Below are 57,671 nucleotides of genomic sequence, written 5' to 3' on the forward strand. Positions count from 1 at the left end.
AATAATTTCGTCAGGATTAGGCTTAATACTTTCTAATTCTTTGATTTTATATTGTTTTAAAATACCCACATTTTTGCCGGGAACAACTTCCTGATAACTTAGTTCATTAAAAATATAATCTGATTTTACACAGGGAATTTTAAATTTTTGCTGCTGAAACCATTCAATCTGCTCAGGATTATTCAGATAAAATTTTAAATCCTTACCAATAAAAGAAGAACTTACGATTAGATTATAAAAACGTTCCAATAATACAATTGGCATATGATCTGAAGCCGCCAGTTCAAAAATCCATTTGTCGGTTCCTTTAATATGATTCAGATTTCCCAGCAAAAATTCCCTGTTTTTTTCGGTATTGCTATAATTGTTCTCATTAAAAATATCAAGTTCTTTATTGTATCCCAAATAATTTGTTACAAAGTCAAAATGCAAACGAATAAGACTGCTGTTGAAGTAATACATTTTTTGTTTTTTCAAATCATAAATCACTTTTACCGATTCGATGTTCGAAAATTTATCGGATAAAGGTTTGCCTTTAAATGCTTTATAAGCGGCATAATTTTTTAATGTCGCACTATAATTTTGTGCACTTAAAGTGGTGAAAATGATAAAGAAAATAAAAGTAAAAATCTGTTTTAACATGACATTTTTATTGATGATTAAAAGTAATTAAAAAAAGCAATAAGTTTTATCTACACTTGCATTATATAAACTAATTAAAACCAATATAATTTTCTAAAATATGACTTACCTTTGCACCCTTATAAAAACATAAAGGAGTTAAAATGAAACGTGTAGTTGTTGGACTTTCCGGTGGTGTAGATTCTAGTGTTGCTGCTTATTTATTGCAACAACAAGGATATGAGGTTATTGGGCTTTTTATGAAAAACTGGCATGATGATTCGGTAACAATTTCTAATGAATGCCCTTGGTTAGAGGACAGTAACGACGCTTTATTAGTTGCAGAAAAACTCGGAATACCGTTTCAAACTGTTGATTTGAGCGAAGAATACAAAGAAAAAATCGTTGATTATATGTTCAACGAATACGAAAAAGGGAGAACTCCAAACCCTGATGTGCTTTGTAATCGCGAAATCAAATTTGATGTTTTTATGAAAATTGCTTTAAGTCTTGGTGCTGATTATGTGGCAACGGGACATTATTGTCAAAAAAACGAAATTGAAGTTGACGGAAAACCGGTTTATCAATTAATTGCCGGAGCAGATAACAATAAAGATCAATCATATTTTTTATGTCAATTATCACAAGATCAATTGGCAAAATCCTTGTTTCCTATAGGCGCTTTAACCAAACCGGAAGTACGCGAAATCGCTGCTGAAATGGATTTGGTAACAGCAGAAAAGAAAGATTCTCAAGGTTTGTGTTTTATTGGAAAAGTACGTTTACCGGAATTTTTGCAGCAAAAATTACAGCCTAAAGAAGGTAAAATTGTTCAGATTGATAAAAATGATCCTATTTATGCTGTCGAAAAAGATGCTGGTTTATCATTAGGTTCTGCACTAAAATTAGAAGCTCAAAAGCGAGATTATCTTCCAACAATGGGAAAAGTTGTGGGCAAACATCAGGGAGCTCATTATTTTACGATTGGACAAAGAAAAGGGTTGAATGTTGGCGGAACTACAGATCCGTTATTTATCATTGCGACTGATGTTGAAACCAATACTATTTATACAGGTTTAACAAGCAATCATCCTGGATTGTTTAAAAAAGCTTTATTTATCGAAAAATCTGAAGTGCACTGGATTCGTACTGATCTTAGTTTGAAAGTTGGAGAAACTATGGAAGTTATGGCAAGAATCAGATACCGTCAGCCTTTGCAAAAAGCAACTTTACACCAATTTGAAGATGGAATGTATGTTGACTTTGATGAACCGCAATCTGCTATCACAGAAGGACAATTTGCAGCTTGGTATTTCGGTAATGAATTAGTTGGTTCGGGAGTAATTTCTTAGATTTATACTTTTTTACAAAGGTTTTGCCTTTAAAAAAGTAAACTATGAGATATAACTTTACATTTCTTCTATTACTTCTTTCGTTCGCGGTATTTTCGCAACAAGAAGCCTGGGTTTATTTCAATACTAAGCCTAACGCTCAATTGTTCTTTAATAATCCGTTGACAGAACTTTCTCAAAAAGCTTTAGATCGAAGAACGAATCAAAACATAGCTTTAGATGTTACAGATGCGCCTGTAGAAACTTCCTTTATAGATCAAATAAAAGCCAGTACCGGAATAACGGTAGTGGCACAGTCTAAATGGTTAAATGCACTTCATATTCGCGGTACGCAGGTAGATATCAATGCTTTGAAATTATTATCTTTTGTACAAAAAGTAGATTTTGCAGATAAAACTTTAAATATTACCGGAAAAAAAGTTTCAGAAACCAGTACAAGTCAAACGCTTAATAAACTAAAAACAGCAATTGATTATTCATACGGTAATTCTGCAAACCAAATTCAGATGCTGAACGGACAAGTTTTACATCAGCAGAATTTTACCGGAGAAGGAAAAATTATTGCGGTTTTAGATGCAGGGTTTCCTGGTGTTAATACGGCTCAGCCCTTTGAAAATCTTAGAAATAATAACCGAATTCTGGGCGGTTATGATTTTACCACAAGAAATGCTAATTTTTATACAGGAGGAAGTCATGGAACTTTAGTACTTTCTGCTATGGGCGGTTACAAAGTAAATTCTTTGGTAGGAACAGCTCCAAATGCATCTTATTATCTTTTTATTACAGAAATTGATGCTTTAGAAAACCCTCTGGAAGAATCACTTTGGGTTGAAGCTGCCGAAAAAGCAGATGCTTTAGGCGTTGATATAATTACTACTTCATTAGGATATTTTGGTGAGCGTGACGAAGCGAGGTATAATCATACCTATAGTGATATGAACGGAACCACAACTTTTATTTCGCGTGGAGCAGAAATAGCTTTTAGTAAAGGAATGATAATTTTGGCTTCGGCGGGAAATGAAGGAGCTAAAACTGAACCACATATTGGTTCTCCGGCTGATGCAGTTTCGGTATTAGCAATTGGATCAGTAACGGCTTCTAAGGTAAAATCTGGTTTTAGTTCAATCGGCCCAAGTTATGATGGCAGAACTAAGCCCGATATTATGGCGCAAGGATCTGCTTCTGTACTTTCTGATGTCAATGGAACTATAATAACTTCGAATGGGACTTCGTTTTCATGTCCGATTATGGCAGGAATGGTCGCTTGTTTGTGGCAGGCTTTTCCATCAAAAACGAATCAGGAAATTAGGCAGATGATTTTAGAATCTTCAGATCGATACACAAACCCGAATAACAATTATGGATATGGAATTCCTAATTTTGGATTGACTTTAGGAGTAGAAAATTTTGAGACTCCTGCTTTTTCAGTATTTCCAAATCCTGCAAAAACAACTATTTCTTTTTCTTTCTCTCAACAAAATGATAAAGCTTCGGTTGTTATTTATTCTGTTTTAGGACAAAAACTTATTGAGAGAGAAGTCACTAACGAAAATCCTGTTCTTTCTGTTCAGCCTTTAAAAAGCGGACTTTATTTTTATACTTTTGATGCCGAAGGTTTACATAAAACCGGAAAGTTTATCAAGCAATAATATTTTTTTAATGAATAAAATTACCCAACTTTTCAATATAAAATATCCAATAATTCAGGGAGGAATGATTTGGAACAGCGGATATAAATTAGCATCGGCAGTAAGTAATTCCGGAGGTTTAGGTTTAATTGGTGCCGGTTCGATGTATCCGGAAGTTTTACGTGAACACATTCAAAAATGTAAAAAAGCGACTGATAAACCTTTTGGTGTCAATATTCCGATGTTATATCCAAACATCGAAGAAATTATGAATATTGTTGTCGAAGAAGGCGTGAAAATCGTTTTTACTTCGGCAGGAAATCCCAAAACATGGACTTCTTTTCTTAAAGAAAAAGGAGTTACAGTCGTGCATGTAGTAAGCAGCAGCGTATTTGCACTTAAAGCCCAAGAAGCCGGAGTAGACGCAATTGTTGCTGAAGGTTTTGAAGCCGGAGGACATAACGGACGTGATGAAACGACAACGTTAACATTAATTCCGATGGTGAAAGAAAAAATCCAAATTCCGATAATTGCTGCCGGCGGAATTGCAACCGGCAGAGGAATGCTGGCCGCCATGATTTTGGGTGCAGACGGAGTTCAGGTTGGAAGCCGTTTTGCAGCATCAATAGAATCATCATCACACAATAATTTTAAGCAAAAGATAGTTGATATAAAAGAAGGCGATACTCAATTGACATTGAAAGAATTAGCGCCTGTAAGACTGATTAAAAATAAGTTCTATCAGGACGTTCAGGATTTATATGAAAAATGTCCGTCAAAAGAAGAATTAATTGAATTATTGGGCAGAGCAAGGGCTAAAAAAGGAATGTTTGAAGGTGATCTTGATGAAGGAGAACTTGAAATAGGTCAGATATCAGGATTAATTCATGAAATTTTACCTGTTGAGCAAATTATTCAGCAAATGATAGCAGATTTTGAAATTGCGTGCGTGGAAAAGGCTAAATTTGAGTTTTAATTATCTGCAAGAATTATTTTATGAAAACCGCATACATTTATATAGTATTACTTTTTTTTGGACTTGGTTTACAGCAAACATATAGTCAGTCGTATCAATTTAAAACGTCAGGCTTTAGTGTTTTAGAAAAAAATGAAAGAGGGAAATGGGGCGAATGGTCCAATCTTGATTTAGTAAATCTTTCGGTCGTATTAGATACAAATAAGCATCGAATTGTAGTTTATTCACAAGAAATTCAGCTTTTTAGAATCATGGATTATATAGAACGAGAAGAAAATGATACTGATATTACGTATTCTTTTCTGTGCAAAGACAATAACGGAATAGATTGTAAACTTTCTATCATTACCCGCAAAAAACAAGATTATCGAAAGCAACTTTACATTAACTACGAGGATCGTATTATTGTTTATAATATATCTTAATTTTTAAACATCAAACCCGCCAGGTTTTTAAAACCTGGCGGGTTTGATGTTTTTAATAGTATCTTAGATACTCAGAAACTCAGAAGCTTTCTCCTCTAAGAAATATCTTTTATAAACTCATCATACTCTAAATAAAACATTTCAAGAGCATGCATTTTTTCAAAAAAGAAATCAAAAATAGCATCCCAATTATTGCGGTTACTAAAACCGACACCTTGTTTTTCAATCCAAATTCGGCTAATGGTTTTACCACTTTCCAGCGTATAGTTTTTTTCGTAAACCAAATCTTTGATGAATTCCTCTTCGAGAATGTTTTTTAAAGCTTCTATTTTTTCAAAATAAGCAGTTCGTTTTTCATCGCTTCGAGGTTCTATGTCAATTAGAACTTGTGCTTTTTTATTATCTACAAAAAACTTAAAAGAAAAGTCTTTGATTTTGGTATCATAAAGAACCCATTTTCGTGGATATTTTTCGGCGAAAGCCACCCAAAACTCTCTTTTTAACTTTTGTGATTCTTCTCTGCTGTACATTTTTATGGCTTTGGTTTTAGAAAACTTGTAGAACCGCGTTTTCTGGACTATATTTATATTTTATTTGAAAGTACAAAAATAAACTTTGAATATGGATTTTCAAGATTTTTTGCAATATGTTCCTAATTTAATCCCAATTGAACTTCCGGGAGAAGCTGCGCATATAAAAATGGCACCAAAAGAACGTACAGAAGCTTTAAAAAATCTTGACCTGCAAGCTGTAAACCCCAGAATTGCAGCTGTAATGATGCTTTTTTATCCCAAAAAAGACAATACGCATTTAGTTTTAATAGTTAGAAATGCCTATAATGGCGTTCATTCGTCGCAAATTGCTTTTCCGGGAGGAAAATATGAGACTTTTGATGTCAATTACGAAGCAACTGCTTTGCGTGAAACACAGGAAGAAGTTGGGGTTTTATCTGAAAAAATAGAAATTATAAAGGAATTTTCCCCAATGTATATTCCGCCAAGTAATTTTTTGGTGCATCCATTTTTAGGAATTTCCCATGATGAGCTTTCCTTTTTTCCGGATGTTAGAGAGGTTGCCGATATTATAGAGTTGCCGCTTTCGGTTTTTCTGGATGATGAAATAATCATCGAAGCCACGTTGTCAACTTCTTACGGATCTAATATTGTAGTGCCGGCATTCAATATTCAAAATCATATTGTATGGGGAGCGACAGCCATGATTTTAAGTGAATTGCGAGATGTCTTGAAAATTAGTTTTGGAGAAAAATCTGAGAAACAATAATTTAACAATTTGATATTCATAAGAATAACATTTTTTTTCTGAAATTGCTTATTACTATTGCTGAAAGAATAATTTTTGTATGTTTGCGACTTAAAAAAAACAATAAACTGCTATGGGATTGTTTAAACGAAATCCTTTCGGACATATATTATTCATCAAGAAATGGTTAATCCGTATTTTGGGTGCCATGACGCACCGAAGATATAGAGGATTTAATGATTTACAGATCGAAGGTTCTGAAATTATAAAAACGCTTCCTGATACGAATGTTTTGTTTATATCCAATCACCAGACTTATTTTGCCGATGTTGTAGCGATGTTTCACGTTTTTAACGCAAGTTTAAGCGGACGTCAGGATAACATTAAGAATATTGGTTATTTGTGGCAGCCTAAAATGAATTTGTATTACGTGGCAGCTAAAGAAACGATGCAAGCCGGCTTGCTGCCAAGAATTTTATCTTATGTAGGCGCTATTACTGTCGAAAGAACCTGGCGTGCAAAAGGCGTCGATGTTACCGAAAAACGTGATGTGAATCCAAATGATACTGAAAATATCAGAATTGCGCTTGAAGATGGATGGGTAATTACGTTTCCGCAAGGCACAACAAAATCGTTTAAACCTGTTCGTAAAGGAACTGCGCATATTATAAAACAGCATAAACCTATTGTTATTCCAATAGTAATTGATGGTTTTCGTCGTTCGTTTGATAAAAAAGGGCTGCGAATGAAAAAGAAAGGAATTCTGCAATCTTTCATCATCAAAGAACCTCTTGATATTGATTATGAAAACGATACAATCGATGAAATCGTTGAAAAAGTAGAATATGCAATAGAACAGCATCCATCATTTTTAAAAGTTATTCCTGCAGAAGAATTAAAAATACAGGAAGAATTAAATCAAATGAGAAGATGGGATTATTAACGATTTTAGATTTCTGAGTTTAGATTTTAGATTTAAAAAAGTCCCATTTCAGGTTTCAAGTTGAAAAAACTTTGAACCTTTGCAACTCTGAACCTTTGTACCTTTTTCTAAAAATCTATCTTCTTCAACTCTTTATAATTAGCATATAATCTGCGTAATAACGTTCCGTACAACAATCTGTAGAAACACCAGAATATACCTAAAAAAGCAAGAGTTACCAGAAATAAAATACCTATAGTCATCATCATTGCTTTGCCGTTTGTGGCTAGTTTATCCCTTAAAAACTCCATTTCCGGATTGTATACAAAAGCAATGAAAAAGCTAATGATAGAGCTTAAAACAGCCATTCCTAAGTTATACCAAACGTAATACTGAACTGTTTTTCGGGTTTTTAAAATACTGCCCATTAATAATTTGGTAGATTCTGTCGTAGAAATTGTTTTATAGTTTTTGTAAAAGAAATATACAAATATCAGTACTACAACATAATTGAAATAGGTTAAAAGCTCAAGATAAAATATCATTTCGGCATGTTTTATCTTAATCAGCATTTCATCAGTACTGAAAAAGAAGTTTGAAACTGTCCAAAATAAAATTTCCAAAATACTGATAATCAAAATCCACTTCACAATTGAAGATGATTTTTTATGAATCATTTTGTAGATTTCATTTTCTGAAATTTGTTCAAAAGAATCCGAGTTCTTTTTCCAGTCTTTTTTTAATAAATCCAGTTCTTTCATAATAATTTTTAAGGATTTAGTATTTTTTTAAGTTTCCCTTTAATTCTATTCATTTTCACGCGTGCATTCACTTCACTTATTCCGAGAGTTTCGGCTATTTCTTGATAATCTTTGTCTTCTAAATACATAAAAACTAATGCTTTTTCGATGTCATTAAGCTGGTAAACAGCTTTGTACATCAATTTAATTTGTTCTTCCTCTTCATAATTGTAATCAACATCTTTTACAAAATGCTGATGACTTTCATATTCTACTGTCGATACGGTTCTTTTGGTTTTGCGGTATAAGGTAATGGCGGTATTTAAAGCAACGCGGTACGTCCAGGTCGAAAACTTGCTGTCGCCTCTAAATTTTGGATACGCTTTCCAAAGCTGAATGGTTATTTCCTGAAACAAATCTTTATGTGCATCTTCGCCGGCAGTATATAATCTACAAATCTTGTGGATTATATTCTGATTTGCCTGCAATTGCGCAACAAATGATTGTTCTAGGTTTTCGGTCATAATGTATTAGTAGTATTTAAATCAATTTTGTTACAGCGTGTTTTTATTTTTTTGCCACAGATTAATAGATTTTAATGATTTTATATCTGTGTAAAATTTTGGTTCTGAATTTAAGAATTTCAAAGTTAAATCTTTTTAATCCTTCAATCTGTCGCAAAAAAAAAACTATAATTTTCTGGTTTTATAATAATTGACCATCAAATCTATAAATTTACTGTAGCTGTCCATGCCATCTTTTTGATTATTTGTTTTTAAGAAATTGTCATACAGAATATGAAAACCTTTATCAATAAAAGTGTCATACTGCCTCCAGAAATCCTCACTTTCCTGATAGTTTTTTAAAATTCCAATATTGACGGTTTTCTTTAATTGATTAAAAATTTTCTCGTTTTTAAATTTCCAGATTCCCAAACAATATCGCAAAACAAAACTATAGCCGGAATACTGATAGTATAAATTTTTATTTTTTACTGAGGCTAAAACGCCAATAAAATTACATTCACTTTCGCTTGCAAACCCCATTTGATGTGCCATTTCATGACAAGTCGTTAAAGGAAAATTGTACATTGGCAACAAGTCATTAACCTGAGCTTCATTTGTAAAAGGATTCAAATATCCACCAAAACCCATATAAGTTAATGGCAGGCTAAAGAGGGATTTTTTAACACTTAAAATGTCATATTTGAAATAAGGGTATTCTTTTGCAAGATTTTCATATCCGTTTAAATTCATTAAAAAGGCTTCTTTCTGTGAATATGGAAAAACGATTTTTGCACTATCAATTTTAGTTATCTGTAATTGAATTTCATTTGTTTTTGCAATTAATTTTTTTGTAAAAGCCAATAATTCAGCATCCGTATATTCTCTTTGAATTTTCATTTTTTCAAAAAGAGGTTCTCTGTAATAATTGAATGCCCAGAGAAAATGAAAGAAAAAATAGAATATCGAAATACAGCTTAGTGCTTTTAGAAGATTATCTTTCCATTGAAGCTTCCATGTTTTACGAGTTTTCCAAAGCCATCTTATAAAAAGTAAAATCAAAATAGTATAAATACAATCGCCAACAGAAAACGGAATTTTGCCTAAAAGTATTCTTGAAAAATGAGACATTTTTATATACAATCCGTTGCTGTAGAACCTTTCGATAAACTCTGGAAAAAAGGGGAGTATCTTTAAAATGATAATTTGAATTAACAGGAACAAAGGAAGGATATATTTTCTTCTCACGGTTTTACTTTTGGGTTAAAAATAATAATTAAAACACTAGTTCACTTTCTTTTTTGTAAATTTGTTATTCATAAAAGTAAAAAATGACACAAATAACTTTAAATATTCCGGATAATGAATTGTCATTCTTTATGCAATTAATAGAAAAATTTAATTACGAAACTGTAATTAATGAATTTTCTGTTACTGAAGAAATGAAAAATTTATTAAATGAAAGAAGATCAACTTCAAAAGTAGAAGACTTCCTTCCTTGGAATGAAGCAAAGAAACAATTCCGTTTTAAGTCCGGTAAATGATTTTTGAAGTTGTAATTGAACCAAGAGCAATTCTTGATATTTAAAATGCAATTGATTATTATGAATCTAAGCAAAGCGACCTGGGTGAATATTTTTATCAGGTAGTTAATGATCATATAGAAACGTTGACAATAAATCCCTTCTTTCAAATTAGATATAAAGATTATCACGGTTTCCCCACTAAAAAATTCCCCTTTATTATCTTTTATTTCATTGATGAAAAGTTGAAAACAATTTATATTTTATCTGTTTTTAATACATCGCTGAATCCTTCAAAATATCCCAAATAAAAAATAAAACCTTAATTTTCTTATTCTGCTTAAATATTATCCAAATCTAATTTTAGAGTCATTTTAATTTGTGCTAATTCGTGAAATTTGTGGCGAAAAAAGAGTTTAAACTTTGTAACTTTGAAACTCATAATTGTTAAACTTCAAACAAAATATAATGAGTCAGGAAATAAGAAATCTGGAACCAAAAGCACTTTGGAATAAATTCGCCGATTTAAACGCAGTTCCGCGTCCGTCAAAGAAAGAAGAACGCGTAATAGAGTTTATGAAAAATTTTGGAAACAGCTTAGGTTTAGAAACTTTTGAAGACGAAATTCGAAATGTAATCATCAGAAAACCTGCGACTCCGGGAATGGAAAATCGCAAAGCAATTGTAATGCAGGGACATCTTGACATGGTTCATCAAAAAAATGCAGATACCGTTTTTGATTTTGATACTCAGGGAATTGACATGTATGTTGATGGCGACTGGGTTCGTGCGCGTGGTACAACGCTCGGCGCTGATAATGGACTTGGAGTAGCGACAATTATGGCTATTTTAGAAAGTAAAGATATTCCGCATCCTGCAATTGAAGCTTTGTTTACAATTGATGAAGAAACAGGAATGACTGGCGCTTTAAATCTAAAAGGCGGAATCCTGCAAGGGCAGATTTTATTGAATTTAGATACTGAAGAAGATGATGAAATTGATATAGGCTGTGCCGGAGGAATTGATGTAACAGCGACAAGAACATATCATGAAGAGGAGGTTCCGGAAGGTTCTGTTGGACATATAATTACTGTAAAAGGCTTAAATGGAGGACATTCAGGAATGGATATTCATAAAGGTCTTGGAAATGCCAATAAGATCATGAATCGTTTGTTATTTGATGGTTTTGAAAACTTCGGATTGCAAGTTGTAGAAATTAATGGTGGAAGTTTACGAAATGCGATTCCGAGAGAAAGTGTTGCAAAAGTAATTATTTCTGAAATGTTTGATGAAGCCTATATTTTTGATATGCAGGAAATCATCAACGATATAAAAGCAGAATATAAAACTACTGAACCAAACCTTTCAATTGAAATCGTAAAATGTGATTTACCTGAAAAAGTAATGGATTTAGGTGTTCAGGAAGGAATTATAAGAGCAATTTATGCTGCTCATAATGGCGTTTACAGAATGAGCCCTGACATGGCTGATTTAGTTGAAACTTCAAACAATATTGCCAGAGTTATCATAAAAGATGGTGAAATTCTGGTAGGATGTTTAACCCGTTCTTCTGTTGAAAGTTCAAAATTTGATTTAGCAAATTCATTACGTTCAGCTTTTGAATTAGTGGGTTGCGAGGTAGAACTTTCTGGTTCTTACCCGGGCTGGACACCAAATGTTAATTCTGAAATATTAGATACTCTGGTTGGAATTTATGAAAAACAAAACGGAGATAAACCAAAAGTGGTAGCTTGTCATGCTGGTCTTGAATGTGGAATTTTAGGCACAAATTATCCTGATATGGATATGATTTCTTTTGGACCAACAATTCATGGTGCACATTCGCCAGATGAAAGAGCAAGTATTTCATCTGCTCAAAAATATTGGAAATTTGTATTGGAAATTCTTTCGAATATTCCGGTAAAATAGTAATAGTATTCAGTCACAGTCTCAGTATTCAGTTTTAAAGAACTGCAAACTGAGACTGTAAACTGAGACTGAAAACTAATCCCTTTTAGGACTATTTTTCTTTTCTCTTTTTTCTTCTTTTTTCTCTTTAGCCGTTTTTAACGGTTCTTTTTTTGCTGTTTTTTTAGCATCCTGACTCTTTGCCATAATATTTAAATTTAATTAATTTCTTTTTTTGATTGTAAGTAAATATAGCTATAATATTCTGATTTGTTTACAATATTACCTTAGAAAGTCTCCATCGATTATTAATAACTCGACACCTTTTGTTGTTACAGAGCGGTGAGAACTGACTTCATCAGACACAATATAAGTGATTCCTTTTGAAAGTTTAAACTTTTGTCCGTTCTCTAATTCACTAATAAATTCGCCTTCAAGACAATGTACAATATGTCCTTTTTGGCACCAGTGATCAGCAATATATTTTTCAGAATAAGTAACTTTTCGAATCCGTAAACCTCCTAATTGTAAGGTTTGCCAATAAGCTGTTCCGCTTTCTCCCGAATGTTCTGTTTTTTCAATGAGATTCCAATCAATGGTTTGAAAAGGTATTGAAGTCATGGTTTTCGTTTTTTTTGTTATTGATTCTAAACAAAAAATCCTCAATTACTACTGGTAAATGAGGATTTTTAATTTTATTTAAAAGTAAAATTAATTACGTTTTAATACTTTATATTGTTCATAACAGGCGCTAATTGCGTCCATAATCTGTAAATCGTTTGCTGTTTGAATAAAAGAGTCAGAGTAATTACAACGCTGTAAAATTTCAGGTATTTCATCTTTACTAACGCCTAAAAGTACCGATACCGTTTCACGATCATATTTTGATTCTAAAAGATTTCTAACCGTATCATCTTTCTTCATTTCCTTTAGTTTCTTGAGTTCTTTTCCGTTTTTTCCAAAGAAACCATACAAAACGTCAGCGGGGTTAAAAATAGATCCTAATACCTTGCCAAAAGCATTTGGAGAATATTCACCTGCTTCATAACCTTGTGTAAGACCAGAAATACTGTAACGATAATTTTCTTTCGTAGGAATTAATTTTGAATCGACTTCAAGATAGCCCGTTAAGTTAAAAGGAGCAATAACCACTTCTTCAAGCGCAATTGCTTTTTCAGTAAGCTGAATTCGCGTTACTTTATTTTTTATCCAGTCATTGGTAACTCTGATTCTTAAAGACTGAAAACCTAAAATCGAAAAGTGGATGGTGTCATTTGGCTGTACATCAATTTCAAAGTATCCTTTAGCGTCAGATTTTGCACCACGGACTTTGTTGGTATTGATGATGTTAACATTAGAAAGTGGTTGTTTACTATTGTCATTGATAATGTATCCTGATACTCTTTGCGGAACATTAGATTCTGTGTCTTGCGCAAAACCAAAAGTTGAGAATAGTGTAAAAAAGAAAACTGCGAAATATTTCATATCCTGATTTAAAGCACTAAAAGTACTAAATAGGGATTAAATATTTCGCAGTCTTCGAATATAATTATAAGAAAATTAACAAAGAGAATTAATCTCTTCTTGGTCTTCTTGGTCTTGGCGAATCACCAAAGCTTTCAGAACGTCTTGGGGCTCTGTCTGAACCACCTTCTGTTCTTGGAGTTGAGCTTCTAAAACCACCTTCTCTTTTTGGAGCAGATGAACTTCTGTCGCTTCTGAAACCGCCACCTTCTCTTGGAGCTGAGTTTCTGTCGCTTCTAAAACCTCCGCCACCAGAACCACCTTCACGTCTGGGACCGAAGCTTCCTCCGCCTTCACGTCTTGGACCTCCAGAAGAACGTCCACCGCCGCTGCGTCCATTATGGTCACGTCTTCCGCCACCATCATTTTTAGAAATTTCAACATTAATACGACGTCCTTCTAATTGTACGTTGTTTAATACTTCCATTACTTTATCAGTGTGTTCAGGATCAGTGTTAAAGAAAGAAAAACCTTCTTTTACATCTACTTTGAAAACGTCATCACGACCTAAGTCTAATGTTTCTTTCAAGTAATCTTTTAGCGTCATCCAGTCGAAATTGTCTCTTGAACCAATGTTTACAAAATAACGAACTGCTCCGTTATTATTAAATTCTCTTGGTTCAGAATCAGTTCTTTCGCGTCTTTCAGAACCTGAAGACTGATTAGAAATATCTCTGTTCTTTTTGTAGTAAGCAATGAAACGGTTAAATTCTACTGAAACCATTTTCTTAATCAATTCTTCTTTAGATAAACCTTCAAGAACATTGTTGATTGCCGGTAAATAGTTGTCAATTTCGTGATCAACCTCAGTATCTTTAATTTTATTTGCTAAGTGCAATAATTGAATTTCGCAAATTTCGATTCCTGATGGAATAGCTTTTTCTTCAAACTTTTGTTTGATGATTCTTTCGATAGAAGAAATTTTACGCAACTCACTTTTTGTAACAATTACAATAGAAGTTCCTAATTTTCCGGCTCTACCGGTACGTCCTGAACGGTGATTGTAAGTTTCAATTTCGTCAGGAAGCTGGTAATTTACTACGTGAGTAATATTATCAACGTCAATACCACGTGCAGCAACGTCAGTAGCAACAAGCATCTGAATTTGTCTTCCACGGAAAGATTTCATTACACCATCACGTTGCGCCTGAGATAAATCTCCGTGCAATGCAGCAGCGCTGTATCCATCTTCAATTAATTTTTCAGCTACAGCTTGTGTATCTCTTTTAGTACGACAGAAAACCACAGAGAAAATATCCGGATTTGCATCGGCTAAACGTTTTAAAGCTTCGTAACGATCACGTGCATTTACTAAGTAAAATTCGTGAGAAACTGTTGCAGAACCTGAGTTCTTAGCTCCAACAGTAATTTCTACAGGATCGCTCATGAATTGTTTTGCAATTCTTGCAACCTCTTGTGGCATAGTTGCAGAGAACAACCATGTACTTTTTTGATCTGGAGTATCGGATAAAATAGATACGATATCCTCATAAAATCCCATGTTTAACATTTCGTCAGCCTCATCAAGAATACAGTAATCTATATTTTTAATGTTTACTAAACCTCTGTTAATCATGTCTTGCATTCTTCCCGGAGTTGCCACAATAATTTGTGCTCCTCTTTTAATGTCCCTAGCTTGCTCTGTAATACTAGCCCCGCCGTAAACTGCTACCACATTAATACCTTTCTCGTATTTTGAGTAGTTTTTAAGTTCGTTGGTAATCTGTAAACAAAGTTCTCGTGTTGGCGATAAAACTAATGCTTGTGTATTCCTGTTGTCAGCATCAATTTTTTGAATTAGCGGAAAACCGAAAGCTGCCGTTTTCCCTGTCCCTGTCTGAGCCAACGCAACCATATCTGTGTCTTTTTCCAATAATAGGGGAATCGCCTTTTCCTGTACCTCTGACGGATTTTCAAATCCTAGATCTAAAATCGCCTTCAGTAACGATTCATTCAATCCTAATTGTTCAAATTTATTCATATGTATTTTTAAAATAGGGTGCAAAATTACTGTTAATTATTCAGATAAACTAATGCTATTTTAAGAATTATGTATTTGTTATGATTTGATTATCAAAAAGTTATGTTTAATGTAAAATGATTTTTACTGCGAATCGAAGAAAATAGCAAAAAATTTCGTCGTGAAATTTAAAATTTCGACTTTAAAATGTTTTATTTGGAACAATTATTTTGTGGAGTTCAGAAAATCAATTAGTTGCTGAGTTGCTTTTGCACGATGGCTGATTTTATTCTTAATTTCAGAAGATAATTCGGCAAAAGTCTCCTTATAGTTTTCAGGCTGAAATATCGGGTCATATCCAAAACCATGATTTCCGGTTTTATTCAAAGTAATTTCGCCTTTTGCAATTCCTGTAAAAAGATGTTGTTTTCCTTTTAAGTTTAAAGCTATAACAGTTTTGAATTGAGCGCTGCGATCTTCTTTATCTGATAAAGCTTCTAAAAGTTTATTCATATTATCATCAGCATTACGCTGTTCGCCGGCATATCTTGCTGAGTAAACACCCGGCTCACCATTTAAAGCTATAACTTCCAGACCGGTATCATCAGCAAAACAATCATAATCATATTTTTCGGTAACATAATTGGCTTTCAAAATCGCGTTTCCTTCAATAGTTTCAGCAGTTTCAGGAATATCTTCGTGACAGCCAATATCCTCAAGACTTAATAATTGTATCGATCCGTTTAAGATACTTTGAATTTCTTTAATTTTATTTTGATTGTTTGAAGCGAAAACAAGTTGCATAATAAGGAGTTTAGTTGTATGAATATTTCAAACACAAATTTAGAATTCTTATATTTGATAAGTTGCCTAAAAATAAAATAAATGCAGATATCCGCACTCTATAAAAAATAATGCCTTTTGTGAAACCGTATCGAAAAATGGTAATCGCAACTTTATTACTTACTTTTTTAGGTTCATTTGCAGCACAGGTAAATGCTTTAATATTAAAGTATACCGTTGATACAATCAGTAATTTAATGGTGGCGCATGAACCATTATCAAAAGGATTTCATTTATTGGGCATTATAAGTATTGTTTTGCTTTCTAAAGAGTTAATTTATTCAGTCGTGCAATTTGGACAGAAATTTTATGGAGAAAAACTACGCATATTTATAACCCGCGATATTTCGCAGACAATCGTAGAGAAAATTTTAAGCTACAGAATGGAGTTTTACACGTCAGGCGAAAATGAAAGTGGAAAACTTCAAACCAGAATCGATTTAGGAATCAGCAGTTTAACACGATTGGTACAAAACTTTTTTATTGATATTCTGCCCTTGTTTGCTAATGCTTTTGTGGCTTTGATCTTGATGTTTTATGCCAATGTTTATGTTGGTTTGGTAAGTTTATGTATTATTCCAATTTACTTTTATGTCAGTCAGTTGCAAGCCAGTAAATTAAGTGGCTTTCGCCGAAGAATGCGTAATTATCGTGAAACAAAGAATAACGGGATCATAAGTTTAATTGAATCCATAACGGTAATTAAATCTTTTGTTCGCGAACCAATGGAAGCAGATCGGCATCAGAAAATTCAGTTTGAAATGACCGAAAATCAATTGGCTACCAGAAAAACCAGTTTCATTTTTGAAAGTATTAAAGGATTTATAGAACAAATAGGAGTAGTCATAATCATTATTCTTACCGCTTATTTTGTTTTGAATAATACGATGACGATTGGTGCAATCATGTTTCATATTATGTTATTTAATAATGTTTCGTCTCCAATCAGGCAGTTACACCGAATTTATGATGAAGTAAATGATGCTTTAATTTATTCAGAAGGTTTCTTCGATATTTTAGAATCTGAAAATGAAAAAGAAATCAGCGGGAATTATATTCCTGAAAAAATAGTGGGTTTAATTGAAGTTAAAAATGTTGATTTTGCTTATCCAAATGGAACCAAAGCACTTTCGGATATTAATTTTACCATAAAACCAAATGAAACAACTGCTTTGGTGGGTTTAAGCGGAGCCGGAAAAAGTACTATTATTAATTTGCTGGATAAGTTTTATTTGCCTTCTTCCGGAAAAATTTATCTGGATGGAGTTGATTTAAATGATTATAATACTGATTTTCTGCGAAAAAACATTGGATTGGTTTTGCAGAAGAACCACATTTTTAAAGGTACAATTGCTGAGAATATTCTTTACGGAAATCCCGAAGCTTCAAAATCAGAAGTTATAGATGCGGCTAAACAAGCTTATATTCATGAACAAGTGATGCAATTGCCTAAAGGATACGATTCTGATGCGCATTTGCTTTCTGGCGGACAACAACAACGAATCGCAATTGCGAGGTTGTTTTTAAAAAATCCGCCCATTATTTTTTTAGACGAACCTACGGCAAGTCTCGATGCAATTGCGACTGAGCAAATAAAGAAATCATTAGACGCCATAAAAAAAGACAGAACAGTGATTATTATTTCGCATAGTATTTCTCAAATTATTGATGCATCACATATTATTGTTTTAGAAAAAGGAAGATGTATAGAACAAGGTGCACATGATGAACTGTATGATAACAAATCAGTGTATTATGAGATATTTACGGCAATGGCGAATAGTTTAAATATTGATAAAATTACGCAGACGCTTGAGTAATTGATTACTACGCAGATATAATCGTCAATCTTGTCATTCTGAGGAACGAAGAATCTCAGCAAGTAGCTCCGCACGCAAAATCGCCAATCTTTGTAGAGTTTTTTACGGAGATTCTTCGTTCCTCAGAATGACAAGATTGGCGATTTTGATTGCGAGGTTTGCGCCAAACCCGACAGGTTTTTAAAACCTGTCGGGTTTACAGGATTTCAAGTTTTAAGTTTGGTTGGTTTTAGTACTTTTTTAGGTAAACAAAAATACAAAGATTCGGATTGGTTCTACTTATTTTATAAATTTATCAATTCTATAAACCTCTATCAAAAATAACCACATGAATACAAGATTTACAACGCTGATTTTGACTTTGTTTCTACTAGGAAATATAGGTTATTCTCAAAAAGACAAATCCTTTAATATTAAAAAACAGCTTGAATATTGTGCGAATCAGGCTTCTGAAACTTTAAAAGTAATTCCGAATGATGGAACTTCGCCAAGAACTATTCCGTTAGGAAGCAAAGAATGGAAGTTTGTAAATTACAAAGATTGGACGAGTGGTTTCTGGCCTGGAGAATTGTGGTATTTATATGAAGCAACCGGAGATAAAAAATGGGAAAAAGAAGCCGATAAATTCAGTCAGTTTTTAACACCATTGTCTGTAAACAAAGCAAATGATCATGATTTAGGATTTCAGGTTTTTAATAGCTTTGGAAACGGATATCGATTAACCAAAAATCCGGCATACAAAACTATTATCTTGAAAACTGCTGATACGCTGGCTACGCTTTTTAATCCAAAAGTAGGAACAATTCAGTCTTGGCCTCATAATAAATTTGGCGGTCATAACACAATCATCGATAATATGATGAATTTAGAATTGCTTTTTTGGGCATCTAAAAATGGAGGAAACAAAAAGCTATATGATATTGCCGTAAAACATGCTGAAACTACAATGAATAATCATTTCAGACCAGATTACAGTTCGTATCACGTTATAATTTATGATTATGAAACCGGCAAAAAGATAAAAGGAAGAACTGCACAAGGATATAGCGACGATAGTATGTGGGCGAGAGGTCAGGCTTGGGCAATTTATGGTTTTACAATGGTTTACAGAGAAACAAAAGATCCTAAGTTTTTAGATTTTGCTCATAAAATAGCGCGTGTTTATTTGGACAGATTAACAACTGACGATTTAGTTCCGTATTGGGATTTTAATGCGCCTAACATTCCAAATGAACCCAGAGATGCATCTGCAGCAGCAATTGTATCTTCGGCATTAATTGAATTGAGTTCGTATACAAAAGATAAAACACTGAAAAATGAATATCTTACCAAATCTAAAAAAATGATCGTTTCGCTTTCTGACCATTATCAGAGTCATGATGTTAATTCGGCATTTTTACTTCATTCAACCGGGCACAAACCAGCCGGAAGTGAAATTGATTGTTCTATAAATTATGCAGATTATTATTATCTTGAAGCACTTTTGAGACTTCAAAAACTAAAATAAAATTAAAGATTATGATGAAGAAAATAAGCCAAATCTTGTTTGCTATTATTTTTGCAGTAATACTGTTAAGTTGTAAAAACACGAAACAAAAACTTCAGGAATATGTAGCTTCATACAATGCTGATGCTAAAAATTTTAAGAGTGATCACGTAACACTTACAACTGCAAGAGGTTACATTAATGACAATAAAATCGAATTGCGATTTGAAACCGATTTGAAGCAAAACGATTCTAATAAGTCGGAAGCTGTAAAGAAATTTCCTGATGTATTGAAAGAGATGCTAAACAAAGATCAAATTCCAAAAGAATTAGTAAACGAAGGAGTTCAGTTTGATGTTTATTTTTTGGCTGATGATAATACGGTGTTCGTAAAAGAGATTGTTAATACGGAAACAATGCCGGAATTAATAAAAAAATAATCAATTTAAAATCGTATTTTTTAAAATAGTAAAGCCCTTTAAAATATTTTTAAAGGGCTTTTTTGTAGCTGTATAAAAGTGAATTATGGCTTTTAATTTTGTAGTAATTTATTTGCAGTCAAACAATTACATTTTTATTTTTTAGTAATTGATATTGTTTTTCTGTGTAAATTTTGCTATGTTTGAGTTAATATTTAACCATAAAACCAAAAAATTATGAAAAAAATTACTCAAATCGCATTCGTGTTAATCACTGTTTTTTTGTTGGTGAGCTGTAAAAATACCAAGCAAAAAATACAGGAACATGTCAGTAACTATAATACTTCGTCTTCAATTAAAGGCAGCGGCATTACCAGTACAACAGCTAAAGCATTTTTAAACGACAATAAAATTGAGATTAGAATTGAAACAAATCTCGAAGAAAACGATGCAAACAAATTAGCCTACAAAGAATCTTTTCCGGCTTTGCTTAAAGAAATGATTAAAAACGATCAGATATCTACAGAATTAATTGAAGAAGGAGTAACTTTTGATGTGTACTTTTTAGCGTATAATAATATTATTCTTGCCAAACAATTAGTTGATAAAGAAGAATTAGCAGTTTTAGAAAATAAATCTACCGGTACTTCTGGAAATAAAGAAACTGCTAAACTTTAATGCAAAATACCAAAAACATAAGTTATGCAAAAAAAATAAAAAAGCCTCTTTGTAATTTCAGAGAGGCTTTTTCATTTAATTTCTTTTGGTAACGTTTGTTAGATTATCAGGAAAATAACTGTCTGATAAATTGGCAAATTCATCGCCACGCATAAAGATATTAATGTCTACATCTGCAAATGATGTTTTTCCTGCTGCGGCAAGAAGTTCATTGGCAGAGTGAAGCGTATTTTTATGAAAATGATACACACGATCTGATTTATCGGTGACAACCAAACCTTTCATCAACATTTTATTTTGAGTTGCAACACCGGTTGGGCATTCGTTATTGTGACAACGAAGCGCCTGAATACAGCCTAGCGAAAACATGAATCCTCTTGCACTGTTACACATATCTGCGCCTAAAGCAACGGCATGTAAAATAGAATAACCCGAAATAATTTTCCCGCTGCCAATAATGCGTATTTTATCGCGAATATTTAGTCCGATCAGTGTTTTGTTTACAAAAATCAAAGCAGGTTCAAACGGCATTCCAACACCGTCAGCAAATTCTAAAGGAGCAGCTCCTGTTCCGCCTTCGGCGCCATCAACTGTTATAAAATCAGGATAAATATCTTCAGAAATCATTTCATGGCAAATAGCTTCAAATTCGCCTGTATTACCAATGCACAATTTAAATCCAACAGGTTTTCCGTTTGATAATTCACGCAATTGTGCAATAAAATGAATAAGCCCTTTACTGTCTGAAAAAGCGCCATGACCAGGAGGAGAAAGAATCATTTTATTTGGTTCAACACCTCTGATTTTAGCAATTTGCTCCGTATTTTTAGCAGCCGGAAGCACGCCTCCGTGACCTGGTTTTGCACCTTGAGAAAGTTTAATCTCAATCATTTTTACGTTTGGAAGATTAGCCTTTTCAGAGAATTTTTCAGGACTGAAATTTCCTTGGGCATCGCGGCATCCAAAATATCCTGTTCCAATTTGCCAGGTAATATCACCACCGCCCGCAAGATGAAATTCGGTTAAACCGCCTTCTCCTGTATTTTGATAGAAATTTCCTTTTTTGGCACCAATATTTATGGCACGGACTGCATTTTCGCTTAGCGAACCAAAACTCATGGCAGAAACATTAAATAAAGAAGCGAGATAAGGTTGTTTGCAATCTTTTCCGCCAACCAATACACGAGGTAATTCTTCGTTTACTTTTGCCGGAAAAATAGAATGTTTTATTCCTTCGTAACTATCATGATTTAAGTTTAGCTGAGTTCCAAAAGGCGTACTTGAATCAATGTTTTTGGCTCTTTGATATACTAATGAACGCTGATTTCTTGAAAAAGGCTTTCCATCAGTAGATCTTTCGATAAAATATTGTTGAATTTCTGGCGCTATCATTTCAAATAAATACCTGAAATAGCCCAAAACAGGAAAGTTTCTTAAAATGGCGTGTTTTGTTTGTATCGCATTATAAATACCAACGACTAATAATATTGGCAAAATAATGACAAGCAAAAAGCCTCGGTTGGTATAATAATAAGTTGCTGCAACAATTAGAAACAATAAGAATCCGTAGATAAAGAATTTTTTTCTCATGTTTTCAAAAATTTAAAAGGGTAATAAAGTAATAATTAATTAAAGCGTAATCGAACGTAAACGTGCTTAATGCCTTTTTTATCTGATTCTCTTTCATCAATTTCAAGAATATCAGTTAAAGATTTTAGCATTGGCGTAAGCTTAGAAAAACCATAATTTCTTGGGTCAAATTCGGGTTTTTTCTTTACAATTAAATTTCCAACATCGCCAAGAAATGCCCAGCCATCATCATCTTCAATATCTTCAATGGTAGCTTCGATAAGTTCTATGGTTTGTTTGTCGATTTTATGCAATGCTTTTTCGGCAGGTTTTTCAACAGGTTTTTTAGCGTCTGTGGCTGCGGTAACTTTTGGTTTTTTCTTCTGGATTGCGCCATCCAAAACCTCAATATAAATAAACCTGTCGCAGGCAACTATAAAAGAGTTTGGCGTTTTCTTTTCGCCAATACCAATTACTTTCATGCCGGATTCACGAAGACGAATTGCCAAACGGGTAAAATCGCTATCGCTTGAAACAATGCAAAAACCATCCAGTTTTCCTGAATAAAGTAAATCCATTGCATCGATAATTAAGGCAGAATCTGATGAGTTTTTTCCAACCGTATAGCTGTATTGTTGAATAGGAGTGATGGCATGTTCTAGTAAAACGCCTTTCCAGCCATTTGAGTTTGGCTTTGTCCAATCTGCATAAATACGTTTTGTGGTTGGTGTTCCAAATTTTGCAATTTCTTCCATCATCCCTTTTACGTTGCTGTACGGAACATTATCGGCATCAATAAGAACGGCTAGTTTTAAATCTTTTGAGTTATTTAAAGGCATTAGTTACGTGTTAGAAAAATTAGATACTTCCAAAGGTAAAACTAAAATTGGTTTTTTATAGAGTTGAACAGAAATAAGTCTTTTAAGAGTAATAAATTATTTTGGTTATAAATAAGATATTCTTTATTAAAATTAATTAAGGATAAATTTGTCTTTTAATATTGATTTAAATATATTTGTAAAGAATTTAATCCATTTTATATGTTTTCAAAAGCGTGCGAGTACGGCATTCGGGCTTCTATTTTTATTGCAACTAAATCTTCAAAAGGAATTAGGGTTGGAATAAAAGATGTGGCGAAAGAAATCGATTCACCAGAACCATTTACGGCAAAAATTATGCAGATTCTTACCAGGAATGGTATTATAGCTTCTGCCAAAGGTGTGGGCGGTGGATTTGAGGTTTCTAATAAAGCTATAAAATCGATAAAACTCATTCAGATTGTAGACGCGATAGACGGAAATGCAATTTATAAAGGCTGCGGAATTGGCTTAAAAGAATGTTCTGAAACACATCCTTGTCCGGTTCATAATGAATTTAAAAAAATAAGAGAATTACTTCTGGATATGTTAACCAATACAACTTTAGAAGAGTTGGCTTTGGGGGTTAATTCAGGAGATTTTCATCTTAAAATATTTAATAAAAGCGAATAAAAATTATAATTTAAATACTTAATAATGAATAAAAAGATCAACATTTCGATGCTTATGCTAATGGGATTTTTAGCCATAACTTCTTGTGGAAAAAAAGAAACTGCACCAACCGAAGAATCAACAGAAATAAATGATACAACAGATTCTGAAGGAGAAAAATCGGCAGAAGCAAGTAACACTTTAGTTATTGAAGGAAACGACCAAATGCAGTTTAATACAAACGAATTGAGAGCAACTGCGGGACAGCCAATTACATTAACCTTAAAGCACGTTGGAAAAATACCAAAAGAAGCTATGGGGCATAACTTGGTTATTTTGCAAGAAGGTACAGATGAAGCCGATTTTGCCACCAAAGCAATGAATGCAAAAGAGACAGATTATATTCCGACATCTGAAAAAACATCTATTATAGCGCATACTAAATTATTGGGTGGAGGCGAAGAAGATACGATTGAATTTACTATTGATAAAAAAGGAACATACAACTTTTTATGTACTTTCCCAGGGCATTTTGCTATGATGAAAGGTGTTCTAATTGTAGAATAAAAACTTTTAAACTCTAATACTGTTAATAGGTTAGAGTTTTTTAATGAATCAATAAAAGATAAAATTATCTTTTATTGTAAATCAATGATAATTAATTAAATAATTAAAAGAAAAAATGGAAAAGTTAAAGAATAAAACAGTTGGATCATTTGTAGCTCAGGATTTTAGAACGGCTGCAGTTTTTACAAAATATCAAATCGATTTTTGCTGTAAAGGAAACAGAACTATTACCGAAGTTTGTGACAAGCAAGATATTGACCCGGATGTATTAATACAAAATGTATATGATGTTTTGCAGTCTGAAAATGATAATACTATAGATTTTAATTCATGGCCATTAGATTTAATGGTAGATTATATTGAAAAAACACACCATCGTTATGTTGAGGAAAAATCACCAATATTAGTACAGTTTTTAGATAAATTATGCAAAGTTCATGGGGGAGGACATCCGGAATTGTTTAAAATAAATGAACTGTTTATTGCAGGAGCGGGAGAATTAGCACAACACATGAAAAAGGAAGAATTAATGCTGTTTCCTTATATTAAACGAATGGTGAAAACGAAAGAATCTAACGGGATTTTATCTCAGCCTTCTTTTGGGACTGTATCAAATCCAATTGCGATGATGATGGAGGAGCATGAAACCGAAGGAGATCGTTTTAGTGAAATTGCAAAACTTACGAATAACTATAACGCACCAAGTGACGGATGTACAACTTATAAAGTAACATTTGCGATGTTGAAAGAGTTTGAAGAGGATTTACACAAACACATTCACCTTGAAAATAATATCTTGTTTCCTAAAGCGGTTATTTTAGAAAAAGAATTTCCTGAAGTAGAATAAAAATAAATTTTAATAGTGAGAAGAACACCGATAAATGGCAAATTGCTGCGTATTATTGGTGTTTTTTGTTGAAATTAAGTTTACAAAATCTATGTTTCTATCTGTTAAAAAAAACCTGCCTAATTTAAATTTTATTAGCTTCATTGTTTATTGCTGTTACTGTTTTTTCATTGTTTACGCCCAAACCTTCTTGTTGAAATACCAATTCACCATCTGGATTAAAAACACTGATAATATTAGAATGCGTAAAATCCAACGGAGATATTTTTTTATAATTTACGGCAAGTACGGCGGCAAATTCACGTGTATTTTCTTCTGTTGAACGTAAAAAAATCCACGGATCCTGATTCATTTTATTGGCAATAGCAAACGATTTTAATTTTTCAGGAGTATCTGTTTTAGGATCTATGCTTACCAAAATAAGTTTTACGTTTTCCTTGGTTTGTTTATCCAGTTTGGTTTCAATATTTCTCATATCGGCAACTAATCTGGGGCAAGCGGCTTTGCAGGAAGTATAAATCATGACCATAACCAGAACATTTCCTTTCAGGCTTTTTAGCTCAATATTTTTTCCATCCTGATTTGTCCATTGTGATGGTAAATTATAGATAGATAAATCTGTAATTTCTTTACTTTTCGAAGGTTTTTGAATTTCTTCTTTCGTATGATCTTTACAACTTTGCAATGTCACAAGAAACAGAAAGATTGTAATTATATTGTGTTTCATTTTAAGTTTTGAATTAAAGTTGTGTTGTACTGGCACATCGAAATCCTAAATTTCGGGTTGAATATTGTGCTTTAAGGCTTCCTCTAAATGCATATCGCATAAAAGCGGCATAATCCATTAAATCAGTTGCGTTTACGGATGCTCCGCCACAAAAAAGATTTTTGTCTTCACTTTTGTCTTTTCTGGATTCTCCGGATAAAAAAATGCTGTTAAAATCAGCGGTCCATTCCCAGACTAATCCATGCATATCATAAACTCCCCAGTAATTTTTGAAGGTTTTACCAATTGAATTTTCATATGTTTTTGATTTTTCATACCACGACAAAATGTATGTATTAAATTCTGACTTGGTTCTGGCATCTGTTTTTCTTTCATCGGCCATAGCCACATATTCCCATTCATTCATTGTTGGCAGGCGTTTTCCTATACATTCGCAATATTTTTTTGCAGCAAACCATGAAATATTTGTTACGGGTGATTTTGGATTTACATTTCCAAAATCAAAATCACTTTTCCAATATTGCAGATAGCTTTTATCGCCAAAAATCCCTTTTATTCTGGATTTAGTAAAATTGGTATTTTTTTGAATAAAACTTAAATATTCATTATTTGTAACAGGATATACATCTATAAAAAAGGATTTTACAATTACGGGATTTTTTGAGGCAGTTCCGTAAAGAGGGACAAAAGAGCCCTCTTTTATTGGAACCATTTTCGATTCCTGCGCTCTTACGAACTCAATCTGAACCAGAAAAAGAAAAATAATTAAAATGCTTTTTTGCATGTTACTTTCTATGTTTATCGTTGTGCCTTAACCATTTCAGGAGTAACTTCTGTTTTATTATTGCCCCAGCTGTTATAGATATAGGTCATAACATTTGCAATTTCATCATCAGATAAATTTTGTTCCGGCATTATGCTATTGAATTTTTTGCCATTTACGGTAACTTCTCCGCTTAAACCATGCAAAATTGTTTTAATAGCTCTTTTAGAATCGGCATTTAGATAATCTGATTTTGCAAGCGGAGGGAAAGCGCTCGCAATACCTTCTCCGTTAGATTGATGACAGGCAAAACAGGTTGTTCCGTAAATTTCTTTTCCAATTTTTATTTTATCGGCTACAGATCTTTTTGGAGTAACTGTTGTCGCCGTTTTAGTTTCTGGCATTTTTTGAATCGTTCCGCCTTCGGGCAAATAAATTCCTTCCTGAATAGTTCCTGAATAAATGTTTTTATTTTCAGCACCTTCAACTTTCAATATTCCTAAAGCACCTTTATTAAAAGCTCTAAAAATAGAATGATCTACTATAATGAAATTTCCGGGAGTTTCTACTTTAAAATCAACAATTGCAGATCCACCAGCCGGAATTAATGTTGTCTGAACATTTTTATTGATAAGAGCACCGCCTTCTACATGCACATTATCAAAGATTTCACCAATAACATGAAACGACGAAACCAAATTTGGACCGCCATTACCAACAAACAAACGAACTGTTTCGCCAACTTTTGCGGTAAGTTCATTTCCGTTTGTCATCGAACCCACTTTTCCGTTAAAAACAACATAATCAGGAGTTTCTTTAACTGCTTTATTCATATCAAAAGGCTGAAGTCCTTTAGCTCCATATTCACCCTGAGTATAAAAATCACCCTGCATTACATAGTATTCTTTGTCGACCGGAGGAAGTCCTCCTTCTGGTTCCACTAAAATTAAACCATACATTCCGTTAGCAATATGCATTCCAACCGGAGCGGTTGCACAATGGTAAACGTACAGCCCCGGATTTATTACCTTGAAGCTAAAGATTTTTTCGTGACCGGGCGCTACAAGCGAAGAAGTTGCGCCACCACCAGGACCAGTTACGGCGTGTAAATCAATATTATGAGGCAGTTTATTATCAGGATGGTTTTTTAAATGAAATTCTACTTCATCGCCTACACGGGTTCTGATGAAACTTCCGGGAACAGAACCCCCAAATGTCCAGTACGTATATTTTACGCCATCTGTCATTGTACCTTCCTGTTCTTTAATCTCCATGTTTACTTTTAATTTCATAGCCGTTCTGTTACCAACTGGTTTTGGTACCATTGGCGGAGCAGTGAGTTCAGCATCCATTTGTCCGTCAGTTTTAATTGTAGTATAATCCACGGACTCTTCATTTTTTTTACATGATGATAGCAAGATTACAACACTGGCAAAAAAAAAGAGTTTTGTAACAAGAAGAGTTGTTTTTAGCTTTTTCATAACAATTGGTTTAATTTTAGTTTTAAATCTGAAGTAAATTTAAAAGACTAATTTGTCTTTTATTATGATAAAAGTCATGTAATACTTACAAGTGATTGTGTTAATTTAATTGATATATCTTTAAATTTAATAATCTATTCTTGCAAAAAGCGCCTGAAAGCTTACAATTATTCAACTATATAATTCAATTTGTAATATTTTTTAATTAAAAATAAAAGGCTAACTCTATTTTAGAATAATAATCATTATTTTTGCACCCTGTATAAATAAAAATTATTACTTCAAAATATATTTATGGTAAAAGATTTATTCGAAAGAATTCAGAACAATAAAGGACCATTAGGAAAATGGGCTTCGCAGGCTGAGGGTTATTTTGTTTTCCCGAAATTAGAAGGTGAACTTGGTCCTAGAATGCAATTTGGTGGAAAAAATATTTTAAATTGGAGTTTGAATGACTATTTAGGTCTTGCAAATCACCCGGAGGTTCGTCAGGCAGATATCGATGCAGCAACTCAATTTGGAGCAGCTTACCCGATGGGAGCCAGAATGATGTCCGGTCATACTAAATACCATGAACAATTAGAAAATGAATTAGCTGAGTTTGTAATGAAACCAGCAGCTTATTTATTGAATTTTGGTTATCAGGGAATGGTATCTACGATTGATGCGCTTGTGACTAAAAATGATATTATTGTATACGATGTAGATTCTCACGCTTGTATTATTGATGGTGTTCGTTTGCATATGGGTAAACGTTTTACCTATAAACACAATGATCTTGAAAGTATGGAGAAAAACCTGCAAAGAGCTACGAAAATGGCTGAAGAAACAGGTGGAGGTATTTTATTTATTACTGAAGGTGTTTTTGGAATGCGAGGACAACAAGGTAAATTGAAAGAAATTGTTGCATTAAAAGAAAAATATAATTTCCGTTTATTGGTTGATGATGCACATGGTTTTGGTACACTTGGTAAAACAGGTGCCGGAGCAGGTGAAGAGCAGGGAGTTCAGGATGGTATTGACGTTTACTTTTCTACTTTTGCAAAATCAATGGCTAATATTGGTGCTTTTATAGCGGCTGATAAAGATATTATCGATTATTTAAAATATAACTTACGTTCGCAAATGTTTGCAAAAGCATTGCCAATGATTCAAACTATTGGATCTTTAAAACGTTTGCAATTGTTACGTAATCACCCGGAATTAAAAGATAAACTTTGGGAAAATGTAAATGCGCTACAAAGCGGATTACGTTCAAGAAATTTTAATATTGGAGATACAAATACTTGTGTAACGCCAGTTTATTTAGAAGGAAGTGTGCCGGAAGCGATGGTGATGGTAAATGATTTAAGAGAAAACTACGGTATTTTCCTTTCGATTGTAATTTATCCTGTAATTCCAAAAGGAATTATTTTATTGAGAATGATTCCAACAACATCACATACTTTATCTGATATTGATGAAACACTTACTGCTTTTGAAGCAATTCGTGAAAAATTAGAAAACGGAACATATAAAGAAATTGCAAGTAGAACTACTGTTGATTTAGACGCTTAATTTCTAGAAATAAATAGCCCAAATATGGGAATTATGTAAAAAATCCATTCGTTTATACGAATGGATTTTTTTATTTTGGAGTAATTTTATAACACTAATTATAAAAAGAAAAGTTTATGAAAAAAGCATTAGCACTAACAATAATGATTTTAAGTGTTTTTATTTCCTGCAAAAAAGAAACACTTCCGCCTCCGCAAATTACACCAAGTGCTCCAAAAGAAGCAGAACTTGTTGAACCGGCAGGAGATCAATGTTATGCGTCAAGACTTAATGGTAATATAGTAGCGTTGAGTTTTAATGTAAATTCACATCAGGAAGTAAACGGAAAATTAAGTTACAACATAACAGGAAAAGATAAAAATGAAGGTACTTTAATAGGAAACATGAAAGGTGATACGCTTATTGCAGATTATACTTTTATATCTGAAGGAGTTTCTTCAGTAAGAGAAGTGGTATTTTTGCAAAGAGAAGGAACACTTATTGAAGGATATGGAGATGTAGTTGATGCAAATGATAAAGTAACTTTTAAAGACAAAAAGAAATTAAAATTTGATGCAAAAAATACATTGACAAAAGTGGATTGTCCACAATAATAAAGAATTGTTATCAGTTTTTCAGTCGCAGTTTTTAGTCTCAATATATGTAAAGAGAGATTGAAAACTGCGACTGTTAACTTTTTATAGATATTTCAAATATGTTTTTCTCTGACAATGAATCTTCGGGTCAAAGTTTTTCCAAAGTAAATGTATTGCTGTATTTTCGGCTAATTCTGGAGTTCTGATACAATTTTGAATTCCTTTTTCAGTGAAAGTCTTAAAATATTCATCAAAAATAATTGCCGTAACACCTTTGTTTTGATAGTCAGGATGAACACCAATTAAGTAAAAAACAACATCTTTACTCTTTTTTCTGGCTCTTAATAAATGTAGAAAACCAAACGGAAATAATTTACCTTTTGCTTTCTGTAATGCTTCAGAAAAGCTTGGCATTACAATACTAAAAGCAACTAAATTATCCTCTTTATCAACCACAAATTTGATATATTCAGGATTAATAAAACTAATATATTTTTTCTTGAAATATTCCTTCTGAACATCTGAAATCGCTACAAACGAAGCTAAATTTGCATACGAAGTATTAAATAAATCAAACATTTTGTCGACATGCGGCATAATGTCTTTTGTTTTGGTAAAAGTCAAAGATCTTAAACCATATCTTTTTTTGATTAATTCCTGAGCTTTCAGGAAAAACTCCGGATGAACATTTGAAAACGGAAAAATACTTTCGATATATTCTTTTTCTATCTGAAAACCTAATTGCTCAAAATGAGTTACATAATACGGATTATTATACCATGTAATCATAGTTCCCATTTGATCATAACCTTCCGTTAAAACTCCAACTTTATCTAAATTTGAAAATCCCATTGGACCTTCGGCATGCTCCAGATTATGCTGTCTTCCTAATTCATATACTTTTTCAAGCAGCGCTTTTGTAACTTCAATATCATCAATTACATCAAACCAGCCAAAACGAACTTTTCTTTTATGCTGATTATTTACCTCAGACCAGTTGATAATTGCTGTAATTCTTCCAACAATTTCATCGTTTTTATACGCGAGATAAAAATAAGCTTCGGCACTATCAAAAGCAGGATTTTTTGTTTTATCAAACGATTCTAATTCATCTGCAATAATAGGCGGAACCCAATATGGATTGTCTTTATATAATGAAAACGGAAATTTGATATATTCTGTTAATTCTTTTTTTGTTTTAGCTTCTTTAATTGTAATCATTAAGATCGTTTTGTAAAATCTCTTTTTATGCAGAGAAGTTGGTTATTAAATTCTTATTCGTATTTAGATTTACGCTTTCTTTCCTGTTCCTGAAAATCAATTTCTTTTTTTGATTTCTTTGATTTCGGGTCTTTAACTTTTTTCTCTTTTCTGGATTCTCGTTTAAATTCCATTTGTTTCTCTTTGTACTTTCCGTCATAACGCCAGGAAACGCCGACGCCGCCATACATAACAGAAGGCGTATTTTTGAAATTTGTACTTACTGAGGCATCAACCTGCAGGTTTGGATTAATTAAATAAGCCGCTCCACCACGAAGAATTGCATCGCTGTAAAAATCACTTTTATATCCCTGATTTTCAATAAAACCAGACCATTTGTCGTTAAATCCGTGCGTCAAAGTTAATACATATCCATAACTTGGATAGTCAGTTGTGATATAATCAGCAATAATATTGGTTACAAAAACCCATTTTCCGCCGCCAAAAACATTTTGGGTAATCAATACTACTTTTGGAGAAATGCTTGATTGTGGTGAAAATGAATACGGATTATCGGCGCCAACAAAATTAGCTCCTGCAAATACCGAAACAGCCGGAATTAAAGAGTGCCAGTCAAACCTGTGATTGGCCTTATAACTGTAAATGTTTTTTGTTTTTTCGTAGTTTTTAAAAGGATCATAAATTAAATATTTAGCTCCTAAAACAGTTTGTCTGAAGTTGTTTTTTTTGTAGCTTGTATACGGAGTATCAAAGTTTTCCATTTGATATTGCAAATCAAGAACAAACTCTAATTTTTCTAAAAATGCACCGTATCTAAAGGTTAAATCAGTTCCAAAACCAGTTGCATCATAATCTAACAAATCGTGTTTCTCTTTGATGCCATAAATACCAATTTCGGCCTGAATCACTGATTTTCCAACCGCGTATGCAGACATAGTTTCGCCGGGTCTGTTTGAGTTGATAACATCAGTGTATTGTGCAAAAAATAATTGAGGTGCAAAAAATAGAGATGTAATAAGTAGGTGTTTAATTTTTAACATAGATATATTTTTGGGTTAAAAAGATATAACGCATTTCAAATGTACATATTTTATTATTTATTTAAGATTCATATTTTAATTTTAAACAATTGATTTATTAATTTTGGAAAAAAATTATATGATCATGCAAGAAGCATCTTTTACAAATTTGTTTAAAACGATAATGTGGATTATTGCGTTTTATTATATTTTTAAATTTTTAGCCAGAATCTTTTTGCCGGTATTGGTAAAAAAAGCGGTTGAAAAAGCAGGAGAGAATTTTCAGAGACAACAACAATATAGTCAGGATAATACCTGGCAAAAAACGCGTACTAACAATGATGAAATAATCATTAATACGGCGAATGCAAAAAACCCTCGCGAAACCAAAAAAGTGGGAGATTATGTTGATTACGAAGAAATAGATTAAGTTTGTGACCTAAATAATAGGAATCATCATTTAACCTAAACCAGCCTAAATTGAAAATAGTAAATAAGTTCTATCCGCATGCCCTTGTTATATTGGGCTTTATCCTCGTTTCTTTAATTTATTTTTACCCGGTTTTACAGGGAAAACAAATATTTCAATCCGATATTGCACAATATACCGGAATGGCAAAAGAGCAAAATGATTTTAGAGCTGCAGAACATGCCGAACCTTATTGGACAAATTCAGCTTTTGGCGGAATGCCAACGTATCAGTTAGGAGCAAATTATCCAAACGATTATGTAGGTAAATTAGATGATGCTTTACGTTTTTTACCACGTCCGGCAGATTACCTGTTTCTATATTTCTTAGGCTTTTACGGATTGTTATTGGTTTTAAAAACAGATCCTTTAAAAGCATTTATCGGCGCAATAGCGTTTGGTTTTTCAACTTATTTAATTATTATTCTTGGTGTTGGTCATAATGCAAAAGCACATGCCATTGCGTATATGCCGCTTGTAATCGCAGGTTTTATACTCGTTTTTCAAAAAAAATACATTTGGGGAGGTTTACTCACCATGTTTGCAGTAGCGCTTGAAGTGAATGCAAACCACTTTCAAATGACCTATTATTTATTGATTTTCCTGCTTATCCTTTCCGGATATTTTAGTTTTCTATTTATTAAAGATAAAGAATACAAACCTCTTTTAATTTCATTTGGAGTTTTAGCCGTTGCCGGAATTTTTGCCATTGGTGCTAATGCCACTAATTTAATGGCTACAAGCGAATATGCTAAATTTAGTACACGTAGTAACAGCGAACTTACTTTTAATCCTGACGGAACTAAAAAGGCAAATGAAAATGCTTTAAGCCGCGATTATATTACAGAATACAGCTATGGAATTGCTGAAAGTTTCAATTTAATCGCTCCAAGAATTTTTGGAGGATCAAATCATGAAAATGTAGGTACAGACAGTCGTATGTACTCGTTTATGATGGAACAGGGAGTTCCGTCAGAGCAAGCGCAGGATTTTGTATCAGGAATGCCAACCTATTGGGGAGATCAGCCTATAGTTGCTGCTCCTGCGTATATTGGTGTTGTGGTTTTCTTTTTAGGAGTTTTGGCCTTATTTATTGATGACAGAAAAATAAAATACGTTTTTCTTGGCGGAGCCTTATTTTCATTAATACTTTCATGGGGAAAAAACTTCTCATTATTAACTGATTTTTTTATCGATTACGTTCCAATGTATGATAAATTCAGGGCAGTTTCTTCCATTCAGGTTATTTTAGAATTGTGTTTTCCTGTGCTTGCTGTTATGGGATTACAATCTTTTTTCAAAGCTAAAGATGAGCCAAAATTACAGCAAAAAGCATTAATTCAAACCGGAGTTTTTGGTTTAGGAATTATTGCTATTTTGGTAATTGCCAAAGGATTTTTTCACTTTACAGGAAGCAATGATAACTATTATTTAGAAAGTTACGGTCCGGCTTTTGTTGATGCTTTAAAAGAAGACAGAATGACATTATATTCTGCTGATTTATTGCGTTCAGGCTTTTTTATAGTAGTTGCTTTTGGAATATTATGGTTATTCATTAAAAATAAATTATCACAAAACACGACTTTGATTATCGTTGGTCTTTTAATGATTTTTGATTTGTTTTTTGTTGATAAAAAATATGTTTCAGCAAAAGATTTCGTAAGTCCGGTACAAATTGCGTCGCCATTTCAGGAAACGCCTTCTGATGCTCAGATTTTAAAAGATACCACGCATTACAGGGTTTTTGAAGTAAACGGAAATATGTCAAGCGCCCGTGCATCCTATTTTCATCATTCTTTAGGAGGATATCATGCTGCAAAACCGAGAAGAATACAACAGTTATTTGACTATCAAATAGCAAAAAACAACATGGAAGTTTTGGATATGTTAAATGTAAAATACATTATCCAAACAGATAAAGAAGGAAAAGAATTTCCAACAGTAAATCCAAATACTAACGGAAATGCATGGTTTGTAAATTCAGTAAAATTAGTGAACAGACCAGATGATGTGATGAAAGCGCTGGACCATTTAGATACTAAAAATGTTGCCGTTTTTAATGTTCATGATTACGAAGGTAAATTTAAAAGCGCACGATTAAAAAAACAATGGGATACAACCGGAACTATTAAGGTTGTAACGTATAAACCAAACTATATTAAATATCAATCTGATAATAAAAAAGATGGTTTAGCGGTATTCTCTGAAATCTACTATAAAAATGGATGGAACGCCTATGTTGATGGACAACTAACAGATCATTTCCCTGTGGATTATGTTTTAAGAGCAATGGAAGTTCCCGGCGGAAAACACACTATCGAGTTTAAATTTGAGCCTAAGGTAGTTAAAACCGGAAGCATGATTACATTGGCAAGTTCAATTGGAATGTTGTTGCTTTTAATTGGTGGAATTTATTTTGAAAGATTCTTTCACAAAGATTCACAAAGAATTAGCAGAGATACACAAAAGAAATCTTAAAAAATCTTTGCGAACCTTTGCGAGAACTTTGTGAATCTCTGTGAAACCTAATAGCCAAATGGAACAAAAAAAACTCTTAATCATTACTTATTATTTTCCGCCTGCGGGAGGTCCCGGTGTTCAGCGTTGGTTAAAATTTGTAAAATATTTGCCTGAATTTGATATTCAGCCAATTGTTTATGTTCCTGAAAATCCAACATATCCAATTATAGATGAAGGTTTGGTTAGCCAGATTTCAGATAAAGTAATTGTTTTGAAAAATAAAATTTGGGAGCCTTATCAATTAGCTTCAATTTTTTCAAAGAATAAAACCAAGAAAATCAGTTCAGGAATATTTCCTCAAAAGAAAAAACAAACCTTTTTGGATAAAACATTTCTTTGGGTTCGCGGCAATCTTTTTATTCCCGATGCACGAGTTTTTTGGGTAAAACCTTCCGTTACTTATCTAGAAAAATACATCAAAGAAAATAATATTGATACGATTGTAACCTCAGGTCCGCCACATAGTTTACATTTAATTGGTTTAGAATTAAAAGAAAAACTAAACGTAAAATGGTTTGCAGATTTCCGTGATCCGTGGACAACAATTGGTTATCATAAAGCGCTGCGATTATCATCATACGCAGCAAAAAAACATAAAAAATTAGAAAGCAAGGTTTTAAATACTGCCGATACCATTATTGTAACCAGTAAAACTACTAAAACAGAGTTTGAAGCACTTACAAATAAACCAATTTCGGTAATTACAAATGGTTATGATGTCGAAAATGTAGAGAAACAAACTTTAGATACTAAATTTACTCTGGCACATATCGGATCGTTTTTATCCGATAGAAATCCTCCATTTTTATGGGAATGTCTGGTTGAATTACTAAATGAAATTCCTGATTTTAAAACACATTTAGAAATTAAGTTAATTGGCGCCGTAAGTCAGGAAGTTTTAGATGCTATTTCACAATTTAATCTGAACGAATATTTGAATCTTTTGGGTTATGTTTCACACCATGAAGCAATTGCGCATCAAAAAAAATCACAGGTTTTACTTTTAATCGAAATTAATTCAGAAGATACAAAAAGTATTATTCCGGGTAAATTGTTTGAATATATGGTTTCAAACCGTCCAATAATTGCAATTGGTCCGCAAGGATCTGATTTTGCAGACATTATAAAAGAAACAAATACAGGAGTATTTTTTGATTATTCTGAAAAAGCGAAATTAAAAAGTGTAATTTTGGACTTTTATAATCAGTTTTTAGAGGGAAAATTACAGTCTAATGGCGTTGGTTTACAACAATATTCAAGAAAAAACCTCACCAGACAATTAGCACAATTGATAAAGTAAAAAAGCAATAACAATTTTAAAAAATCATAGAGAGTAGAAATCAAAAATCTACAATCAAAAATCTGCAATCAAAAAAACATGGGTATTGTTTTAAATCAGTCTTTCAAAAATACAATAATTACTTATATCGGTTTCGGTATTGGAGCCATCAATACACTTTATTTATACCCGGTTTTTTTAGGTGCAACTTATTATGCGTTAACAAACTACATTCTTTCTGCGGCAAATGTTATTATGCCTTTATTTGCAATTGGAATGCAAAATACGTTAGTTAAATTTTATTCACAGTATAAAACAGAACAAGAACGAGAACAGTTTTTGTCCTTTACGGCCTTGTTTCCCGTTTTGATGTGTATTCCTTTAGGTATTCTTGGAATCTTTTTCTTTGATGATATTACCGCTTTTGTTTCTAAGGAAAATCCTGTTGTAAAAGAGTTTATGTACTTAATTCCGTTTATTGGGATTTGCATGGCTTATTTTGAGATATTTTATGCGTGGGCGAGAGTACACATGCATTCTGTTTTTGGTAATTTTATAAAAGAAGTAGGTTTAAGATTATTCTCGACTTTTGCTTTGGTTGGTTTATATTTTAAATGGATAACATTAGTGCAGTTTGTTTATGTAACGGCAGCTATATATTTAATTGCGTTTTTAGTAACAATGTTTTACGCATTTTATATTAAAAAGCCAAAATTTCAAATCAATATTCCTCAGAATGTAAAAGATGTAATGGAATATACTTTTTTCATTATTCTTTCAGGAAGCGTCGCCAATTTACTTTTAGACGGTGATAAATTGATGCTGAATCAATACATGAAAATTGAGAATATTGCCTATTATTCTGTAGCAACCTATATTGCGTTGGTAATTTCAGTTCCAAGCCGTGCGATGCATCAAATTGTATATCCAATTACGGCTAAGTTGATGCATGAAAACAAACATGACGAACTTAATTTATTGTACAAAAAAACATCTATCAACCTGCAAATGGTAGGCGGTTTTGTAATGTTGTGCATTTTTGTAAACATCAATCAGTTATACGAATTAGTTCCAAAAGAATATAGCGGCGGAATTTCAGTTGTATTTATGATTGGATTATCAAAATATTTTGATCTGATTTTAGGGAATAACAACGCTATTATTTTTAACACAAAATACTACCGAATGGTGCTGTATTTAGGACTGCTTTTAGTGTTTTTGACAGTCGTATTAAATATGATTTTCATTCCTATTTTTGGAATTAAAGGTTCTGCATTTGCTACTTTATTATCGATAACTTTATACAGTTTGGCAAAATTGCTTTTTGTTGTAAAAAAACTTCATTTATATCCTTTTACCAAAGAAACAGTTTATTCAATTCTGCTGACTTTTGCTTTGTTTCTACTGTTTTATTTCTGGGAATTTCCGTTTTATCAATTAATCAGTATTGCCTTAAAATCAATTCTGGTAACGATTTTGTATGTTTATTTAAACTATAAATTTAATATTTCGTCAGATATTAATAAAGTTATTGACATGCTTTTAAGAAAAGTAGGCTTTAAAATTTAATACGATTTATTGAGAAAATAAGAAGTAGTTTAAAATCGATTCTATTTTGTTTTATATTTGTTAGAAAGGATAACTAACTTATTTCTAACAGAATATGAAAAAGAAATTACTCTTACTTTTGGCATTCTTTATGATCTTATTTTCTTCGGCAGTTTTTGCTCAAACAGAAAATAAACCTGTAATAAAACCCAATACCTCTGAGGCAAAACTAAAAGCATATCCTGTAGCCCCTTTTAAAGACACCCTTTTTTATATTTATAATAAAGTAGGTTCGTTTTCTGCAGAGAACAGGGCAAATGCTATTACAGAAAAAATTAGAAAACTGTACCACGATTCTTTTTTCGAACCGGATTCTCTGGTAGTTGTGCCTTCAGATATTTCTCAGGATATCACATATAAGGGAGATTTTATCATTATGTCTGTTTTGGATGTTGATGCAAAAGTCGAAAATAAAAACGCTGTTTATATTGCAAAACGCAATTTAAATTTGATCAAAAAAGCGGTTATTTATCAAAATGAAAACTATTCTCAGCTTCCAAAAAGACTAGGATTTACATTATTATTGATTTTAATTTTAGGCGTTGTGCTGTTTCTGGCAGGAAAGATTTTCAACCGTATAAAATTTTATCTTTTAAAGAACAGCGACAGATATTTTAAAGGGGTCAATTATAATAATATCAATATTCTTTCTCCACAAAAGCAACAAACCTTATTGATGCGATTGTTTAGTTTTATTAAAATTTTTACCCTGATTTTAATTGTTTATTTTTCTTTGCCACTTTTATTCAGCATTTTTCCTGCTACAGAAGCCTATACAACAACATTATTACGCTGGATATTAACACCGGCAAAATTAGCCATAATGGGCTTTATTGACTTTTTGCCAAGTTTTGTAACCATTATTGTTATTATCTTCATTTTTAGATATTCCATAAAAATTATCAAATTCTTTTTTGATGAAATAAAAAAGGAAAACATAAAAATAGATGGTTTTTACAGCGATTGGGCAATGCCTACCTTTAATATTATCAGGTTATTAATGTATGCCTTTATGCTCGTTATTGTTTTTCCGTATTTACCTGGATCAGATTCTCCAATCTTTAAAGGAGTTTCGGTATTTGTAGGGATTTTATTTTCGTTAGGATCTTCAAATGCAATTGCCAATATGGTTGCCGGACTCGTAATTACCTACATGCGTCCGTTTAAGATTGGCGATTTTATTAAGATTGGCGATGTAAGCGGCGAAGTAATCGAGAAAACAGCGTTGGTTACCAGAATCAGAACACCAAAGTTTGAAGATATAACCATACCAAATGCGACAGTTTTGTCAAGTACTTCGACCAACTATTCCGCAAATACAAAACAAGTCTCAAACGGGCTTTTAATTCACACAACCGTTACAATTGGTTACGATGTACCGTGGAAATCTATTCATAAAGCATTGATTGATGCGGCCTTAAAAACAGATATGACAGAGAAAACACCTGAACCATTTGTGTTGCAAACCAGCCTTGATGATTTTTATGTTTCATATCAGATAAATGTTTACACAAAAGAACCTACAAAGCAGCCGCGCATCTATTCGTCATTGCATCAAAACATTCAGGATTCGTTTAATGCAGCAGGAATTGAGATCATGTCGCCGCATTATAATGCGTTAAGAGACGGTAATACAACAACAATTCCAGAGAACTATTTGGACAAAAACTACAAGGCTCCGACATTTAATGTTAACGCAAAAGATTAATATGTTGATAATCAATCAAAAAACTTAAAATTTTAACACTTGTTTATTTTGTTATTAGTTTTATAAAATCTAACTTTATATAAGAATTTATCAGCACTTATATTCATTAAATAAAAAATATCTTATAAAATGCAATAAAAGCAAATTTATACTGTTTTTTATTTAGAGATTACTACTGATAATTTTCACCCAGACAAACTCAATTGTAGTAAAATTTGGATTAATTTAATTTGACAATTATGAAAAAAAATCATCTAAGTCAGGAACAAAGCTTGCAAGTATTTTCTAATATGATATCGAATAAGGTTCATAAAGGATTTACGCTTGAAGAAAGAAATGACAAACTGCTTTTTGCGGTTCTTTCTAAAGGAGGCAAAGTAGTAAATCATGGTTTAAATTTCACCATTTTTTGCTTGACCTTAGGCTTGTGGTCATTTGCGTGGCTTTATCTTACTTTAGAAGCATCAAAACAGAAAAAAATATTGGTTGCCATCGACGAAGATGGTTTGCCGTTTGAAGAAAGATGTTTGGTAGCTTAAAGAACTTTGAAAAAAAGATTAGCCACAAATTACGATAATCACGTAGTTTGTGGCTATTTTTTTTTAGTATATATTTAAAAAAACTTTGTCCCTTTGAACCTCAGAGCCTCAGAACCTTTTTACAAAAGTTTATCTTTCAAATAAATTCCCGTTACAGATTCTTTTACTTTTACAATATCTTCCGGAGTTCCGGTTGCGAGTAAATAACCTCCATTTTCACCACCTTCAGGACCTAGATCAATAATCCAGTCGGCACATTTGATAAGGTCAAGATTATGTTCTATTACAATTATCGAATGCCCTTTGTCGATTAAGGCGTCAAACGAAGCCATTAATTTTTTAATATCATGAAAATGTAAACCTGTTGTTGGTTCATCAAAAACAAATAATGCTTTATCCTTTGTGGCTCCTTTTACTAAAAACGAAGCTAATTTAATACGCTGTGCTTCACCACCGGATAGTGTAGAAGAAGATTGTCCTAATTGTACATATCCTAAACCAACATCCTGAAGCGGCTGTAGTTTTTGAGTGATTTTAGTCTGTTTATTTTTCTCGAAAAATGCAATGGCATCATCAATAGTCATTGTTAGAATATCATTGATGTTTTTTTCGTCGAAATTAACTTCCAGAATTTCCTTTTTAAATCGTTTTCCTCCGCAGGTTTCGCATGGTAAAGAAACATCGGCCATAAATACCATTTCAACGTTTATAGAGCCTTCTCCTTTACAGGTTTCACAACGGCCTCCATCAACATTAAAAGAAAAATGTTTTGCCTGATACCCTCTTATTTTAGATAGTTTTTCTTTGGCATACAAATCACGAATATCATCATACGCTTTTATATACGTTACAGGATTTGATCTTGAACTTCTTCCAATTGGGTTTTGATCAACGTATTCGATATGTTTTATTTGCGAAAAAGAACCTGTTATATCGCTAAACTGACCTGCTTTTTCTGCGGCATTTTCCAGCTTTTTCTGCATTGCCGGAAACAATATTTTCTTAATCAGTGTACTTTTTCCGCTTCCTGAAACTCCGGTAATTACCGTTAAAACATCCAAAGGAAAAGTAACATTAATATTCTTTAAGTTGTTTTCGCGCGCGCCAATTATATCAATATGATTTTTGAATTTTCGTCTTTTCTTCGGAACTGAAATTTCTAAATCTCCGTTTAAATATTTAGCCGTTAACGATTCTGATTTTAAAATCTCGTCATACGTTCCCTGAGCCACAAGATTTCCTCCAAAAGTTCCGGCTTCAGGACCAATATCGATAATCATATCGGCAGCTTTCATAATATCCTCGTCGTGTTCAACCACGATTACCGTATTGCCCAAATCACGAAGTGAAAGCAGCACTTTTATCAATCGCTCAGAATCTTTTGGGTGCAAACCAATACTTGGTTCATCGAGAATATACATCGAGCCCACCAAACTGCTTCCCAGAGAAGTTGCAAGATTAATACGCTGCGATTCTCCTCCTGAAAGTGTGGCAGAATTTCGGTTTAAAGTCAAATAATCCAAACCAACTTCTGTCAAAAAAGATAAACGATTGTTAATTTCCACCATCAAACGTTTCGCAATTTGCTGTTCGTAAACATTCAATTCGAGGTTTTTGAAAAAAGTAACCAAATGTTTAATCGGTAAATCGACTAAATCAGAAACCGTTTTGCCGCCAATTTTTACATAAGAAGCTTCTTCACGTAAACGTTTTCCGCGACAAGCGTAACATTTTGTTTTTCCGCGATAGCGCGACAGCATTACACGATTTTGAATTTTATAATTTTTCTCTTCGAGTTCTTTAAAGAAACCATTCAAACCCTGAAAATATTGATTTCCTTTCCAGATTAAATCCTTTTGGGCGTCACTAAGTTCAAAATAAGGTTTATGAATTGGAAAATCGAATTTGTAGGCATGTTTGATCAATTCGTCTTTGTACCAGCTCATGCTATCGCCTCGCCACGGATAAATGGCACTTTCAAAAACAGATAATGAAGTATTAGGAACAACCAGATCAGCATCAATACCAATAATATTTCCGTAACCTTCGCAAACCGGACAAGCGCCATACGGATTATTAAAACTGAATAAATGTACATTTGGTTCTAAAAAAGTAATGCCATCCAATTCAAAATTGTTAGAATAAGATAATCTTTTATCTGAACCTAATTCCTGTAAATAACAAATTCCTTTTCCTTCAAAAAAAGCAGTTTGTACAGCATCTGCAAGACGATTATAGAATTCTTCTTCGTCTTTAACAACAATTCTGTCAATGATTAATAAAATATCTTTATTGTCTAATTTATGAAGATCTGTTGGTGTAAATTCGTCTAAACGAACCATTTCGTTATCGACTAAAATACGGGCAAAACCTTGTTGTAAAAGTACTTTAAGTTTGTCTTCGAGCTGGCGTCCTTCTTCAAGATGAATTGGGGAAAGCAATAACCATTTACTGTCTAATTCAAAACTTTTTACATCTGAAACGACATCTGTAACCGTATTTTTTTTGACTTCCTGACCGGAAACCGGCGAATAAGTACGTCCAATTCTCGCAAACAAAAGTTTAACATAGTCGTATATTTCAGTCGAAGTTCCAACAGTCGAACGGGCATTTGTAGTATTTACTTTTTGCTCAATTGCAATTGCCGGAGCAATGCCTTTTATGTATTCTACTTTTGGTTTGTCTAATCTGCCTAAAAACTGGCGCGCGTATGATGATAAACTTTCTACATAACGGCGTTGTCCTTCGGCGTATAAAGTATCAAATGCCAAACTTGACTTTCCTGAGCCTGAAAGCCCTGTAATTACGACAAGTTTGTTTCTGGGAATGGCAACATCTACATTTTTTAAATTATGTACCTGCGCTCCTTTAATGATGATATTATGTTTTGGGTCGAGTTTCGAAAGGTCAATTTGCATAAAAAAAGTCAATTTCTACAAAAGTAATCAATTTTGAGTTGAGTTCTGTTAATGAGATTGTTCCAAATTTTAACTAAATGATAATTGGTTTTCAGTCACAGTTTCAGTTCTCAGTAAAGCGTACGATTTTTTTTTCGCCACGATTTTCACGAATTTTCGCTAATTATTTTTGCCACAGATTAAATGATTTTAAAGATTATCAAAATATCTGCTTAATCTGTCAAATCTGCGTGAAACTTTTTCGCCACGAATTTTCGCCACAGATTAAATGATTTCAAAGATTATCAAAATATCTGCTTAATCTGCCAAATCTGCGTGAAACTTTTTCGCCACGAATTTTCGTTAATTGTTTTTGCCACAGATTAGATGATTTCAAAAATTATCAAAATATCTGCTTAATCTGCGTGAAACTTTTTCGCCACGAATTTCGCTAATTGTTTTTGCCACAGATTAAATGATTTTAAAGATTATCAAAATATCTGCTTAAATCTGCCAAATCTGCGTGAAACTTTGTCGCCACGAATTTTCGCGACAATAGTTTATCCACAATTTAATTTTTGCTAATTTGTGTAATTCTTGGCAAAAAAAACACTTACAATATAAATCATTTTAATCTGTGAAATCTGTGGCATGTTTTATTTTAGATATTTAAATTAATTATAGCAAATAGATTGTTTTAATATAAAATAAGTTATTTTAGGACTGCTTTAATACTATTTTAATATTCTGACCAAATTTTGAAAACTACACTTTCTATTCTTTGTTTTTTAATGGGTTTTTTCCTGTTTTCGCAGGAGTTACCGCCAATTGTAAAATACCCTTCGACTTTGTACGGAGCCGGGAATCAAAGCTGGATGATTTCGCAGGATGAACAGAACCTGATGTATTTTGCCAATAACGAAGGGCTTTTAGAATATAACGGAACAAATTGGGAATTATATCCAACGCCCAACGAAACAATAATGCGATCTGTAAAAGTAATCGATAATAAGATTTACACAGGCTGCTATATGAATTTTGGTTACTGGACTCGCCAGTCAAACGGAAAACTAAAATATACTTCGCTAAGCGATACCATTAAAAATAAAATTCTGGATGACGAACAGTTTTGGAATATTTTAAAATACGATCAATGGATATTGTTTCAATCGCTTAACCGAATTTATATTTATGATACAAAGACAAAGACGTTTAAAATTATTTCGCCAAAAAATGGTGTTATAAAATCGTTTAGCACTAAAAATTCTATTTATTATCAAACCATAAATGAAGGGCTTTTTGAAATAGAAGAAGGAAAAGGAAAATTGATTTCTGATCATCCAATTCTAAAAAAATATACAATTGTCAATGTTTTTACAATTGATGAAGGTTTATTGATTCAGACGCAGTTAGATGGATTTTATAAGCTTATCGGAACGACTTTAACGCCTTTTGCAACAGAAGTCGATGCGCAGATAAAATCAGGTTTTGTGTATAGCAGCCAGCGTCTTGAGAATGGCAGTTATGCTTTGGGAACTGTTTCTAACGGAATTTTTATTTTATCGGATACAGGAAAACTAAATTATCATATTTCGCAAAGCAAAGGATTAAGCAATAATACGGCACTGTCCTTATTTGAAGATAAAGATCAGAACGTTTGGGTGGGTCTTGATAACGGAATTAACTGCATTAATCTGCAAACGCCGGTACACAGTTTTACAGATGATACGGGCGTATTAGGGACTGTTTATGCTTCTATTTCGTATAACGGAATGTTGTATGTGGGAACAAATCAGGGTTTGTTTTGTAAAAAATACCAGAGTACAGATGATTTTCATTTTATAAACGGAACAAAAGGGCAGGTTTGGTCTTTGTATCTTTATGAGAATACGCTGTTTTGCGGACATGATTCAGGAACTTTTGTTATTGATAATACAGCTGCAAGAAATATTTTTTCGGGTTCAGGAACCTGGAAGTTTGAGCCTTCGCCAAATAATAAAAACATATTACTTCAGGGAAATTATTACGGAATTTCGGTTTTGGAGAAAGTTAATAATCAATGGAAATTCAAAAATAAAATAGAAGGATTTAATTATTCGTCGCGTTATTTTGAAATTACACCAAATCTGGAGGTTTATGTCAGCCATGAATACAAAGGTATTTTTAGATTCAAACTTGATCATACGTTTTTAAAAATAAAAGAATTTTACGCATATTCGTCTCCCAAAAAAGGAAAAAATGCCAGTTTAACAAAATTCAATAATGTTATTTATTATGCTTATAAAGATGGAATCTTCAAATTAAATCCGTCAACAAAACAATTTGAAAAAGATAAATTACTGAGTTCTATTTTCGAAAAGGACGAATATACTTCGGGTAAATTAATTGTAGATCAGTCAAATAAAATATGGCTGTTTTCAAAAAATTACATTCATTATTTTTCTGCAAGTAAACTGAGTCATCAATTAAAGCAAAATGTAATCCCAATTCCGTCTTCATTAACCAATTCGATGCTGGGTTTTGAAAACATTACACAAATCTCAAAATCAACGTATTTAATAGGTACTACAGATGGTTATTATACGCTTAATATTGACGATTTAAGTTTTAAGAATTATGTAGTTTCTATTTCTGAGATTTTCATCAATAAACAAAATCAGATTCTAAAAAATGTGGTCTTAAATAATGAAGGAAGTTTTAAATCTACCGAAAATAATATCACATTAAATTACACTGTTCCGGAATACAACAAATATATCAATTCAGAATATCAGTATTTATTAGAAGGATTTCAGAACGAATGGAGCGAATGGAGTACAAAATCTTCGGTAAATTTCAAAAATCTTTCTCCCGGAAAATATACGTTTAAAGTGCGTGCAAAATATGCCAATACACTTTTGCAAAATACAGCGAGTTATACTTTTGTAGTTTTAAAACCTTGGTATCTGACCAATCTCGCCTGCTTTATTTATTTGCTGCTATTAATTGTAATTGGATATTTTATTAATAAAGCGTATCGAAACTTTTATCAAAAGCAAAAAGAAAAATTAATTGAAGAAAATAATCTTTTACTCGAAATTAAAGAGCTTGAAAATGAGCAGCAATTAATGAAACTGAGAAACGAGCAATTATCGCAGGATGTTGATAACAAAAATCGCGAGTTGGCAGTTTCAACCATGAGTTTAAACAGTAAAAATGAACTTTTGGCTTTTATTAAGGAAGACTTGAAGAAGAATTCGCCGGGCGATAATAAAAATATCAAATCGGTTATTAGAACAATCAACGATAATATTACTGAAGAAGATTCCTGGAAAGTTTTTAAAGAAGCTTTTGATAATGCGGACAAAGATTTTCTAAAACGCATCAAACAACTTCATCCTTTACTTACTCCAAATGATTTGCGACTTTGTGCTTATCTGAGACTTAATCTTTCATCAAAAGAAATTGCGCCGTTATTTAATATTTCGGTACGAAGCGTTGAAATAAAAAGGTATCGTTTGCGTAAAAAAATGGACTTACAGCACGAAATCGGTTTAGTTGAATATATCCTCGCTGTATAGTAAGTCAGAAATTGCTTCAAAAGCAACTATACATTACCACAACATTAACCTTTTGTTGTGTTTTTAACACTTATTTGTTAAAGAAATTAACATTCTTGTTTTGTAGTTAAACAAGGGTGTTTTTTGATGTATATTTATTTTTACTGTATTTTTTTTATGATGTATGTTTTTTGTTGTGGTTAATTTTATCGTATTCTTAAACAGATAAGATAAATTTATCTTCAATAAAAACTAACTAATTATGAAACCAAAATTATTATTAATGGTATTGTTACTGTTTACTTCTTTTGCGTTCGCGCAAACATTAGATGTAAGCGGAACTGTACTTGATGGCGCAGGTTTATCATTGCCTGGCGTGAATGTAAAAGTTAAAAATTCGTCGAAAAGCACCACTACAGATTTCGATGGATCTTTTAAACTTTCGGGTGTTTCAACCGGCACCACAATTGTTTTAAGTTATATAGGGTATCGAACGCAGGAAATTGTGGTTTCGGGACCAAAAGTTACTGTCAAGATGAGTGAGGATTCTAAATCATTGGACGAAGTTGTAGTGATTGGTTATGGTAGCCAAAAGAAGAGAGAAGTAACAGGATCAGTTTCTGTAGTCGACAGTAAAACACTTGATATTTTAAAACCAATAAAAGTAGAGCAAGCACTGCAGGGAACTGTTGCAGGTGTAAATGTTACAACACAATCCGGAGCGCCGGGTGCGGGATTAGATATTCGTATTCGTGGTGTTGCAACAAATGGTCAAAATGGCCCAACAGCAATTATTGATGGTTATGTTGGTGAATTGGGTTTACTTAATCCAAATGATATTGAAACGATTACAGTTCTTAAAGATGCGCAAGCGGCTATTTATGGAACTATTGGTGCAAACGGAATTATTTTGATTACTACTAAAATGGGTAAAAAAAATACAAAAACAAAAGTATCCTTTAATAGCTATACAGGATTTCAGGAAACATCCCGAAAATTACCAACTTTAAATGCTACAGAATATGCGCTTTTATTAAACGAAAGTTATGCTAATGGCGGTCAGGCACTTCCTTATCCAAATGTAAGTGGTTTAGGAAATGGTACAAACTGGCAAGACGAAGTATTTAAAAAAGGAGTTCCTATTATTAATAACGATTTAACTATTTCGGGCGGATCAGAAAAAATCACATACTCTATAAGTGGTTCACATTTAGATCAGGAAGGAATTGTTGGCGGTGATAAATCCGGTTTTTTAAGAAATACGGCGAGAATAGGAATGACGGCAGATTTGAGTGATAAATTCAAATTAAAAACAAACGTTATTTACACTTATTTTACCCGAAAAACATTAAACGAGAATGGTTTAGGTTCTGTTTTGTTTAATGCCTTAAATGTACCGGGAACGTTTAATGTATATGATGATAATGGTGATTTTACTAAAATACCAACCACTTTAGGAAACGAAATCATCAATCCGCTGGCACAAATTGATAATACATATAATGATTACAACTACAAAAAAATAAACGGAAATTTTGGTTTGGATTATAAAATTTTCAAAGGATTTGTATTATCAAGTTCAATAGGTTTTAATACTTCAAACAGTGAGTCAAAAACATTTGGAAAACAAATTAGTTATGGCGGAAAAGTTTTTGATGTACAAAGAAGCTCTGTTACTCAAGGTGCTGTAAATGATAACAATTATTCATTTGACCTTTTTGGAACTTATACAACTAAAATTGCTGAAAGCCATAATATTGTGGGAACTATTGGTACAACTATTTTTAAAGAATGGGGTAACGGCCTTACTGCAACTGGTTATGATGTGCCAAACAACTCCTGGGAGTATGCGGATATTTCTTTAACAAAAGGTTTGTCAAATACGCTAAACAATACTTCTTATGTATACGACCAAAGAAGGCTTTCTTATTTTGGAAGAGTACAATATGATTATAAAGGGAAATATTTGCTTTCTGCAATGCTTAGACGTGATTCATCTACCAAATTCGGACCGGGAAACAAAGTGGCTTATTTTCCTTCTTTTACAGGAGGTTGGGTAATATCTGATGAAGGTTTCTTTGGAGAATCAAAAACAGTAAATTTCTTAAAATTCAGAGCCAGTTACGGTACTTTAGGAAATGACCAAATTCCAAATTATGGTTATTTAGGACTTTTAAACGGAGAAGCAACTTACGTTTTTGATAAAGCATTAGTTAACGGAACTGCTACGGGACAAGTGCCAAATCCTGATTTAAAATGGGAAGAAGCCAAAAAATTTGATGTTGGTTTTGATATGAGATTATTCAATGACAAATTTTCTATAGTTGCAGATTATTTTATCGATACCAGAAAAGATTTATTAATCCCGAATATTCCGGTTTCAGGAATTAATGGCACAGGTGCTCCGGGGGCAAGTTCTCCAACTTTAAATGCAGGAACAGTAAGAAATTCAGGATTGGAATTTGCGATAGATTATAAAGCAAAATTTTCAGATAACTTCAATATGAGTGTTGGTTATAATGTAACATTCATTAAAAATGAAGTATTAGAAGTTAATAATGGAACAAGAGTTATAGAAGGTGGTGCTTTTGGAGTAGGACAGCCATTTCCTGCAAGAATGGAAGAAGCTTTACCGGGTCAGAAAAAATTGCCTATCGGATATTTTTACGGATATAAAACAGACGGTATTTTTCAAAATCAGGCCGAAGTTGATGCGCATCCGTCTCAGCTTGCTTTAGGTGCCGATGCTAAACCGGGTGATCTTCGTTTTGTAGACGTTAACGGAGATGGCGTAATTGATACAAAAGACAAAACGAATATTGGAGATCCAATTCCAAATGCCACAATGGGATTCAATTTACAATTGAATTATAAAAATTTAGATTTTGCCGTTTACACATTTGCTTCTGTCGGAAACGATATGGTTCGTAATTATGAACGAACAAATCCTTATGCAAATCGATTAGATTATGTTTTGGACAGATGGACAGGAGAAGGAACCAGCACCACTGTGCCGAGAGTGACCACAAGTGCTACATCAAATAATAATTTTTCAGATTATTTTGTTGAAGATGCTTCTTATTTCAGAATCCAGAATATTCAGGTAGGATATACACTTAATCCACAGATATCCCAAAAAGCCGGAATAACAAAATTAAGACTTTATACGGGAGTAAATAATTTATACACATTTACCAAATACAAAGGTTTTGACCCTGGCGCTTCAAATGGGGCACCAATTGGAGGTGGAATCGATTACGGATTCTATCCTATCCCAAGAACTTATTTATTGGGCTTAAACATTAATTTTTAATTTCAATTAAAATGAAAAAATATTTATTTACAACACTGCTGACGATAACATTGATTTCAACTGTAACAACTTCTTGTTCAGATGATTTTGTTGATCCTAAAGTGCCTTATTCTATAGATTCTGAAAATTATTTTAATGCTAAAGAAGATTATGACAATGCATTAGTTGCCGCTTATGATTTGCTTCAGTCCTCTTATGTAAATGTTTTATTAGGAGAAATTGCTTCGGATAATACTTTATGCGGAGGAGAAAGCCCTACAGATGTAATTGGTTTTCAACAAGTAGACGACATGATTCATACGGAAGTAAACAGTAATTTAAGAGATATCTGGAACTGGATGTTTGCCGGGGTTCAAAGAGCCAATTATATACTTGAATTTCAAAACAAAACAGATTTTGCAGGAAAAACACAGCTTATAGCCGAAACACGTTTTCTTAGAGCGTATTACCAATTTGAATTAGTAAAATGGTTTGGTGGTATACCAATGAAAGGCGATGCGAGGTTTAAAATTGGAGATGAAAAAACAATTCCGCGTTCATCAGCTGCAGAAGTGTATGCTTCTATCGAATCTGATTTGATATTCGCGTCGGAAAATTTATCTCCAAATGCTGTTCAAAAAGGACGGGCTACAAAAGGAGCTGCTCAGGCATTATTAGGAAAAGCCTATTTGTATCAGGGAAAATTTGCACAAGCGGCAACTACTTTGCAGGCTTTAATAACAACATCATCTTATTCATTAGAAACAAATTATAATAAGTTGTTTGAAGCGGATGGAGAAAACGGACCTGAATCTGTTTTTGAAGTTCAATATACAGATGTTGAAGGAGCAGGTTTTACTTGTTTACAATGTAGCGAAGGAAACGTTGCTGTAGGTTTTAGCGGAATTCGAAATTATACAGGACCATTATTTTCTTCTGGTTTTAGTTTTAATATCCCAACACAGGAATCAGCAAATGCTTTTGAAGTTGGAGACAAACGTAAAGATGTTGCTATTTTAGATATTGTAGCTTTTGCTGCAGCTAATAGTGGCGTATCATACGGAAAAGGGAATGAAGACACAGGATTTTTCAACAGAAAGTACCTTCCAAGAAAAAGAAGCGCAAATGCCAACGGAGATTTGAATTTAACAAACCCAAACAACTACAGGTCAATTCGTTATGCAGATGTTTTATTAATGGCTGCCGAAGCGTATAACAGGGGCGGAATTGATGATGGAAAAGCAAGAGAATATCTAAATCAGGTTAGAAGACGTGCTTTTGGAGATAATAATCACGACATATCAGCTTCAGGCGCAGCATTGACTGATTTTATTCTGGCGGAAAGAAGATTGGAGCTTTTTGGAGAAGGACATCGTTTTTTCGATTTGGTTAGAACCGGAAAAGCAGTCGGAACAATTCCAGGTTTTAAAGCGAATAAAAACGAATTATTTCCACTTCCAATTGAAGAAATTCAGTTTGCAAACGGAAATTGGAAACAAAATCCAGGATATTAAAAAACATCAATTATGAAAAAAATACATTCTATTATAAGTCTTTTCGTTTTGGCACTATTTTTTAGTTGCTCAAGCGATGAAAACAGCGATATTGATTTAGAAGGTTTAAGTGCGCCAACGAATATATCGGCTTTGACCACAGTAACGCAGGACAATACAGGTAAGGTTACTTTTTTGCCTAATGGTGAAGGTGTAACGCAATATAAAATTGATTTTGGTGATGGAAGTGCCCAGTCAGATTATTTTTCTACAGGAGCAAATGTAGCACACAATTATAAAGAAGGCGTTTATCATGCTAAAATTATAGCAATGGGATTAAATGGAAAAACAACCCAAGTTGATCAGGAAGTTGTGGTTTCATTTAAAGCACCTCAAAATTTAGTTGTAGAAGTAACCAATGATTTATCAGTATCTAAAAAAATAACCGTTAAGGCAACCGCAGATTTTGCTTTGTTTTATGATGTTTATTTTGGAGAAACAGGAAAACCAAATCCGGTTTCGGCAAATAATGGCGAATCCATTTCGTATACGTATCAGGAAGCCGGAGTTTACACCATTCGTGTAGTTTCAAAAAGCGCTGCGATACAAACTACAGAAAAAACACTTCAGGTTACAGCCAAGTTAGTTCTTAATCCAACAACATCGGCACCGGCTCCGCCAAACAGACAAGCGGGCGATGTAATTTCTATTTATGGTTCGAAATACACCAATGTAGCAGGAACTAATTATTTTCCGGATTGGGGTCAGGCAGGACAAGGCAGCAGCTGGACTGAGTTTGATTTAAATGGAGATAAAATGCTGAATTATATTAAATTAAGCTATCAGGGAATTGCTTTGGCAGATAATGTTACGATTGATGTTTCTGGTATGGAATATTTGCATATGGATGTCTGGACAGCAGATTTGCAAAAAATCGAAACTTCTTTAATTAGTAAAACCAACGGAGAAAAACCAGTTGTAAAAGATCTAACGGCGAATCAATGGACAAGTATTGATATTCCAATTTCGGCATTTACGAGTCAGGGATTAACAGTTGCAGATATTTTTCAATTAAAATTGGTAGGAACACCATGGGCTGGCGGAACTGTTTTTGTTGATAATATTTATTTCTACAAAACAGCTTCACAAGCTATTCAATTGCCACTTGATTTTGAATCAGCTTCGTTAACGTATACTTGGGGTGGTTTTGGTAATGTTGATGCATCTATTATTGCAAATCCAAATAAAACCGGAATTAATGTATCTGATAAAGTTTTAAAATTAGACAAAAAAGCAGGCGCAGAAGTTTGGGGCGGTGCAAGTTTAAATTTGGAAAACACGCTCGATTATACAAAAGGAACAACAGTAAAAGTAAATGTTTGGTCACCAAAGGTGGGCGCTGATATATTGTACAAAATGGAACTTTCAACGTCTCCAAAAGATGGAAATAATAATCCAACTGTATTTATTGAAGTTCATGCAGCAACAACGGTAGCAAATGCATGGCAGGTTTTAACATTTGATCTTACAAGTGCGGCTGGTTTTAGTACCAGCATTAAATACGACAGAGTAATTTTATTTCCTGACTTTGGACAAATGGGAACAGGTTCTACCTATTATTTTGACGATATAAAACAATCCAATTAAAATAAGAAATCATGAGTAAAAAAATAATCATAAAAATAGTATCCTTATTTGCGATTCTCCTGATGACGGGTTGTCAAAAAGACGATTACACATTTGGATCAATAGATGCACCAACAAATCTTAAAATAACAGCCGAGATTGTTGGAAAAACAGCCGATACTCCATACGGAGACGGTTCAGGAGCAGTAAAATTAATTGCTACTGCAGATAATGCTATTTCGTATAAATACGTATTTAGCGACGGAACTTCAGAAAATTCTCCAAGTGGGAAACTTACGAAGCGTTTTGCCAAAACCGACGTTAACACTTATACTGTTACCGTTATCGCTACAGGCAGAGGAGGAGTTGCATCAAACACGGCGATTGATGTTACCGTTTTAAGCGACTTTAGTGATCCCGAAGCCGTTCAGTTTTTAACTGCCGGATCATCTAAAAAATGGTATTGGTCAGCATCAGAACCAGGACATTTAGGTGTAGGTCAAAATGATGGCGATGCCACTAAAAATTATTATGCAAATTATTATCAGGCAGCAGCGTTTGAAAAAGCAGCTTCGCCGGCAAGCAGTTGTTTATACGATAATGTATTGACATTCTCACTTGATGGAGAGCAGTTGAAATTTGAATTAGATAATGGAGGATCCACATTCTTTAATGCTGCTTTTGCAAGTGTAGCAGGAGGAAGCTCGCCAGATGACGCATGTTTAAGCTATAATACAAGTGGTAAAAAAACAGTAACGTTAAGCCCTTCAGAATCATTTGTAACAAAAAATCCGGATCACGCTACACAAACGCGCGGAACAATGTTAAACTTCGCCGATGGAGGATTTATGGGGTATTATATTGGTCAGAGTTCTTATGAAATCCTGTCAATTACAGCAAACAGAATGGTGGTTAGAGCCGTTATGGGAGGAAATCCTGCCTTGGCATGGTATCATATTTTTACCACCACAAAACCAACTCAAAACAATGGTCCTGAAGTAGATTATACAAATTTAGTATGGTCAGACGAATTTAATACCGATGGAGCGCCAGATGCAACAAAATGGAATTATGATCTTGGAAAAGGAGACAATGGCTGGGGAAATAATGAAAAACAAAATTATACCAACGCAGCAACAAATGTAATCGTTCAGGGCGGAAGCTTGAAAATTACAGCTAAAAAAGAAGCTTCAGGAGGTGCAGATTATTCTTCGGCGAGATTAAAAACCGACGGTAAATTTAAATTTACTTACGGAAAAATCGAGATTCGCGCTAAACTTCCAATTGGCGCCGGAACCTGGCCTGCAATTTGGATGCTTGGATCAAATTTTGCAACCAATCCGTGGCCGGCTTGTGGAGAAATTGATATTATGGAACACGTAGGAAACAATCAAAATGTAATTCTGAGTACGCTGCATTATCCCGGACATTCCGGAGGAGGCGGAAACTCAGGTTCAAAAACTATTCCTAATGTTTCAACAGAATTTCACACTTATAAAGCAATTTGGAGTCCGGCATCTGTAACAACTTATGTTGATGATGTACAAATTCACAAAGTTCCAAATGACAGTTCTCTACCATTTAATAAAGACTTTTTCTTAATTCTAAATGTAGCAATGGGAGGAAATCTGGGCGGTAATATTGATACAGCTTTTACACAATCTACAATGGAGATTGATTATGTAAAAGTATATCAATAGAATATAATTAATTAGTAAGAATGAAGTAAGAAGGTCAGTTTAGGCTGGCCTTCTTAATTTTTGTAATTTAAAAAGAACAGCATGAAAAAAGTAGTATTACTATTTATGATAAGCAGTTTCTGTCTGGCACAACAAACAGCGAGAAAACTTGTCTGGGAAGAAAATTTCAATAAAAAGAAAGTAAATGAATCCTTTTGGAATTTCGAATTAGGCGATGGATGTCCAAATTTATGCGGTTATGGAAATAATGAAAGACAAATTTATACCAAAACCAATCACGAAATAAAAGACGGCAATTTAATTATCGAAGCCAGAAAAGAAGGAGATAAATATACTTCGACCAAAATAACCACAAAAGGTAAAAAATCATTTTTGTATGGACGAATAGAAGCCAGAGCAAAACTGCCCGTTGGTCATGGCTTGTGGCCTGCTTTCTGGATGCTTGGCGCTAATATAGATGAAGTAAAATGGCCAAAAACAGGCGAAATAGATATTTTAGAATATATAGGACGTGATCCTCATATGGTCTATACTACATTGCATACGCAAGACAGCCATGGAAATACAATTAATACAAAAAGAACAGAATTTCCTAAAATAGAAGAAGGATATCATGTTTATGCCATTGAATGGACAAAGGATAAAATTGATTTTTTTGTTGATACAACACTCGTCTATACATTTAATCCCGAAGTTAAAAACGAAGACACCTGGCCGTTCAATAAACCATTTTATATTATTGTAAATTTAGCCATTGGAGGTAACTTTGGAGGGCCTGAGGTAGATGATACCGTACTGCCGCAAAAGTATTATGTAGACTATGTAAGAGTCTATCAATAAGATTTAAATACTAATAATACTACTAAAAATAGTGATGTAACTTGTTTAAAATAAGATATTTAGATAATTTACATCACTATTTTTAATTTGTTAAAACATTCCAATTATTTGACATTTTTGATTAGTTTATTGGCAAAGTTTAATTTTAATGTATATTATTTGTGATTTTATTATTAATTATTACATGAATCATTTGCTTTTTAAAAAAAATATTTGTTAAATTTGGACTCAATATTAACATAACTCAGGAAAGCCTATTATATAAAACTACTTTTTAGAAATTACTCCAAATTTTAAACAAGAACTAAAAAAGTAGTATTATGGCTGATCTGCATATTCCAGACGCTCTATTAGTAAAAAATTATGTTGAAGGCAACGAAAATGCCCTGGCAACATTAATAAAAAGGCACGAGTCTAAGATATATGGATTTATATATTCTAAGATCGCTGATAGAGATATTTCAAACGACATTTTTCAGGATACATTTATTAAAGTTATTAAAACTTTAAAATCCAACTCATATAACGAAGAAGGTAAATTTTTACCCTGGGTAATGCGAATCTCTCACAATTTAATTGTCGATCATTTCCGCAAGACCAAAAAAATGCCAATGTACAGAGAAACCGAAGAATTTTCTATTTTTTCTGTAATGTCTGATGACTCTTTAACAATCGAAAATAAAATGATTTTTGATCAGGTTGAAGTTGATCTGAAAAAAATAATAGAAGAACTTCCCGAAGATCAAAAAGAAGTATTAGTGATGCGTATGTATCAGGATATGAGCTTTAAAGAGATATCAGAGCTTACAGGCGTGAGTATTAATACAGCTTTAGGCAGAATGCGTTATGCATTAATGAATTTGAGAAAAATTATTGATAAACATCAAATTATTTTAACCAACTAATACTATTTTGAATGTTAGCTCGTTATACTATAATAAATCATTTCATAGTATGGCGAAAATTTACTCTAAAAAGGCATTAGCTTCAAAAAACTTAAAACCTAAAAAAGAAGTGGTTTCTTTTTTATTAAACTATTCACAAGCACTTACAGTTGTGAAAATTGATGATAAAAGTTTTGAGATTATAGCTAATTAAACAGCCCACTACTTTGTCGGATGTTTATTTCGAAAGAAAAACCAAATGGTCGTTTTGGTTAAAAAGCTCACTATTTGTATTTAAATACAGATAGTGAGTTTTTTTTTGCTTCCTATTTTTTATTTCATTGTTATCCTATTGTATATCAAATTTTAAGTAATTATTTCTTAGTTTTTACAGACATTTTAAAATGCTTGTTTGTTAAAGTTTGATATTTTAAATATTTTTTATTGATTTATTCAATATTTATCTTATTTTAGTTAAAAAGTTTTTTTTTATTCAGCTAAATTACTTTAATAGAAAGTTTTTCGTATTAAAATGCTTGAGATGTTTAAAAATATTCAAAATTATGCTAAATGTCAGAGAAATAAATGTTTAACCAATAACCAATAATTTATGAAGAAAAATTACACTGCCTCTATTTCATTTTGTTTTGTTGTGAATCTTAATTTATAGTTAAGTAAAAGAAGCACTTTTACAATATACTTTAAGTATTTATTATTTGTCCCGAAAACGGTAAACCAAAAAATTATAAACCAGCCGTTAGTTCTATTTAACAACCAAACCTAATTGAAAAATGAAAAAGAACATTAAGATATTATCAATCTTGCTATTGATAAATTACGCAGCATTTGCTCAAAAAGATGAAATAAAAGAAGCGCAATCTTATTTTGAAAAAGG

The 57,671-nt window shown here is 32.9% G+C and carries 49 protein-coding genes (2 of these 49 running past the window's edge); 32 read left to right on the forward strand and 17 right to left on the reverse strand.

The window, feature by feature from the left end; genetic code table 11:
* On the reverse strand, positions 1-642 hold the start of the coding sequence (locus OLM54_RS01735) for a PEP/pyruvate-binding domain-containing protein (protein ID WP_264536892.1). It extends 1,236 nt beyond the left edge of the window; 642 of the gene's 1,878 nt are visible here — the first part of the coding sequence; its start codon is at positions 640-642; its stop codon lies off the left edge, out of view.
* A 143-nt stretch (positions 643-785) separates the two neighbouring features.
* Here OLM54_RS01735 and mnmA point away from each other — a divergent pair, with 143 nt between their 5' ends.
* The 4 genes from mnmA to OLM54_RS01755 are packed head-to-tail and all read left to right on the forward strand — an operon-like array spanning position 786 to position 5,002.
* A complete protein-coding gene (gene mnmA, locus OLM54_RS01740; RefSeq protein ID WP_264536893.1) occupies positions 786-1,973 on the forward strand; it encodes a tRNA 2-thiouridine(34) synthase MnmA in 1,188 nt (395 codons plus the stop codon).
* A 44-nt stretch (positions 1,974-2,017) separates the two neighbouring features.
* Positions 2,018-3,622, forward strand: coding sequence for a S8 family serine peptidase (locus OLM54_RS01745; RefSeq protein ID WP_264536894.1), 1,605 nt, complete (start codon positions 2,018-2,020; stop codon positions 3,620-3,622).
* A gap of 10 nt (positions 3,623-3,632) precedes the next feature.
* Positions 3,633-4,577 carry an NAD(P)H-dependent flavin oxidoreductase gene (locus OLM54_RS01750; protein WP_264536895.1) on the forward strand — a complete coding sequence of 315 codons (945 nt, stop codon included), beginning with the start codon at positions 3,633-3,635 and terminating at the stop codon, positions 4,575-4,577.
* A 20-nt stretch (positions 4,578-4,597) separates the two neighbouring features.
* A complete protein-coding gene (locus OLM54_RS01755) occupies positions 4,598-5,002 on the forward strand; it encodes a hypothetical protein (protein ID WP_264536896.1) in 405 nt (134 codons plus the stop codon).
* A gap of 95 nt (positions 5,003-5,097) precedes the next feature.
* Here the strand turns inward: OLM54_RS01755 and OLM54_RS01760 are convergent, their stop codons facing one another.
* A complete protein-coding gene (locus OLM54_RS01760; RefSeq protein WP_264536897.1) occupies positions 5,098-5,532 on the reverse strand; it encodes a DUF4268 domain-containing protein in 435 nt (144 codons plus the stop codon).
* A 91-nt stretch (positions 5,533-5,623) separates the two neighbouring features.
* Between OLM54_RS01760 and OLM54_RS01765 the strand changes: the two genes are divergently transcribed.
* On the forward strand, positions 5,624-6,283 hold the full coding sequence (locus OLM54_RS01765) for an NUDIX hydrolase (protein WP_264536898.1): 660 nt from the start codon (positions 5,624-5,626) through the stop codon (positions 6,281-6,283).
* A gap of 112 nt (positions 6,284-6,395) precedes the next feature.
* Complete coding sequence (locus OLM54_RS01770) at positions 6,396-7,205, forward strand: lysophospholipid acyltransferase family protein (RefSeq protein WP_264536899.1); 810 nt, start codon at positions 6,396-6,398, stop codon at positions 7,203-7,205.
* A 107-nt stretch (positions 7,206-7,312) separates the two neighbouring features.
* On the opposite strand, the gene OLM54_RS01775 is transcribed toward OLM54_RS01770, so the two are convergent.
* From OLM54_RS01775 to OLM54_RS01785, 3 genes are all read right to left on the reverse strand, one after another.
* Positions 7,313-7,945 (reverse strand): hypothetical protein, encoded by a 633-nt coding sequence (locus tag OLM54_RS01775; protein WP_264536900.1) that lies wholly within the window; start codon positions 7,943-7,945, stop codon positions 7,313-7,315.
* A gap of 8 nt (positions 7,946-7,953) precedes the next feature.
* Positions 7,954-8,448, reverse strand: coding sequence for an RNA polymerase sigma factor (locus OLM54_RS01780; protein ID WP_042563225.1), 495 nt, complete (start codon positions 8,446-8,448; stop codon positions 7,954-7,956).
* 165 nt (positions 8,449-8,613) lie between these two features.
* Positions 8,614-9,675 carry a DUF3810 domain-containing protein gene (locus OLM54_RS01785; protein WP_264536901.1) on the reverse strand — a complete coding sequence of 354 codons (1,062 nt, stop codon included), beginning with the start codon at positions 9,673-9,675 and terminating at the stop codon, positions 8,614-8,616.
* 83 nt (positions 9,676-9,758) lie between these two features.
* Between OLM54_RS01785 and OLM54_RS01790 the strand changes: the two genes are divergently transcribed.
* The gene (locus OLM54_RS01790; protein WP_264536902.1) at positions 9,759-9,971 is read left to right on the forward strand and encodes a hypothetical protein; all 213 of its coding nucleotides are present in this window, start codon (positions 9,759-9,761) and stop codon (positions 9,969-9,971) included.
* A gap of 447 nt (positions 9,972-10,418) precedes the next feature.
* Entirely contained in the window at positions 10,419-11,879 is a 1,461-nt protein-coding gene (locus OLM54_RS01795; protein ID WP_264536903.1) for an aminoacyl-histidine dipeptidase, read from the forward strand.
* A 261-nt stretch (positions 11,880-12,140) separates the two neighbouring features.
* Here OLM54_RS01795 and OLM54_RS01800 read toward each other — a convergent pair whose 3' ends face one another.
* From OLM54_RS01800 to OLM54_RS01815, 4 genes are all read right to left on the reverse strand, one after another.
* On the reverse strand, positions 12,141-12,479 hold the full coding sequence (locus tag OLM54_RS01800; protein WP_264536904.1) for a DHCW motif cupin fold protein: 339 nt from the start codon (positions 12,477-12,479) through the stop codon (positions 12,141-12,143).
* Positions 12,480-12,569: 90 nt separating this feature from the next.
* Positions 12,570-13,343, reverse strand: a complete 774-nt coding sequence (locus OLM54_RS01805) for a carboxypeptidase-like regulatory domain-containing protein (RefSeq protein ID WP_264536905.1) — start codon at positions 13,341-13,343, stop codon at positions 12,570-12,572.
* Positions 13,344-13,431: 88 nt separating this feature from the next.
* On the reverse strand, positions 13,432-15,363 hold the full coding sequence (locus OLM54_RS01810; protein ID WP_264536906.1) for a DEAD/DEAH box helicase: 1,932 nt from the start codon (positions 15,361-15,363) through the stop codon (positions 13,432-13,434).
* A 204-nt stretch (positions 15,364-15,567) separates the two neighbouring features.
* A complete protein-coding gene (locus OLM54_RS01815) occupies positions 15,568-16,146 on the reverse strand; it encodes a non-canonical purine NTP diphosphatase (protein WP_264536907.1) in 579 nt (192 codons plus the stop codon).
* 110 nt (positions 16,147-16,256) lie between these two features.
* On the opposite strand from OLM54_RS01815, the gene OLM54_RS01820 reads away from it, so the two are divergent.
* The 4 genes from OLM54_RS01820 to OLM54_RS01835 all read left to right on the forward strand — a co-directional run bounded on the left by OLM54_RS01820 (position 16,257) and on the right by OLM54_RS01835 (position 20,588).
* On the forward strand, positions 16,257-18,005 hold the full coding sequence (locus OLM54_RS01820) for an ABC transporter ATP-binding protein (protein WP_264536908.1): 1,749 nt from the start codon (positions 16,257-16,259) through the stop codon (positions 18,003-18,005).
* A gap of 328 nt (positions 18,006-18,333) precedes the next feature.
* Complete coding sequence (locus tag OLM54_RS01825) at positions 18,334-19,512, forward strand: glycoside hydrolase family 88 protein (RefSeq protein WP_264536909.1); 1,179 nt, start codon at positions 18,334-18,336, stop codon at positions 19,510-19,512.
* Positions 19,513-19,523: 11 nt separating this feature from the next.
* On the forward strand, positions 19,524-19,931 hold the full coding sequence (locus OLM54_RS01830) for a hypothetical protein (protein WP_264536910.1): 408 nt from the start codon (positions 19,524-19,526) through the stop codon (positions 19,929-19,931).
* Between the two features lie 216 nt (positions 19,932-20,147).
* The gene (locus OLM54_RS01835; protein WP_264536911.1) at positions 20,148-20,588 is read left to right on the forward strand and encodes a hypothetical protein; all 441 of its coding nucleotides are present in this window, start codon (positions 20,148-20,150) and stop codon (positions 20,586-20,588) included.
* Between the two features lie 75 nt (positions 20,589-20,663).
* Here OLM54_RS01835 and OLM54_RS01840 read toward each other — a convergent pair whose 3' ends face one another.
* Both OLM54_RS01840 and OLM54_RS01845 read right to left on the reverse strand, forming a co-directional pair.
* Positions 20,664-22,178: an FMN-binding glutamate synthase family protein gene (locus OLM54_RS01840; RefSeq protein ID WP_264536912.1), complete on the reverse strand. Its 1,515-nt coding sequence runs from the start codon at positions 22,176-22,178 to the stop codon at positions 20,664-20,666.
* Between the two features lie 35 nt (positions 22,179-22,213).
* Positions 22,214-22,996: an NYN domain-containing protein gene (locus tag OLM54_RS01845; RefSeq protein ID WP_264536913.1), complete on the reverse strand. Its 783-nt coding sequence runs from the start codon at positions 22,994-22,996 to the stop codon at positions 22,214-22,216.
* A 201-nt stretch (positions 22,997-23,197) separates the two neighbouring features.
* Here OLM54_RS01845 and OLM54_RS01850 point away from each other — a divergent pair, with 201 nt between their 5' ends.
* The 3 genes from OLM54_RS01850 to ric all read left to right on the forward strand — a co-directional run bounded on the left by OLM54_RS01850 (position 23,198) and on the right by ric (position 25,040).
* On the forward strand, positions 23,198-23,647 hold the full coding sequence (locus OLM54_RS01850) for an RrF2 family transcriptional regulator (protein ID WP_264536914.1): 450 nt from the start codon (positions 23,198-23,200) through the stop codon (positions 23,645-23,647).
* Positions 23,648-23,671: 24 nt separating this feature from the next.
* Positions 23,672-24,193, forward strand: a complete 522-nt coding sequence (gene azu / locus OLM54_RS01855; RefSeq protein ID WP_264536915.1) for an azurin — start codon at positions 23,672-23,674, stop codon at positions 24,191-24,193.
* A gap of 115 nt (positions 24,194-24,308) precedes the next feature.
* The gene (ric, locus tag OLM54_RS01860) at positions 24,309-25,040 is read left to right on the forward strand and encodes an iron-sulfur cluster repair di-iron protein (RefSeq protein ID WP_264536916.1); all 732 of its coding nucleotides are present in this window, start codon (positions 24,309-24,311) and stop codon (positions 25,038-25,040) included.
* Between the two features lie 124 nt (positions 25,041-25,164).
* On the opposite strand, the gene OLM54_RS01865 is transcribed toward ric, so the two are convergent.
* From OLM54_RS01865 to nirK, 3 genes are read right to left on the reverse strand one after another with little or no spacing between them, the layout of a single operon-like run.
* Positions 25,165-25,767 carry an SCO family protein gene (locus OLM54_RS01865; RefSeq protein ID WP_264536917.1) on the reverse strand — a complete coding sequence of 201 codons (603 nt, stop codon included), beginning with the start codon at positions 25,765-25,767 and terminating at the stop codon, positions 25,165-25,167.
* A gap of 13 nt (positions 25,768-25,780) precedes the next feature.
* Complete coding sequence (locus tag OLM54_RS01870; RefSeq protein ID WP_264536918.1) at positions 25,781-26,551, reverse strand: formylglycine-generating enzyme family protein; 771 nt, start codon at positions 26,549-26,551, stop codon at positions 25,781-25,783.
* Positions 26,552-26,565: 14 nt separating this feature from the next.
* A complete protein-coding gene (gene nirK / locus OLM54_RS01875; RefSeq protein WP_264536919.1) occupies positions 26,566-28,011 on the reverse strand; it encodes a copper-containing nitrite reductase in 1,446 nt (481 codons plus the stop codon).
* A gap of 294 nt (positions 28,012-28,305) precedes the next feature.
* Between nirK and OLM54_RS01880 the strand changes: the two genes are divergently transcribed.
* Both OLM54_RS01880 and OLM54_RS01885 read left to right on the forward strand, forming a co-directional pair.
* Complete coding sequence (locus OLM54_RS01880; RefSeq protein WP_264536920.1) at positions 28,306-29,568, forward strand: aminotransferase class I/II-fold pyridoxal phosphate-dependent enzyme; 1,263 nt, start codon at positions 28,306-28,308, stop codon at positions 29,566-29,568.
* 116 nt (positions 29,569-29,684) lie between these two features.
* On the forward strand, positions 29,685-30,161 hold the full coding sequence (locus OLM54_RS01885; RefSeq protein ID WP_264536921.1) for a hypothetical protein: 477 nt from the start codon (positions 29,685-29,687) through the stop codon (positions 30,159-30,161).
* A gap of 84 nt (positions 30,162-30,245) precedes the next feature.
* On the opposite strand, the gene OLM54_RS01890 is transcribed toward OLM54_RS01885, so the two are convergent.
* Together OLM54_RS01890 and OLM54_RS01895 are read right to left on the reverse strand one after the other, a co-directional pair.
* The gene (locus OLM54_RS01890) at positions 30,246-31,364 is read right to left on the reverse strand and encodes a GTP cyclohydrolase (RefSeq protein WP_264536922.1); all 1,119 of its coding nucleotides are present in this window, start codon (positions 31,362-31,364) and stop codon (positions 30,246-30,248) included.
* Between the two features lie 53 nt (positions 31,365-31,417).
* Complete coding sequence (locus OLM54_RS01895; RefSeq protein ID WP_264536923.1) at positions 31,418-32,404, reverse strand: transporter; 987 nt, start codon at positions 32,402-32,404, stop codon at positions 31,418-31,420.
* A gap of 124 nt (positions 32,405-32,528) precedes the next feature.
* Between OLM54_RS01895 and OLM54_RS01900 the strand changes: the two genes are divergently transcribed.
* The 6 genes from OLM54_RS01900 to OLM54_RS01925 all read left to right on the forward strand — a co-directional run bounded on the left by OLM54_RS01900 (position 32,529) and on the right by OLM54_RS01925 (position 40,505).
* Positions 32,529-32,813 carry a DUF4834 family protein gene (locus OLM54_RS01900; protein ID WP_029269064.1) on the forward strand — a complete coding sequence of 95 codons (285 nt, stop codon included), beginning with the start codon at positions 32,529-32,531 and terminating at the stop codon, positions 32,811-32,813.
* A 50-nt stretch (positions 32,814-32,863) separates the two neighbouring features.
* The gene (locus OLM54_RS01905) at positions 32,864-35,329 is read left to right on the forward strand and encodes a YfhO family protein (protein ID WP_264536924.1); all 2,466 of its coding nucleotides are present in this window, start codon (positions 32,864-32,866) and stop codon (positions 35,327-35,329) included.
* 58 nt (positions 35,330-35,387) lie between these two features.
* Entirely contained in the window at positions 35,388-36,671 is a 1,284-nt protein-coding gene (locus OLM54_RS01910) for a glycosyltransferase family 4 protein (RefSeq protein WP_264536925.1), read from the forward strand.
* A 78-nt stretch (positions 36,672-36,749) separates the two neighbouring features.
* Entirely contained in the window at positions 36,750-38,219 is a 1,470-nt protein-coding gene (locus OLM54_RS01915) for a lipopolysaccharide biosynthesis protein (RefSeq protein WP_264536926.1), read from the forward strand.
* Positions 38,220-38,313: 94 nt separating this feature from the next.
* Entirely contained in the window at positions 38,314-39,966 is a 1,653-nt protein-coding gene (locus OLM54_RS01920; RefSeq protein ID WP_264536927.1) for a mechanosensitive ion channel family protein, read from the forward strand.
* Between the two features lie 239 nt (positions 39,967-40,205).
* Entirely contained in the window at positions 40,206-40,505 is a 300-nt protein-coding gene (locus tag OLM54_RS01925) for a hypothetical protein (protein ID WP_264536928.1), read from the forward strand.
* A 119-nt stretch (positions 40,506-40,624) separates the two neighbouring features.
* Here OLM54_RS01925 and uvrA read toward each other — a convergent pair whose 3' ends face one another.
* Positions 40,625-43,423 carry an excinuclease ABC subunit UvrA gene (uvrA, locus tag OLM54_RS01930; protein ID WP_264536929.1) on the reverse strand — a complete coding sequence of 933 codons (2,799 nt, stop codon included), beginning with the start codon at positions 43,421-43,423 and terminating at the stop codon, positions 40,625-40,627.
* A 770-nt stretch (positions 43,424-44,193) separates the two neighbouring features.
* Between uvrA and OLM54_RS01935 the strand changes: the two genes are divergently transcribed.
* The 9 genes from OLM54_RS01935 to OLM54_RS01975 form a co-directional block, all read left to right on the forward strand.
* Positions 44,194-46,962, forward strand: a complete 2,769-nt coding sequence (locus OLM54_RS01935; protein WP_264538601.1) for a triple tyrosine motif-containing protein — start codon at positions 44,194-44,196, stop codon at positions 46,960-46,962.
* A 241-nt stretch (positions 46,963-47,203) separates the two neighbouring features.
* Positions 47,204-50,254 (forward strand): SusC/RagA family TonB-linked outer membrane protein, encoded by a 3,051-nt coding sequence (locus OLM54_RS01940; protein ID WP_264536930.1) that lies wholly within the window; start codon positions 47,204-47,206, stop codon positions 50,252-50,254.
* Between the two features lie 11 nt (positions 50,255-50,265).
* Positions 50,266-51,747, forward strand: a complete 1,482-nt coding sequence (locus OLM54_RS01945) for a RagB/SusD family nutrient uptake outer membrane protein (protein ID WP_264536931.1) — start codon at positions 50,266-50,268, stop codon at positions 51,745-51,747.
* A 12-nt stretch (positions 51,748-51,759) separates the two neighbouring features.
* Complete coding sequence (locus tag OLM54_RS01950; protein WP_264536932.1) at positions 51,760-53,373, forward strand: PKD domain-containing protein; 1,614 nt, start codon at positions 51,760-51,762, stop codon at positions 53,371-53,373.
* Positions 53,374-53,384: 11 nt separating this feature from the next.
* Positions 53,385-55,052 carry a glycoside hydrolase family 16 protein gene (locus tag OLM54_RS01955; RefSeq protein ID WP_264536933.1) on the forward strand — a complete coding sequence of 556 codons (1,668 nt, stop codon included), beginning with the start codon at positions 53,385-53,387 and terminating at the stop codon, positions 55,050-55,052.
* A gap of 81 nt (positions 55,053-55,133) precedes the next feature.
* Positions 55,134-55,892 carry a glycoside hydrolase family 16 protein gene (locus OLM54_RS01960; protein WP_264536934.1) on the forward strand — a complete coding sequence of 253 codons (759 nt, stop codon included), beginning with the start codon at positions 55,134-55,136 and terminating at the stop codon, positions 55,890-55,892.
* Between the two features lie 320 nt (positions 55,893-56,212).
* Positions 56,213-56,797 carry an RNA polymerase sigma factor gene (locus tag OLM54_RS01965; protein WP_264536935.1) on the forward strand — a complete coding sequence of 195 codons (585 nt, stop codon included), beginning with the start codon at positions 56,213-56,215 and terminating at the stop codon, positions 56,795-56,797.
* Positions 56,798-56,846: 49 nt separating this feature from the next.
* Positions 56,847-56,990, forward strand: coding sequence for a hypothetical protein (locus tag OLM54_RS01970; RefSeq protein ID WP_194632483.1), 144 nt, complete (start codon positions 56,847-56,849; stop codon positions 56,988-56,990).
* A gap of 577 nt (positions 56,991-57,567) precedes the next feature.
* A protein-coding gene (locus tag OLM54_RS01975; RefSeq protein ID WP_264536936.1) for a tetratricopeptide repeat protein crosses the window boundary here: on the forward strand, positions 57,568-57,671 show its start. It continues 961 nt past the right edge of the window; 104 of the gene's 1,065 nt are visible here — the first part of the coding sequence; its start codon is at positions 57,568-57,570; its stop codon lies beyond the right edge, outside the window.

The sequence above is a fragment of the Flavobacterium sp. N1736 genome (assembly GCF_025947065.1).
GTDB lineage: Bacteria > Bacteroidota > Bacteroidia > Flavobacteriales > Flavobacteriaceae > Flavobacterium.

Excerpts from the sequence above, each read along its gene's own strand:
- nirK (WP_264536919.1), bottom strand. The coding sequence starts at position 28,011 with ATGAAAAAGCTAAAAACAACTCTTCTTGTTACAAAACTCTTTTTTTTT.
- OLM54_RS01770 (WP_264536899.1), top strand. The coding sequence starts at position 6,396 with ATGGGATTGTTTAAACGAAATCCTTTCGGACATATATTATTCATCAAG.
- OLM54_RS01755 (WP_264536896.1), top strand. The coding sequence starts at position 4,598 with ATGAAAACCGCATACATTTATATAGTATTACTTTTTTTTGGACTTGGT.
- OLM54_RS01885 (WP_264536921.1), top strand. The coding sequence starts at position 29,685 with ATGAAAAAAGCATTAGCACTAACAATAATGATTTTAAGTGTTTTTATT.
- OLM54_RS01780 (WP_042563225.1), bottom strand. The coding sequence starts at position 8,448 with ATGACCGAAAACCTAGAACAATCATTTGTTGCGCAATTGCAGGCAAAT.
- OLM54_RS01970 (WP_194632483.1), top strand. The coding sequence starts at position 56,847 with ATGGCGAAAATTTACTCTAAAAAGGCATTAGCTTCAAAAAACTTAAAA.
- OLM54_RS01910 (WP_264536925.1), top strand. The coding sequence starts at position 35,388 with ATGGAACAAAAAAAACTCTTAATCATTACTTATTATTTTCCGCCTGCG.
- OLM54_RS01760 (WP_264536897.1), bottom strand. The coding sequence starts at position 5,532 with ATGTACAGCAGAGAAGAATCACAAAAGTTAAAAAGAGAGTTTTGGGTG.
- OLM54_RS01920 (WP_264536927.1), top strand. The coding sequence starts at position 38,314 with ATGAAAAAGAAATTACTCTTACTTTTGGCATTCTTTATGATCTTATTT.
- uvrA (WP_264536929.1), bottom strand. The coding sequence starts at position 43,423 with ATGCAAATTGACCTTTCGAAACTCGACCCAAAACATAATATCATCATT.
- OLM54_RS01835 (WP_264536911.1), top strand. The coding sequence starts at position 20,148 with ATGAAAAAAATTACTCAAATCGCATTCGTGTTAATCACTGTTTTTTTG.
- OLM54_RS01825 (WP_264536909.1), top strand. The coding sequence starts at position 18,334 with ATGAATACAAGATTTACAACGCTGATTTTGACTTTGTTTCTACTAGGA.
- OLM54_RS01955 (WP_264536933.1), top strand. The coding sequence starts at position 53,385 with ATGAGTAAAAAAATAATCATAAAAATAGTATCCTTATTTGCGATTCTC.
- OLM54_RS01815 (WP_264536907.1), bottom strand. The coding sequence starts at position 16,146 with ATGCAACTTGTTTTCGCTTCAAACAATCAAAATAAAATTAAAGAAATT.
- OLM54_RS01745 (WP_264536894.1), top strand. The coding sequence starts at position 2,018 with ATGAGATATAACTTTACATTTCTTCTATTACTTCTTTCGTTCGCGGTA.
- OLM54_RS01895 (WP_264536923.1), bottom strand. The coding sequence starts at position 32,404 with ATGTTAAAAATTAAACACCTACTTATTACATCTCTATTTTTTGCACCT.
- OLM54_RS01810 (WP_264536906.1), bottom strand. The coding sequence starts at position 15,363 with ATGAATAAATTTGAACAATTAGGATTGAATGAATCGTTACTGAAGGCG.
- OLM54_RS01795 (WP_264536903.1), top strand. The coding sequence starts at position 10,419 with ATGAGTCAGGAAATAAGAAATCTGGAACCAAAAGCACTTTGGAATAAA.
- ric (WP_264536916.1), top strand. The coding sequence starts at position 24,309 with ATGGAAAAGTTAAAGAATAAAACAGTTGGATCATTTGTAGCTCAGGAT.
- OLM54_RS01935 (WP_264538601.1), top strand. The coding sequence starts at position 44,194 with ATGGGTTTTTTCCTGTTTTCGCAGGAGTTACCGCCAATTGTAAAATAC.
- OLM54_RS01900 (WP_029269064.1), top strand. The coding sequence starts at position 32,529 with ATGCAAGAAGCATCTTTTACAAATTTGTTTAAAACGATAATGTGGATT.
- OLM54_RS01805 (WP_264536905.1), bottom strand. The coding sequence starts at position 13,343 with ATGAAATATTTCGCAGTTTTCTTTTTTACACTATTCTCAACTTTTGGT.
- OLM54_RS01830 (WP_264536910.1), top strand. The coding sequence starts at position 19,524 with ATGATGAAGAAAATAAGCCAAATCTTGTTTGCTATTATTTTTGCAGTA.
- OLM54_RS01945 (WP_264536931.1), top strand. The coding sequence starts at position 50,266 with ATGAAAAAATATTTATTTACAACACTGCTGACGATAACATTGATTTCA.
- OLM54_RS01790 (WP_264536902.1), top strand. The coding sequence starts at position 9,759 with ATGACACAAATAACTTTAAATATTCCGGATAATGAATTGTCATTCTTT.
- OLM54_RS01840 (WP_264536912.1), bottom strand. The coding sequence starts at position 22,178 with ATGAGAAAAAAATTCTTTATCTACGGATTCTTATTGTTTCTAATTGTT.
- OLM54_RS01765 (WP_264536898.1), top strand. The coding sequence starts at position 5,624 with ATGGATTTTCAAGATTTTTTGCAATATGTTCCTAATTTAATCCCAATT.
- azu (WP_264536915.1), top strand. The coding sequence starts at position 23,672 with ATGAATAAAAAGATCAACATTTCGATGCTTATGCTAATGGGATTTTTA.
- OLM54_RS01880 (WP_264536920.1), top strand. The coding sequence starts at position 28,306 with ATGGTAAAAGATTTATTCGAAAGAATTCAGAACAATAAAGGACCATTA.
- OLM54_RS01865 (WP_264536917.1), bottom strand. The coding sequence starts at position 25,767 with ATGAAACACAATATAATTACAATCTTTCTGTTTCTTGTGACATTGCAA.
- OLM54_RS01940 (WP_264536930.1), top strand. The coding sequence starts at position 47,204 with ATGAAACCAAAATTATTATTAATGGTATTGTTACTGTTTACTTCTTTT.
- OLM54_RS01960 (WP_264536934.1), top strand. The coding sequence starts at position 55,134 with ATGAAAAAAGTAGTATTACTATTTATGATAAGCAGTTTCTGTCTGGCA.
- OLM54_RS01750 (WP_264536895.1), top strand. The coding sequence starts at position 3,633 with ATGAATAAAATTACCCAACTTTTCAATATAAAATATCCAATAATTCAG.
- OLM54_RS01915 (WP_264536926.1), top strand. The coding sequence starts at position 36,750 with ATGGGTATTGTTTTAAATCAGTCTTTCAAAAATACAATAATTACTTAT.
- OLM54_RS01820 (WP_264536908.1), top strand. The coding sequence starts at position 16,257 with ATGCCTTTTGTGAAACCGTATCGAAAAATGGTAATCGCAACTTTATTA.
- OLM54_RS01950 (WP_264536932.1), top strand. The coding sequence starts at position 51,760 with ATGAAAAAAATACATTCTATTATAAGTCTTTTCGTTTTGGCACTATTT.
- OLM54_RS01845 (WP_264536913.1), bottom strand. The coding sequence starts at position 22,996 with ATGCCTTTAAATAACTCAAAAGATTTAAAACTAGCCGTTCTTATTGAT.
- OLM54_RS01800 (WP_264536904.1), bottom strand. The coding sequence starts at position 12,479 with ATGACTTCAATACCTTTTCAAACCATTGATTGGAATCTCATTGAAAAA.
- OLM54_RS01925 (WP_264536928.1), top strand. The coding sequence starts at position 40,206 with ATGAAAAAAAATCATCTAAGTCAGGAACAAAGCTTGCAAGTATTTTCT.
- mnmA (WP_264536893.1), top strand. The coding sequence starts at position 786 with ATGAAACGTGTAGTTGTTGGACTTTCCGGTGGTGTAGATTCTAGTGTT.
- OLM54_RS01850 (WP_264536914.1), top strand. The coding sequence starts at position 23,198 with ATGTTTTCAAAAGCGTGCGAGTACGGCATTCGGGCTTCTATTTTTATT.
- OLM54_RS01965 (WP_264536935.1), top strand. The coding sequence starts at position 56,213 with ATGGCTGATCTGCATATTCCAGACGCTCTATTAGTAAAAAATTATGTT.
- OLM54_RS01870 (WP_264536918.1), bottom strand. The coding sequence starts at position 26,551 with ATGCAAAAAAGCATTTTAATTATTTTTCTTTTTCTGGTTCAGATTGAG.
- OLM54_RS01775 (WP_264536900.1), bottom strand. The coding sequence starts at position 7,945 with ATGAAAGAACTGGATTTATTAAAAAAAGACTGGAAAAAGAACTCGGAT.
- OLM54_RS01890 (WP_264536922.1), bottom strand. The coding sequence starts at position 31,364 with ATGATTACAATTAAAGAAGCTAAAACAAAAAAAGAATTAACAGAATAT.